General features: G+C 33.6%; 56 protein-coding genes, 2 pseudogenes and 1 riboswitch (1 of these 59 only partly in view). Of the genes and pseudogenes, 13 read left to right on the plus strand and 45 right to left on the minus strand.

Translation table 11 applies throughout. From position 1 onward, the window contains the following. From H593_RS0105545 to H593_RS0105620, 16 genes and pseudogenes are all read right to left on the minus strand, one after another. Window positions 1-277, minus strand: partial view of an enoyl-CoA hydratase/isomerase family protein gene (locus tag H593_RS0105545; protein WP_028871525.1) — the 5' end (the start) only. The gene continues 476 nt to the left of window position 1, outside the view; 277 of the gene's 753 nt are visible here — the first part of the coding sequence; it begins with the start codon at window positions 275-277; its stop codon lies off the left edge, out of view. A 109-nt stretch (window positions 278-386) separates the two neighbouring features. Next, window positions 387-671, minus strand: coding sequence for a GIY-YIG nuclease family protein (locus H593_RS0105550; RefSeq protein WP_028871526.1), 285 nt, complete (start codon window positions 669-671; stop codon window positions 387-389). A 57-nt stretch (window positions 672-728) separates the two neighbouring features. After that, window positions 729-3,227, minus strand: a complete 2,499-nt coding sequence (gene paaZ, locus H593_RS0105555) for a phenylacetic acid degradation bifunctional protein PaaZ (protein WP_028871527.1) — start codon at window positions 3,225-3,227, stop codon at window positions 729-731. A gap of 381 nt (window positions 3,228-3,608) precedes the next feature. After that, window positions 3,609-4,823 (minus strand): 3-oxoadipyl-CoA thiolase, encoded by a 1,215-nt coding sequence (gene pcaF / locus H593_RS0105560; protein ID WP_028871528.1) that lies wholly within the window; start codon window positions 4,821-4,823, stop codon window positions 3,609-3,611. Continuing rightward, window positions 4,820-5,392, minus strand: coding sequence for a hypothetical protein (locus H593_RS0105565; RefSeq protein WP_147231567.1), 573 nt, complete (start codon window positions 5,390-5,392; stop codon window positions 4,820-4,822). The genes pcaF and H593_RS0105565 overlap by 4 nt, the downstream gene beginning before the upstream one ends. A gap of 18 nt (window positions 5,393-5,410) precedes the next feature. Continuing rightward, window positions 5,411-6,265, minus strand: coding sequence for a KPN_02809 family neutral zinc metallopeptidase (gene ypfJ / locus H593_RS0105570; protein WP_028871530.1), 855 nt, complete (start codon window positions 6,263-6,265; stop codon window positions 5,411-5,413). 43 nt (window positions 6,266-6,308) lie between these two features. Further along, window positions 6,309-6,713 carry a PaaI family thioesterase gene (locus H593_RS0105575; RefSeq protein ID WP_028871531.1) on the minus strand — a complete coding sequence of 135 codons (405 nt, stop codon included), beginning with the start codon at window positions 6,711-6,713 and terminating at the stop codon, window positions 6,309-6,311. 77 nt (window positions 6,714-6,790) lie between these two features. Continuing rightward, entirely contained in the window at window positions 6,791-7,948 is a 1,158-nt protein-coding gene (locus H593_RS0105580) for a 3-hydroxyacyl-CoA dehydrogenase NAD-binding domain-containing protein (RefSeq protein WP_028871532.1), read from the minus strand. Window positions 7,949-8,003: 55 nt separating this feature from the next. Next, window positions 8,004-8,783, minus strand: a complete 780-nt coding sequence (locus H593_RS0105585) for an enoyl-CoA hydratase-related protein (RefSeq protein ID WP_028871533.1) — start codon at window positions 8,781-8,783, stop codon at window positions 8,004-8,006. 76 nt (window positions 8,784-8,859) lie between these two features. Beyond that, window positions 8,860-9,360: a 1,2-phenylacetyl-CoA epoxidase subunit PaaD gene (paaD, locus tag H593_RS0105590; RefSeq protein ID WP_028871534.1), complete on the minus strand. Its 501-nt coding sequence runs from the start codon at window positions 9,358-9,360 to the stop codon at window positions 8,860-8,862. A gap of 97 nt (window positions 9,361-9,457) precedes the next feature. Next, complete coding sequence (gene paaC / locus H593_RS0105595; protein ID WP_028871535.1) at window positions 9,458-10,210, minus strand: 1,2-phenylacetyl-CoA epoxidase subunit PaaC; 753 nt, start codon at window positions 10,208-10,210, stop codon at window positions 9,458-9,460. Then, window positions 10,207-10,563, minus strand: a pseudogene (locus tag H593_RS18570) (four helix bundle protein); the annotation flags it as partial. The pseudogene H593_RS18570 and the gene paaC, both read right to left, overlap by 4 nt. A gap of 83 nt (window positions 10,564-10,646) precedes the next feature. Next, window positions 10,647-10,937 carry a 1,2-phenylacetyl-CoA epoxidase subunit PaaB gene (paaB, locus tag H593_RS0105605; RefSeq protein WP_028871536.1) on the minus strand — a complete coding sequence of 97 codons (291 nt, stop codon included), beginning with the start codon at window positions 10,935-10,937 and terminating at the stop codon, window positions 10,647-10,649. A gap of 80 nt (window positions 10,938-11,017) precedes the next feature. Then, on the minus strand, window positions 11,018-11,974 hold the full coding sequence (gene paaA / locus H593_RS0105610) for a 1,2-phenylacetyl-CoA epoxidase subunit PaaA (protein ID WP_028871537.1): 957 nt from the start codon (window positions 11,972-11,974) through the stop codon (window positions 11,018-11,020). Between the two features lie 257 nt (window positions 11,975-12,231). Then, window positions 12,232-13,305 (minus strand): 2Fe-2S iron-sulfur cluster-binding protein, encoded by a 1,074-nt coding sequence (locus H593_RS0105615; protein ID WP_028871538.1) that lies wholly within the window; start codon window positions 13,303-13,305, stop codon window positions 12,232-12,234. Window positions 13,306-13,442: 137 nt separating this feature from the next. Further along, the gene (locus H593_RS0105620; RefSeq protein ID WP_028871539.1) at window positions 13,443-14,012 is read right to left on the minus strand and encodes a TetR/AcrR family transcriptional regulator; all 570 of its coding nucleotides are present in this window, start codon (window positions 14,010-14,012) and stop codon (window positions 13,443-13,445) included. Between the two features lie 117 nt (window positions 14,013-14,129). On the opposite strand from H593_RS0105620, the gene H593_RS0105625 reads away from it, so the two are divergent. Continuing rightward, window positions 14,130-15,875 (plus strand): aromatic amino acid hydroxylase, encoded by a 1,746-nt coding sequence (locus H593_RS0105625; protein WP_028871540.1) that lies wholly within the window; start codon window positions 14,130-14,132, stop codon window positions 15,873-15,875. Window positions 15,876-15,885: 10 nt separating this feature from the next. Beyond that, a complete protein-coding gene (locus tag H593_RS0105630) occupies window positions 15,886-16,194 on the plus strand; it encodes a rhodanese-like domain-containing protein (protein WP_028871541.1) in 309 nt (102 codons plus the stop codon). Window positions 16,195-16,275: 81 nt separating this feature from the next. Here the strand turns inward: H593_RS0105630 and H593_RS21565 are convergent, their stop codons facing one another. The 5 genes from H593_RS21565 to gldB form a co-directional block, all read right to left on the minus strand. Continuing rightward, a complete protein-coding gene (locus H593_RS21565) occupies window positions 16,276-16,446 on the minus strand; it encodes a hypothetical protein (RefSeq protein ID WP_425414343.1) in 171 nt (56 codons plus the stop codon). A gap of 51 nt (window positions 16,447-16,497) precedes the next feature. Continuing rightward, on the minus strand, window positions 16,498-16,644 hold the full coding sequence (locus tag H593_RS21570) for a hypothetical protein (RefSeq protein WP_425414344.1): 147 nt from the start codon (window positions 16,642-16,644) through the stop codon (window positions 16,498-16,500). A gap of 46 nt (window positions 16,645-16,690) precedes the next feature. After that, entirely contained in the window at window positions 16,691-16,900 is a 210-nt protein-coding gene (locus H593_RS21575; RefSeq protein WP_028871543.1) for a hypothetical protein, read from the minus strand. Between the two features lie 142 nt (window positions 16,901-17,042). Then, window positions 17,043-17,378 carry a gliding motility protein GldC gene (gene gldC / locus H593_RS0105650; RefSeq protein ID WP_028871544.1) on the minus strand — a complete coding sequence of 112 codons (336 nt, stop codon included), beginning with the start codon at window positions 17,376-17,378 and terminating at the stop codon, window positions 17,043-17,045. Further along, on the minus strand, window positions 17,378-18,337 hold the full coding sequence (gldB, locus tag H593_RS0105655) for a gliding motility lipoprotein GldB (protein WP_028871545.1): 960 nt from the start codon (window positions 18,335-18,337) through the stop codon (window positions 17,378-17,380). The genes gldC and gldB overlap by 1 nt, the downstream gene beginning before the upstream one ends. Before the next feature lie 116 nt (window positions 18,338-18,453). Between gldB and nadE the strand changes: the two genes are divergently transcribed. Further along, window positions 18,454-19,242 (plus strand): NAD(+) synthase, encoded by a 789-nt coding sequence (nadE, locus tag H593_RS0105660; protein ID WP_028871546.1) that lies wholly within the window; start codon window positions 18,454-18,456, stop codon window positions 19,240-19,242. A gap of 133 nt (window positions 19,243-19,375) precedes the next feature. Further along, window positions 19,376-20,005 carry a response regulator transcription factor gene (locus tag H593_RS0105665; protein ID WP_028871547.1) on the plus strand — a complete coding sequence of 210 codons (630 nt, stop codon included), beginning with the start codon at window positions 19,376-19,378 and terminating at the stop codon, window positions 20,003-20,005. On the opposite strand, the gene dnaG is transcribed toward H593_RS0105665, so the two are convergent. The 4 genes from dnaG to H593_RS0105685 all read right to left on the minus strand — a co-directional run bounded on the left by dnaG (window position 20,002) and on the right by H593_RS0105685 (window position 24,609). Then, window positions 20,002-21,975 (minus strand): DNA primase, encoded by a 1,974-nt coding sequence (gene dnaG, locus H593_RS0105670; RefSeq protein WP_028871548.1) that lies wholly within the window; start codon window positions 21,973-21,975, stop codon window positions 20,002-20,004. The two genes, H593_RS0105665 and dnaG, sit on opposite strands and share 4 nt — an antisense overlap. Window positions 21,976-22,074: 99 nt before the next feature. Further along, window positions 22,075-23,151, minus strand: a complete 1,077-nt coding sequence (locus tag H593_RS0105675) for a nucleotide exchange factor GrpE (RefSeq protein ID WP_028871549.1) — start codon at window positions 23,149-23,151, stop codon at window positions 22,075-22,077. An 83-nt stretch (window positions 23,152-23,234) separates the two neighbouring features. After that, on the minus strand, window positions 23,235-24,053 hold the full coding sequence (locus H593_RS0105680) for a hypothetical protein (protein WP_028871550.1): 819 nt from the start codon (window positions 24,051-24,053) through the stop codon (window positions 23,235-23,237). After that, window positions 24,040-24,609, minus strand: coding sequence for an RNA polymerase sigma factor (locus H593_RS0105685; protein ID WP_028871551.1), 570 nt, complete (start codon window positions 24,607-24,609; stop codon window positions 24,040-24,042). Before H593_RS0105685 ends, H593_RS0105680 begins: the two co-directional genes overlap by 14 nt. A 123-nt stretch (window positions 24,610-24,732) precedes the next feature. On the opposite strand from H593_RS0105685, the gene H593_RS0105690 reads away from it, so the two are divergent. Continuing rightward, window positions 24,733-26,232: a DUF5018 domain-containing protein gene (locus H593_RS0105690; RefSeq protein WP_028871552.1), complete on the plus strand. Its 1,500-nt coding sequence runs from the start codon at window positions 24,733-24,735 to the stop codon at window positions 26,230-26,232. A gap of 16 nt (window positions 26,233-26,248) precedes the next feature. Here the strand turns inward: H593_RS0105690 and H593_RS0105695 are convergent, their stop codons facing one another. The 16 genes from H593_RS0105695 to H593_RS0105770 all read right to left on the minus strand — a co-directional run bounded on the left by H593_RS0105695 (window position 26,249) and on the right by H593_RS0105770 (window position 44,705). Next, entirely contained in the window at window positions 26,249-27,226 is a 978-nt protein-coding gene (locus H593_RS0105695) for a polyprenyl synthetase family protein (RefSeq protein ID WP_028871553.1), read from the minus strand. An 802-nt stretch (window positions 27,227-28,028) separates the two neighbouring features. Next, the gene (gene rlmN / locus H593_RS0105700; RefSeq protein ID WP_028871554.1) at window positions 28,029-29,069 is read right to left on the minus strand and encodes a dual-specificity RNA methyltransferase RlmN; all 1,041 of its coding nucleotides are present in this window, start codon (window positions 29,067-29,069) and stop codon (window positions 28,029-28,031) included. A 125-nt stretch (window positions 29,070-29,194) separates the two neighbouring features. Further along, window positions 29,195-30,244: a tRNA preQ1(34) S-adenosylmethionine ribosyltransferase-isomerase QueA gene (gene queA, locus H593_RS0105705; protein ID WP_028871555.1), complete on the minus strand. Its 1,050-nt coding sequence runs from the start codon at window positions 30,242-30,244 to the stop codon at window positions 29,195-29,197. Window positions 30,245-30,404: 160 nt separating this feature from the next. After that, window positions 30,405-31,631: a 3-phosphoshikimate 1-carboxyvinyltransferase gene (locus H593_RS0105710; protein ID WP_028871556.1), complete on the minus strand. Its 1,227-nt coding sequence runs from the start codon at window positions 31,629-31,631 to the stop codon at window positions 30,405-30,407. A gap of 49 nt (window positions 31,632-31,680) precedes the next feature. Then, window positions 31,681-32,007 (minus strand): nucleotide pyrophosphohydrolase, encoded by a 327-nt coding sequence (locus H593_RS0105715; RefSeq protein ID WP_028871557.1) that lies wholly within the window; start codon window positions 32,005-32,007, stop codon window positions 31,681-31,683. A gap of 1 nt (window position 32,008) precedes the next feature. After that, the gene (locus H593_RS0105720; protein WP_028871558.1) at window positions 32,009-34,024 is read right to left on the minus strand and encodes a transglutaminase domain-containing protein; all 2,016 of its coding nucleotides are present in this window, start codon (window positions 34,022-34,024) and stop codon (window positions 32,009-32,011) included. Window positions 34,025-34,027: 3 nt separating this feature from the next. Next, window positions 34,028-35,932 (minus strand): DUF3857 domain-containing protein, encoded by a 1,905-nt coding sequence (locus H593_RS0105725; RefSeq protein ID WP_028871559.1) that lies wholly within the window; start codon window positions 35,930-35,932, stop codon window positions 34,028-34,030. A gap of 94 nt (window positions 35,933-36,026) precedes the next feature. Continuing rightward, complete coding sequence (locus tag H593_RS0105730; RefSeq protein WP_028871560.1) at window positions 36,027-36,539, minus strand: metal-dependent hydrolase; 513 nt, start codon at window positions 36,537-36,539, stop codon at window positions 36,027-36,029. Further along, window positions 36,539-36,991 carry a D-aminoacyl-tRNA deacylase gene (gene dtd / locus H593_RS0105735; RefSeq protein ID WP_028871561.1) on the minus strand — a complete coding sequence of 151 codons (453 nt, stop codon included), beginning with the start codon at window positions 36,989-36,991 and terminating at the stop codon, window positions 36,539-36,541. The genes H593_RS0105730 and dtd overlap by 1 nt, the downstream gene beginning before the upstream one ends. Window positions 36,992-37,058: 67 nt before the next feature. Beyond that, a complete protein-coding gene (gene rsgA, locus H593_RS0105740; protein ID WP_028871562.1) occupies window positions 37,059-38,009 on the minus strand; it encodes a ribosome small subunit-dependent GTPase A in 951 nt (316 codons plus the stop codon). Window positions 38,010-38,096: 87 nt separating this feature from the next. Beyond that, the gene (locus tag H593_RS0105745; protein ID WP_028871563.1) at window positions 38,097-39,758 is read right to left on the minus strand and encodes a hypothetical protein; all 1,662 of its coding nucleotides are present in this window, start codon (window positions 39,756-39,758) and stop codon (window positions 38,097-38,099) included. A gap of 87 nt (window positions 39,759-39,845) precedes the next feature. Further along, the gene (locus H593_RS0105750; protein ID WP_037051600.1) at window positions 39,846-40,511 is read right to left on the minus strand and encodes a carboxypeptidase-like regulatory domain-containing protein; all 666 of its coding nucleotides are present in this window, start codon (window positions 40,509-40,511) and stop codon (window positions 39,846-39,848) included. A 139-nt stretch (window positions 40,512-40,650) separates the two neighbouring features. Further along, a complete protein-coding gene (locus H593_RS0105755; RefSeq protein WP_028871565.1) occupies window positions 40,651-41,733 on the minus strand; it encodes a bifunctional 3-deoxy-7-phosphoheptulonate synthase/chorismate mutase type II in 1,083 nt (360 codons plus the stop codon). A gap of 78 nt (window positions 41,734-41,811) precedes the next feature. Continuing rightward, window positions 41,812-42,663 carry a prephenate dehydrogenase gene (locus tag H593_RS0105760; protein WP_028871566.1) on the minus strand — a complete coding sequence of 284 codons (852 nt, stop codon included), beginning with the start codon at window positions 42,661-42,663 and terminating at the stop codon, window positions 41,812-41,814. A 72-nt stretch (window positions 42,664-42,735) separates the two neighbouring features. Beyond that, complete coding sequence (locus H593_RS0105765) at window positions 42,736-43,881, minus strand: pyridoxal phosphate-dependent aminotransferase (protein WP_028871567.1); 1,146 nt, start codon at window positions 43,879-43,881, stop codon at window positions 42,736-42,738. After that, window positions 43,878-44,705, minus strand: coding sequence for a prephenate dehydratase (locus tag H593_RS0105770; RefSeq protein WP_028871568.1), 828 nt, complete (start codon window positions 44,703-44,705; stop codon window positions 43,878-43,880). Before H593_RS0105770 ends, H593_RS0105765 begins: the two co-directional genes overlap by 4 nt. Before the next feature lie 331 nt (window positions 44,706-45,036). On the opposite strand from H593_RS0105770, the gene gldA reads away from it, so the two are divergent. Continuing rightward, on the plus strand, window positions 45,037-45,930 hold the full coding sequence (gldA, locus tag H593_RS0105775; RefSeq protein WP_028871569.1) for a gliding motility-associated ABC transporter ATP-binding subunit GldA: 894 nt from the start codon (window positions 45,037-45,039) through the stop codon (window positions 45,928-45,930). Window positions 45,931-46,067: 137 nt separating this feature from the next. Then, window positions 46,068-46,481 (plus strand): annotated as a pseudogene (locus tag H593_RS0105780) (DUF6584 family protein); the annotation flags it as partial. Between the two features lie 58 nt (window positions 46,482-46,539). On the opposite strand, the gene H593_RS0105785 reads toward H593_RS0105780, so the two are convergent. From H593_RS0105785 to H593_RS0105800, 4 genes are all read right to left on the minus strand, one after another. Further along, complete coding sequence (locus H593_RS0105785) at window positions 46,540-47,292, minus strand: head GIN domain-containing protein (RefSeq protein WP_028871571.1); 753 nt, start codon at window positions 47,290-47,292, stop codon at window positions 46,540-46,542. Further along, on the minus strand, window positions 47,289-48,386 hold the full coding sequence (locus tag H593_RS0105790) for an acyloxyacyl hydrolase (protein WP_028871572.1): 1,098 nt from the start codon (window positions 48,384-48,386) through the stop codon (window positions 47,289-47,291). Before H593_RS0105790 ends, H593_RS0105785 begins: the two co-directional genes overlap by 4 nt. Window positions 48,387-48,483: 97 nt before the next feature. Continuing rightward, window positions 48,484-49,494, minus strand: coding sequence for an alpha/beta fold hydrolase (locus H593_RS0105795; protein WP_028871573.1), 1,011 nt, complete (start codon window positions 49,492-49,494; stop codon window positions 48,484-48,486). An 11-nt stretch (window positions 49,495-49,505) separates the two neighbouring features. Continuing rightward, entirely contained in the window at window positions 49,506-50,798 is a 1,293-nt protein-coding gene (locus H593_RS0105800; protein ID WP_028871574.1) for an O-acetylhomoserine aminocarboxypropyltransferase/cysteine synthase family protein, read from the minus strand. A 140-nt stretch (window positions 50,799-50,938) separates the two neighbouring features. Beyond that, a riboswitch (SAM riboswitch) is annotated at window positions 50,939-51,061 on the minus strand. A 475-nt stretch (window positions 51,062-51,536) separates the two neighbouring features. On the opposite strand from H593_RS0105800, the gene metK reads away from it, so the two are divergent. The 6 genes from metK to H593_RS0105830 all read left to right on the plus strand — a co-directional run bounded on the left by metK (window position 51,537) and on the right by H593_RS0105830 (window position 57,448). Then, window positions 51,537-52,790, plus strand: coding sequence for a methionine adenosyltransferase (gene metK / locus H593_RS0105805; protein WP_028871575.1), 1,254 nt, complete (start codon window positions 51,537-51,539; stop codon window positions 52,788-52,790). Window positions 52,791-53,118: 328 nt separating this feature from the next. Beyond that, window positions 53,119-54,705 (plus strand): hypothetical protein, encoded by a 1,587-nt coding sequence (locus tag H593_RS0105810; protein ID WP_028871576.1) that lies wholly within the window; start codon window positions 53,119-53,121, stop codon window positions 54,703-54,705. Between the two features lie 22 nt (window positions 54,706-54,727). Then, complete coding sequence (locus H593_RS0105815) at window positions 54,728-55,327, plus strand: DUF6705 family protein (RefSeq protein ID WP_028871577.1); 600 nt, start codon at window positions 54,728-54,730, stop codon at window positions 55,325-55,327. Window positions 55,328-55,426: 99 nt separating this feature from the next. Beyond that, the gene (locus tag H593_RS0105820; protein WP_028871578.1) at window positions 55,427-56,029 is read left to right on the plus strand and encodes a DUF6705 family protein; all 603 of its coding nucleotides are present in this window, start codon (window positions 55,427-55,429) and stop codon (window positions 56,027-56,029) included. Window positions 56,030-56,120: 91 nt separating this feature from the next. Beyond that, window positions 56,121-56,756 (plus strand): DUF6705 family protein, encoded by a 636-nt coding sequence (locus H593_RS0105825; protein ID WP_028871579.1) that lies wholly within the window; start codon window positions 56,121-56,123, stop codon window positions 56,754-56,756. 92 nt (window positions 56,757-56,848) lie between these two features. Then, window positions 56,849-57,448, plus strand: a complete 600-nt coding sequence (locus H593_RS0105830; protein WP_028871580.1) for a DUF6705 family protein — start codon at window positions 56,849-56,851, stop codon at window positions 57,446-57,448. Window positions 57,449-57,671 lie beyond the last annotated feature (223 nt).

Below are 57,671 nucleotides of genomic sequence, written 5' to 3' on the forward strand. Positions count from 1 at the left end.
TAGCGTTAATCACATTCGCAAATCCTGAAAAGAAGACTTTCCCTGTTGCTGCATCATTGATGTTTATTAATTCTTTGAAGCTTGCACCTGCGCAGAAGGTTCTTTCTCCTCCACTTTTTAAAACGATTACTTTAATAGCATCGTTTGCTCCTGCATCTGTTATTGTATTTGCTAATTTAGCAAGCACATCTCCTGGTAGGGAATTGTGTGCAGGATGAAAAAACTCGATATATCCTACTTCGTTTTCTATGTTTATTTTTACATATGGGTCTGTCATCACGCTGGCGTGTTCCCGTAAAAACGGGAATCTATTTTTATGGTTAAACGTTATATTCTTAAGATTCCGATTTCTCGGGAAACCTTTGGGAATCTCTTAATTATTAAACTTAAATTTCTTCATATAAATACTTCCAATCAGGGTTTGCTTTTTCAATCAACTCTAATTTCCACTCTCTATTCCATTTCTTCATCTGCTTTTCTCTTAATTTAGCTTCTACTTCTGAATTATATTCTTCATAATAAATGAGCATATCTAAATTATATATTGCTGAAAACGTCGTTGGATGCACTTTATTTTTATGCTGATATATTCTTTTCTTTAATCCGCCTGTTTCTCCAATGTACAAAACGCCTTTTGATTTATTTGTTATTATATAGACGTAATGTTTCAAATTAACTATTGTTTTTGAGACACCCGATTTCTCGGGTGATTCGAGCAGTTTAATTTGCTACAGCAAATTGAACTGCTCGAAATGATGATTCAAATGCTTCCTCTCCAATAAGTACCACTCGTATTTACTTAATTCTCCAAAAACCATATTGTTCAATTTAGCTTCTGAATTTTCTTTAAAATAATTTAAGTATGCTTCTCTTTGCGTCTTAAATTTCTCAACAGCAGTTGTTAAATTAGGATGTTTTAAAGAGTCAAGTGTATCTTTTTCTAATAAAGGAAATCTTGAATTCTTAGGAAACTTATCATGGTTATATAAACTGTTATGCACTTTCTCTAAAATGGTCTCTGGTGTTGCAATTTCAAAATCTTGGACCTCACCAGCTGCAATTTTATAAGTGTACTCTAAATGCTCAATCATATGCTGAGGGGTCATAATTCCCCATTCTGGCTTAGCATCTTCTACAAGCTTAGATAAACAGTCTATAATTTTATCTTCAGTCATTTCAATAAAGATCTCTTGCTTTTTTTGAACCATCGTCAAAATAGTTGCAATCGCTACTAATTCATCTTCGGCATCGAACACCTCAACATACCATTTTACGATTCCGCTTGGATGCTCTGCAGATGCGACATCACGATCTACTTTTTGCTTACACGTCAATCGTACATAAACCGTATCATTATGATATAAGGGACGTAAAAAACGACAATCTTCTAATCCGTAGTTTGCTGCTACAGGTCCTTTATTTGGATAGACGAATAATCCTGCTGCTGCTGAAATAATGAAATAGCCATGAGCAGTTCTCTTCTCGAAAATACTTCCTTCTAATGATGTAATATCTGTATGCGCATAGAAATGATCCCATGTTACATTCGCAAAGTTGATGATATCTGTATCTGTGAATGTACGCTTATGTGTTTTGAGTGACATTCCTGGTTGAATATCTTCCCAATGGTATTTGAATGGATGCATTTCTGCTTCCTTATATTTTGCATTTTGCTGGTAAACACCTGTAATCTCTGTAATTGTAGTTGGTGAACCCTGAATAGCGGTACGTTGCAAGTAATGCTTAATACCACGCATTCCTCCCATTTCTTCTCCTCCTCCAGCACGTCCTGGACCTCCATGAACTAAGTAAGGCAAGGGAGAGCCATGACCTGTACTTTCTTTAGCACTTTCCCTGTTGAGTACTAATATTCTTCCGTGGTGGCTTGCAGCATTAATGACATAATCTTTAGCGATTTTATCGTCGTTAGTTGCAATTGATGACACTAAAGATCCTTTACCCATTTGAGCCAATAAAATAGCTTCATCTAAGTTTTTATAAGGCATTATTGTACTTACTGGACCAAATGCTTCTCGTTCGTGAATGACTGTATTTTGAAATGGATGATCTGCTCTTAATAAAATAGGACTTAGAAAAGCACCTTTTTTAGCATCTGCTCCAATCGTTTGAATGTTATCTAAACTTCCGTAAACAATTTGTGCTTCTTTAGCTAAATCATTTACTGAATCTCTTACTGCCTGAACTTGTTGATGGTTTACTAAAGATCCCATTCTGACTTCTTTTAGTCTTGGATCTCCAATGGTAACTTTATCTAAAGCTTTTCCCAGAGAAATCTGAACATCTTCAATCAAATTTTCAGGAACAACAATTCGTCTAATTGCTGTACACTTTTGTCCAGCTTTAGCCGTCATTTCTCTTCGAACTTCTTTTATGAATAAATCAAATTCTGGTGTTCCTGGAATAGCGTCCTCACCTAAAATAGAAGCATTTAAAGAATCGGCTTCCATCGTAAATGGTACTGACTCTTGAATTAATCTTGGATGTGCTTTAAGCAACCTTCCTATTCTTGCTGAACCTGTAAAGGTGACCACGTCTTGAGATTCTACGGTGTCTAATATGTTTTTAACGGTTCCGTTTATGATTTGTAAAGCGCCTTCTGGGAGAATACCTGAAGCAATAATTTCTTTTGCCACAGCTTCTGCTAAATACGATGATGATGGTGCTGGTAATACTACAGCAGGAACTCCAGCCATCCAATTTACAGCACACTTTTCTAACATTCCCCAAACTGGAAAATTAAAGGCATTGATATGCACTGCTACTCCTTTTTTAGGCACCATAATATGATGTGCCATAAAACGTCCGCCACGAGATAAATCAATAGCATCACCTTCTACATGATACGGTTGATTTGGAAAGAGTTTTCTTAACGATGCATTGGCGAATAAATTACCGAAACCACCTTCTATATCGATCCAACTATCTACTTTAGTTGCTCCTGTTCTATAGCTCAAATCGTAAAACGAATCTTTCCTTTTAGTCAAATATAGTGCTAATGTCTTGAGCATGTTTCCACGTTCTTGAAAGGTCATTTTGCGAAGTTGCTCTCCGCCTGTTGTTCGTCCGTAGTTAAGAATTTCTGGAATATCTAATCCTTCAATGGCGACACTCGTAAAAGCTTCGCCTGTTACTGAGTCGAGAATTGGTTGTCCTTCTTCTTTTCCTGTTGTCCAGCTTCCAGTAACGTAATGTTCTATCTTTCTCATAAGCTTTGTGCTTCGGTTAATAAGATTTCCGTTTGCACGGAAACAAGATGATGTATTTTACTTATCATTTTTTTTCTCTACTTTCATTTTGTCTTGAAACAAAACGAACCAAAAATTCAAGTTGAAATGAAGAATTTTAAAATCCTATCTACGGATTTAAAACCTAAAAATAAAATCTAAATTTTTTCCAAGGTTTCAAAAATTCTTAACGCTTTTATTTTTTTATTCTGCATTTCAACGTTGGTCTAAACGTTTACATTTAATTTTTCTAATAGACTTATATCGCACTAACTTCTGCGTTAGCGATTGAACGGTCTGTTTGAACTCCTTGAAAAGAGCGAGTAGTGAAAGCGCGACCCTTGTGGTAACGCCCAAATCATTTTATTTACTCACATTTTCTATAATTGCTGCATACCCTTGTCCAACACCGATACACATCGTTATTAGTGCATACCTTTTATTCTGCTCCTTCAACTCCAACGCTGCTGAATACGCAACTCTAGCGCCTGTAACACCGAGTGGATGACCAATAGCAATTGAACCGCCATTTGGATTCAATCTTGGGTCATCATCTGCTAACCCCCAAGCTCTTGTGCACGCCAACGCCTGTGCTGCAAAAGCTTCATTGAGTTCTATCACATCCATATCGTCCATAGTCAATCCTGCTTTTTCCAAAGCTTTATTTGAGGCTTGAACTGGACCAATACCCATTAGTCGCGGCTCTACACCAACAACAGCAGAACTTACGATTCTTGCTAAAGGCTTTAGGTTGTATTTTTTTACTGCATCTTCGGAAGCAATAATGGTCGCTGCTGCTCCATCGTTTAATCCGGAAGAATTTCCTGCGGTGACGCTTCCACCTTCTTTTTTGAAAGCTGGACGTAATTTTCCTAATATTTCTAAAGAGGTTGTTGGTTTAACAAACTCATCTTTTGAAAATCGAATCGGGTCTTTTTTACGTTGGGGAATTTCTACTGTTACAATTTCTTTTGCTAGTCGACCGTTTTCTTGCGCTCTAGTTGCCTTTATTTGGCTCCAATGAGCAAACTTATCTTGATCTTCTCTAGAGATATTATATTTCTCTACTAGATTTTCGGCAGTGTTTCCCATACCATCCGTTCCATAGAGTTTCTCCATTTTAGGATTAATAAAACGCCATCCGAATGTTGAATCATACATTTTAGAGTCCCCTCCAAATCCCGTTGATGGTTTTGCGATAACGTATGGTCCGCGTGTCATATTCTCGACACCTCCAGAAATGAATACATCGCCATCCCCAGCTTTAATTGCACGATTAGCGTGTATGATTGCTGACAATCCTGAACTACACAATCTATTAACTGTTTCACCAGGAACCGTGAATGGTAATCCTGCTAATAAGGATGACATTCTCGCCACGTTACGATTGTCTTCTCCAGCTTGATTAGCACAACCCATAATGACATCATCGTAGGCTTCTTTTGGAATGCTGGGATTACGTTTAACGATTTCTGAAATAACTAATGCTCCTAAATCGTCTGTTCTAACAGCAGACAATGTGCCTTTGTAACTTCCTATTGGTGTTCTTATTCCGTCTATTATGTATGCTTGTTTCATAATTCTTTTAATTGTAATTCTTTAATTATCGTTTCTCCTAAAGCAGAATTTTGAGTTGACATATTTGATTTAGACGTTACATATAATTTATTTTTAAAAATAATTTTATTAGTATTTAACTCTTGTAAAAGAATGTAGACAGTAAAATAAAATTTTCTTTCACTCTGATCTCGAATATTTTCCCTAAAAGATCTTTCTTTTCCTAATAAAACATAACAAACACTATCAAATTTATTTGAATCGAAATTCAATTTATCAAAATCAGTATCAATATCTTCAAAGCTTTCTATTCCTAATGGATAATTCATATCGGTATCAATAATAAATTTTGACACGAAATCCGGGTTATTTGTTCTTTTGGTAATCTCGTTTGCTAAACTTTCGTAGAAAGATTCAAATTCCTTGTAACCTTTCATATAAAACAAAATTGAATCAAATGATTCAAAACCCTCATTAAAAAACTCATCTGTTTTATTTATCCCAGGATTAAATGAATAATTATTATTTGAAGATCCACAATTAAAAAACAGAAATAGTAAGCATACTATTATTAAAATCTCTTTCTTCATTTTATCAATCATTTAATTTCAAAGTGCTGAAAACGTATCCCCTTGTCTAATATCTCCACTATTGTAACCTTTCATGAACCACTCCATGCGTTGCTCTGAAGTTCCATGGGTAAAACTATCTGAATTCACATTTCCTCTAGTTCGTTTTTGAATCGCATCATCACCAACTGCATTGGCTGCGCTCATAGCTTCTTGAATATCTCCAGCCTCTAGGTATTGTTTATTGTAATGCGCCCAAATTCCTGCATAGAAATCTGCTTGTAATTCTTGAGCAACAGAGAGTCTATTCGCTTCCGTTTTGCTCCCTTGAGATTGTAATTGTCTTACTTTATTTGATGTTCCCAAAAGCGTTTGAATATGATGACCAACTTCGTGAGCGGTAACATAGGCGATGGCAAAATCACCACCTTTAGCTCCAAAACGAGTTTGTAACTCATCAAAAAACACCAAATCCATATATAATTTTTGACCTGCAGGACAATAAAATGGTCCTGAAGCCGAGCTTGCATTTCCACAACCCGTAGATACCGTATTTGTGAACAATACCATTTTTGGTTCCTTATAATTACCTAGATTATTTTCTTTAAAAATTTGATTCCAAACGTCTTCAGTATCTGCCAAAACAGTTCCCATGAAGTCACCCATTAGTTGTTCGTTTTTCGTCAATTCACGAGTTGCAGAAGGTTGTGAAACTTGACTCTTAACAACTTGCTCAACCAAAGGTGCTAGTTGCTGACCTGTTTCACCTCCAAAAAGCTGAAGTAGAATTACTACGACTGCGACAACGCCTCCACCAGCAATAACCTTTCCTTTATTACCACCACCACGACGATCTTCTACATTTCCACTTTTTCTTCTACCTTGCCATTTCATAATACGTTCTCTTAACTATGCTTTTAGATATTTGACTGTTTACTTATTCCCAATCTTTTTGAGTTCTATACACCACACCTTTAAACAGTGCTACTAATTCGTCACCACGTTTTACTTCAATAATATTGAACCCTAGCTTTCTGTTTACTTTTTCTATTACAGACTCTGCAATCAAATAATCTCCTTCATCTAAAGCTTCGATATGGTTGATACTTGTTTCAATGGACACTGCAAATTTACCATGTGTATTTGCTGCAAAGCCGAAAGCGGTATCTGCTAATGAATAACTAATTCCGCCATGAGCTTTATTCATGCTATTGAGCATGTCGCCTCTTATTGTCATTGCGACTTTGCAACGACCAATTTCGCATTCTAAAATCTCAATACCCAACCATTGGCTGTAGGCATCTTGTGAAAGCATCTTATGTGGTACTTGTTCTCCTTTCATATTATTATCTGTCATTGCGAGGACAAAGGACTTAGCAATCTCGTATTAAGATTCTTCGCTTTGCTCTGAATGACACTTTAATTAAAAAATATTTTATTTTCTTTATTCATCTTGCGTAACAACGGACTACAACGGTATCTATCTTCATGATATTCGTTATATAATTCATCCATTTTAGAAACGCACCAATCCATACCTTTTTCATCTGCCCAAGCCAACAAACCTTTTGGATAATTAACCCCTTTGGTCATCGCAGTATCTATATCTGCTGCTGACGCTATATTCAAAAACGAAGCATCTGCTGCTTCATTGATAAGCATTACTAAAACGCGATCAAAGATTTGTAGAGCTAAAGCCTTGTCTTCTATTGGAGCTGGTTTTATAGCGCCTTCTTCATAATCGTAATATCCTTTTCCTGACTTTCTACCTAAATAACCTGCTTCTGCAAATCGTTTTTGAGTAAATGCTGGCTTATATCGTGGATCAAAATAAAAGGCTGTAAACACCGTTTCTGTTACGGTGTAATTCACATCGTTTCCAATAAAATCCATGAGCTCAAATGGTCCCATTCTAAAACCACCTAATGTTTTTAAACTGTGGTCTATTGTTACGAAATCTGCTATTCCTTCTTCATAAATACGTAATGCTTCTCCATAAAACGGACGAGCCACACGGTTTACAATAAAGCCAGGTGTATCTTTAGCGACAGCGACTACTTTTGTCCAATCTTTAATAGTTTGAATTGACTTTTCTAAAACAGCTTCTGACGTTTGAATCGCTGGAATCACCTCAACCAACTTCATTAAAGGTGCTGGATTAAAAAAGTGAATCCCTACACAACGTTCAGGTTTTTGTAAGGATGCTGCTATTGATGCTATTGATAAACTAGAGGTGTTTGATGCGATGATACAATCGTCAGCCACATAATTTTCTAGCTCTGAAAACACTTTTTGCTTGATATCAAGATTTTCTATAATCGCTTCGATTGTCAAATGTGAATCCCCTAAAGCTTTCAAACTATCGACGTATGAAATATTAGATTGGATTCTAATTTTCTCTTCGGAATCGATTCGCCCTTTTTCTATAAGACGAACTAATATCTTTTCTAAAGCAGCTTTTGCTTTATCCAAAGCAGCTTGATTAGTATCGTATAATTTGACTTTACAACCAGCAGTAGCAGCGACTTGTGCTATACCACTTCCCATTGTTCCTCCTCCGATAATTCCTACGTTCATGCTTTATCTTTTATTGTGGATTCCGCATCAAGTGCGGAATGACAAATCTGTTGATTTATCTTCCTTTAAATTCTGGCTTTCTTTTCTCTATAAATGCAGCAACACCTTCAGCATAATCTTCTGTACTCGCTGCTTCAATTTGTAATTTAGATTCTAAAGCTAGCTGAGATTCTAAATCATTTGTCATTGAGTTATTATACAATTCTTTAATGAGACCTAAAGCTTTTGTTGGCATGTTTGCCATTTTCAATGCTAGTTTATTAATAGTGTCTTCAAATTCTTCGACTGGTACACATTTGTATATCATTCCCATTTTTTCAGCCTGAACTGCTGAAATTTTATCACCTAACATCGCTAAAGCCAATGCTTTTTGAAATCCGATTAGACGTGGTAAAAAGAACGTACCTGCACTATCAGGAACTAAACCAATTAAACTAAACGCTTGAATAAAACTCACTTTTTCGTGTGCCACTATAATATCACAAGCTAAAGCTATATTTGCTCCTGCTCCAGCTGCTACTCCATTTACTGCTGCGATAACAGGTTTTTTAATAGCTCGTATTCTTGTAATGATTGGGTTATAATGCTCTTCAAGTATTTTTTTGAATCCTGGATTTAAGTCTGGATCTGTAACTTCTTTTAAATCTTGACCAGCACAAAACGCTTTTCCGTTTCCAGTAAGAACGATTGCTCTTACGTCAGCATTCTTTTCACAAGCGTCTAAAGTGTCGTGAAGTAAAAATGCCATTTCACGATTGAAGCTATTGAATACTTCTGGTCTGTTTAGCCTTATTATGGCTACTTTATTTTCTATTTTTAATTCTATTGAACTCATTACATCTTTATTATTTATTGCAAGCACGAAGGCCATTACAGTGTTATATTAAGATTCCTGCTTTCGCAAGAATTGGTCACTTTAAACATTTAAAATAATCGAATGGTTCTTGACAATCATCACACTGAAATTGTGCTTTACATGCCGTTGAACCAAATTGACTTACTAGCCTCGTGTTTTGAGAACCACAATTGGTACACTTAACGATTCGTTTTCCGTTTAGCAAGACATCTATATCTGCTTCGGCATCTAAAGGCGCTGCTATTCCATAATCTTCTAAGGCTTTTCGACCTCTTGGTGTAATCCAATCCGTAGTCCACGCAGGATGTAAAATCAAATCAATTTCAGAGTCGTAACCTGCGTCCTTTAGTGCTTTTTTAATATCGTCTCCTATCACATCCATTGCTGGACAACCACTATAGGTTGGCGTAATTTCGACTTTAACGATCTCGTTTATAATCACTGCAGAACGCACGACTCCCATATCCATAATAGATAATACTGGGATTTCTGGATCTGAAACCTCTTCCAATATTGGGATTAACTTTTCGTCTATATTTTGTTCTGTTGATGTCATATGTTTTTAAAACTGAATTTGAAAAGCTTTCTAACTACTGTCGTCTTCAAATTCAACTTCTTTTTTTTTTAGATTCCTGACTGCGCAGCAATTTGGGTTACCATTCCATATTTGGATAGGCGCGTTGCATGTATTGCAATTCACTTAATAAATACCCTAAATGTTCTGTATGAACCCCTTCTTTACCACCTTTTTGAAAATATTTTGATTCTGGTATCTCAAGGTCTGCTACCTGTAAAAGGTCATTTACTCGTTTATAATAATTTAATTTTAGCTTGGTTACATCGACACCTACGCCTTCTGATACCATAACTTTATCAGCTTCTGTTTGATGAAACAATTCATCTGTATACGTCCATAAATCATTAATAGCCTCTTGCATTTTTTGATTACTCTCCTCTGTACCATCACCTAAACGCTTGACCCAATCTGAAGAGAAACGTTCGTGATAACTGACTTCTTTGATGCATTTATTTGCAATAGCAGACAACGTTAAATCTGTACTTTTCTGCAACTCAGCAAGGAATGCCAAATGATAGGCGTCAAATAAAAATTGACGACCAATGGTATAAGCAAAATTCGTATTAGGTTGTTCTACCAATAATACATTTTTGTACTCGCGCTCTTTTCGCAGCATCGCAATATCATCTTCGGTTCTTTTATCTCCCGCAATTTTAGCTGCATATTGGAAATAGCTGCGAACTTGTCCGAATAAATCTAATGAGATGTTTGTACAAGCGATATCTGTTTCTAAAGTTGGACCGTGTCCACAGAGTTCTCCGAGGCGTTGACCAAGGATTAAGCTGTTATCTGCGATACCAAGAATGTAGTTATATAAGTTTTCTTTCATAAAGTGAAACTGAATTTGAATTTGAAGTTGACAAGCGACTCCAAATTGGTTATTCCTAATTTAATATTTTTGATTCGTGTAACCATTATACGAATGAGTTGGTCGTTTTCGTCTTTTAATTTTAATAAACTCTCTTCGGAAAATAACTTGGCTTTTGATTGAATATTTAAGTTTCTTTGACTCTCTCTTAATTCTTTTAGCGAGATCCTTAACTTATTTATTTTGTCCTTATCTGTTCCTGCTCCTAGCTCTCTGTAATTTAAAGCCAAAGAACAAGATGAACGTATCAATTGCTTTGCTAAATAATCGCCAGCATATGACAATGGCTTTTTATCGTATAAATTGATTATATCTGCAGCAAAATCTTAAAGTCATTCTGTTAAGTCAAATGTACTTTCGTTCATTTTTCTTTTTCAAATTCGACTTCAAGTTCATTCTACATATGTTTTACGTCGTCTGGCAATTCATAAAAAGTTGGATGGCGATACACTTTATCGTGAGCAGGCTCAAATAATTCGCCGTTATTATCAGGATTTGAAGCTGTAATATTATTAGATTCTACAACCCAAATACTGACACCTTCACTGCGTCTTGTGTAGACATCACGTGCGTTTTCTAGAGCCATCTCTGAATCTGCTGCATGAAGACTACCAAAGTGCCTGTGTTCTAATCCGTTTTTACTTCTTACAAAGATTTCCCAGAGTGGCCAGTTTTTTTTATTTGACATAACATTAAAATTGAAATCGAGAATGAAATTGAAATCGAAAACCGTTCAGGTCCCTATTCGACTTCAATTTCAAGTCTCTATTATACTGCTTGTTTTTGTTTTCTTTCTTGTTTCTTTTTGGCATGAGCCATTGCTGCATCACGAATCCATTCGCCTTCTTCCCATGCACCGATTCTAGCTTTCATTCTTTCCTTGTTGCAAGGTCCATGACCTTTTACAACTTGCCAAAATTCATCCCAGTTAATGTCTCCAAAGTCGTAGCTACCGCGTTCTTCGTTCCATTTTAAATCTGGATCTGGAATGGTTAATCCTATCAATTCTGCTTGAGGAACTGTTTGATCTATAAACTGTTGGCGTAAATCATCATTTGACTTTCGTTTTAATTTCCATTTCATGGACTGCTCGGTATGGACAGACTCAGCATCTGTAGGTCCTAACATCATTAAGCTTGGCCACCACCAGCGGTTTAACGCATCTTGAGCCAATTCTTTTTGCTCAGGGGAACCGTTAGCTAATTTCATCATAATTTCAAAACCTTGACGTTGGTGAAAACTTTCTTCTTTACACACACGAATCATTGCTCTCGCATAAGGTCCATAAGAGGTGTTGCATAAGGGCACCTGATTAATAATGGCTGCACCATCTACCAGCCAACCAACGGCTCCCATATCTGCCCAAGTGACTGTCGGATAATTGAAGATACTTGAATATTTAGCTTTTCCAGTGTGCAATTGCTCGTACATTTCATCGCGTGAAATACCTAACGTTTCAGTAGCTGAATATAAGTATAAACCGTGTCCAGCTTCATCTTGTACTTTTGCTAAGAGCGCCACTTTACGTCTTAAAGAAGGTGCTCTTGTAATCCAATTACCTTCTGGAAGCATACCTACGATTTCAGAATGCGCATGTTGCGACATCTGACGAATATGCGTTTTACGATACTTTTCTGGCATCCAATCTTTAGGTTCGATTTTTTCGTCTCTTGCGATACGTTCATCAAACTGCCTTTCTAAACTTCTAATTTGTTCTTCACTCATGTTTTTAGCTTTTAGCTGTTGGCTTTTAGGCCACAAGCGAGTTAATTTTTCTTTTTTACTATCCCAACCCTTTCCAAAAGAAAGGGCTTTTGTAATTATTTTTAGCTTTAAAAATCAGTCTTAAATAATAGTCACTGATTTCTTATTTTGCTCTTACTCGATTGACAACCGCGTTAAGGATGGAGCAATTGTTGGAGCTCATCTTTGATAGCGACTTGCGAGAGCCTGACCCTTTCGGGTAACGCCCAATTATTATTTTAAACGTCGAAATCGACGACGACTTTATCTGCCGTAGGCACGGCTTGACAGCTTAACACCAAATTTTGCGCGACTTCTTTTTCATCTAATGCATAATTAATTTTCATTTCTACTGATCCTCCAATCACACGGCATTTACAGGTGCTACAAACTCCGCCTTTACACGCAAATGGCAAATCTGCTCCAGCGCCTAAAGCTGCATCTAAAATATTATCATATTCTTTTGTCATCGTGAATGAAAATTCTTTTCCACCATCAACGATCGTAACTTCTACGCCTTCTACTTTTTGTTGTGCTAAACGTTCTGCACGTTTAATATCTTCTTCTGAAAGTCCAGTGACAAACAACTCAAAATGAACTAATTCTTTGGACAAGCCTTGGTTAATTAAATACGCACTTATATAGTTTACCATTTTCTCTGGTCCACAAAGGAATACCTCACTTGTGTCTGGAATATCTATAAATGTTTTTGTCAGAACACCCATTTTATCATCATCAAAACGACCGTTAAACAATTCTATATCTCGACGTTCTTTGGTTAAAAAGTAGTAGATTTCGAATCTTCCGAAATATTTGTTTCTTAGTTGTTCTAGTTCTTCTTTAAAGATAATGGATTTAGCTGTCTTATTGACATAAAATAACTTACATGTTGAATTTGGCTCTGCTTTAAGATGCGTTTTAACCATAGATAGCACTGGAGTGATACCGCTTCCTGCCGCAAAAAATAGATAATTTTTAGCATCTTTTGGTTTAACTGAGACACCGAAATTACCACTAGGAGACATAACTTCCAGGTCGTCTCCAGCTCTCAATTCTTCGTTTATATAGGTCGAAAACTTTCCACCAGGGATGAGTTTAACAGCAACCTGCCATTTATTCTCAATAGGACTTGAACATAATGAATAAGAACGACGCACATCCTCATTATTAATATCTACTTTTAAGGTCAAATGTTGCCCTTGTCTAAATTTAAATGCGTCTTGCAAGTGCAGTGGGACCTCAAAAGTTACTACTGATGTATCTTCTGTCTCCTTATAAATATCTGCAACTCTTAAGTTGTAAAATTCTGCCATTGCTATCCTTAACCCTTTCCAGAGGAAAGGAAATTATTACGTTAAACTTTATTAAAACCTATCAGGCTTTCAAAACCTTACAGATTAAACTAACAACTGTTAGTTTGGAGAACAAAGATACAAAATTTAAATCTTAATTAATTGTTAATTCCGTCAATGAGAACTTGACTCAATCCATTAGCTAAATCGTTGGCGTTAAGATCTTCTTTTTTTGGAATCCATAAATACAACGACCGTAAAGTGGTTAGCATTGAAAACATGATGATTTCGGGATTACTATTTTTAATTTCTGAAGCAGTAATACCTGTTTTTATAATCTTAAGAAAATTAGCTTCATATTCATTTCTAAGTTTAAGGTAGTATTCTAAATGGTCTTCTAGGTGCATCCAGTCATTATTTAAAGACGCCATACCGCTAGTGTTATGAGATGTGATATCAACATGTAAGCTTACGATTTTTTTAAGTTTATCAATATTAGATTCTTCTGAACTGATAATTATATCCATTCCATTAGTGAATTCTTCAGCTATACATATGATAATGACTTTAAGTATGTCTTGTTTCGAGTTGATATGATTATAAAGACTAGCTGCTTTCATCCCCATTGCAGTTGCCAAATCACGCATGGTCACGGCACTGTAACCTTTCTCTTTAAAAAGTTTAGCAGCAGTATTTATAATTTCGTCTTTACGTGTTTCAGGTTTCATTGGCGCTAAGATACATATTCGGCTTAAACTATATCTCAATCAAAACACGACATATTAAAAGGCGATTTTTAATTCATAACTTTGCACTGTTTTAAAGTTAAATCATCTTAATATTCTATGAATACTCAAATAGAAACCAATCCTTTAATTGACAGATTACCACCTCACTTAAAGCAATTTATTAAACCTCAAAACTACGATGATTACTCCCCAATAAATCAGGCAGTTTGGCGTTATGTGATGCGCAAAAACGTGTCTTACTTACGCGAATTTGCTCACCATTCATATGCAAAAGGATTACACAAAACTGGAATTTCTGTTGACACCATCCCGAGTATGTATGGCATGAATCGTATTTTAAAAGATATTGGCTGGGCTGCAGTTGCTGTGGATGGTTTTATACCTCCTAATGCATTTATGGAGTTTCAAGCCTACAAAGTATTAGTCATTGCTTCGGAAATGCGACAACTAGAAAATATTGAATACACACCAGCTCCAGATATTATTCATGAGGCTGCAGGTCACGCCCCAATAATTGCAAATCCAGATTATGCAGAATACTTAAGACGTTTTGGAGAAATTGGCGCGAAAGCCATCTTATCATCACATGATAATGCTATGTATGAAGCTGTAAGATCCCTTTCTATTTTGAAAGAATCTGCTGATTCCAGAAATGAGGAGATTGAAAAAGCTGAAGATGTCGTTAACGAACTTCAAAACAAAAAAGTGCCGCTTTCTGAAATGGCAAAAATCAGAAACTTACACTGGTGGACTGTTGAGTACGGATTAATTGGCACCATTGAAAATCCAAAAATTTATGGTGCAGGATTATTGTCTTCTATTGGTGAAAGCAAATGGTGTATGACCAAAAATGTGGAAAAACGGCTGTATAGTAGTGATGCTGCAGACATAGAATTTGACATCACTAAACCGCAGCCTCAACTTTTCGTAACTCCTGATTTCGCCTATTTAATGGAAGTTCTTGAGGAGTTCTCTAGCACTATGGCACTTAGAAAAGGTGGATTTAGAGGCTTACAAAAACTTATTGATTCTCAAAAAATTGGAAGTATTGAGCTCAATACTGGTTTACAAATTTCTGGTGTATTTACCCAAATGATAACTGATGAAGACAATAATGTTGTCTTTTTTAAAACCCAAGGGCCTACTGCTTTAGCCAATAGAGACAAAGAACTTATTGGCCATGGTAAAGACGCTAATATAAATGGATTTAGTTCTCCTATTGGCAAACTTAAAGGGATTAGTCTAGCCATTGAAGACATGCGACCACGAGATCTAAAAGCTTATAATTTTTACGACGGAAAACGCATCTCTATAGAATATGAGAGCGGCATTACTATTGAAGGCTTAAATGTTACTGGAATTAGAAATGTCTTTGGCAAATTAATCCTTATCGAATTTGAAGATTGTACTGTTACCTATAAAAAGCATAAATTATTTTCTCCCGAAGACGGCACTTTTAAACTAGCTGTTGGCTCCTCTATTACTTCTGCTTTTGCTGGTGCTGCAGATTATAGATCATTTGATAACTTATATCATGTTTCAGAAACAAAAACAACTAAACTTGATAAAAATAAAACGATACTTGAATTGGAATTACTCTATAAAAAAGTGAGGTCTCTAAGAGATTCAACATACACCGCTAAAGATCTAAAAGTTATTTTCAGTACATTATCAACGAATCATCAGGAAGATTGGCTTTTAGCTATAGAGCTGTATGAATTGACAAATAATTTCGACAATAGACTGAGTGAAGATATTTTAAGTTATTTAAACAAAATGAAGATTAAAAAACCTAAAATAGCTCACTTAATTGATAATGGATTAGAATTAATTACTATATAAAACTTTAACTATGGGATTTTTAAATTTTATTTTTGGCAGGAAAAAACGTCAAGTACAAGAATACTTAAATAATGGAGCAATTATATTAGATGTAAGAACACAACGCGAATGGGATAATGGACATATTAATAACTCTGTTCATATTCCTTTAAATGAATTGAATACTCGCGTAAAGGAAGTAAAAGCATTAAACAAACCTTTAGTAGTCTGTTGCGCAAGTGGCGTTCGTTCCAATAAAGCCGCTAAATTCTTAAACCTCAAAGCTATTGACGCTATTAATGGTGGCGGCTGGGTTAATCTAGAAAAAAATATAAATTGAAATGAGATTCGCAGCTCTACATATTGTGTGACTTCGACTGGGCTCAGCACGACATTTTGGATACATTATGTATTAGCAGAATCACTTCTTTAGACTCGGTAGGTTTTTAAGCTGATCAATATTGCGCACTAGGTTTTGACTATATTCTAAAGTCCAACCCATAGTATTGGTAAGAATATAAAATTTAGACAGTTCGCTAATTAGTCTGTTTTGTGCGTTTGATTTTAAATCTGAAACTTCAATTTTTTTCATTAGTGATGTATTCACTGTTTTTTTTATGTCATTATAATCTTTAGCTTCAAATTAATTTAGAAAATCGGCTTGAATGTCATAATATTCAAAATCTGGACTAATTGTAATGTCTTCTTTTGGAAAACTTATAATACGAAGTGTTTTGGCTAATTCATCAACTTCATACGCAATCAAGCTTAAATCATAACTAACGGTCACATCTGCATTTACGATTACAATAGCTCTTTTCTTGGCTTCTCATAGATCACCAAAAACTGCTTTTGCAGTTTTTATAAGTAAAAACCTCACTAAAATGACCTTCTGTAACTACTAACTTCCCAACGTTCTTAATCTGCTCTTGAATGAGTGCTGTATTTTCTAGAAGTGACATTCTATCTTCTTTTTTATCTCCACAATATTTAAATGCAAAGAGTACAACTAGAGTAATAATGACACCAAAAAGCGTTTTTCTCATGTGCTAATCTACATAAAAAAAACATTAGTTTTCTTCGATGCACGAAACCTAACTAATGTTTGTTATTTCATTGAAATTGAGACAAAACTAACAGTTTTCAAACTGCTTCATATGATCTCAACTTTATATTAAGTTTAAATTATTAATCCTTTTTAAGTTCCAATTTCTCAGCAAAATAGTCGCAGAAATCTTTCATAGTTGCCGTCATCTTATCATCTTGAGTAGCTCTTTGAAAGGTATTACTCATTTCAACTAGTGTTTGATGAAAAAATTGTTTCATTTCGTCAACAGGCATGTCTTTAGTCCACAAATCAATACGAAGGGTTTCCTTAGCGTTCCCATCCCAAACAGCAAGCATCATTGCTTTTGCCTCTTCGTTTGAGATACCGCCATCTTCTGCGGTCCAATGTAATTTTTCTGGAACTTTATTTTCGTCAAGTTCTATATTGAGTTCTATTTTGGATGTGTGATTTGCCATTATTTGGAGGGTTTGTAATTTGATTTATTAAAGATATCTATTGCTTCGGTTTGCAACATTTCGTTAAGAGAAACCTTGTTATTTTTCATATATGATCTCACAATTTGCCAACCTATATATTGGCCAAGTCGTCCTGGAGTTTCGTTATCTAATGCTAAAAAGAATTTTGAAAAAGGTGCATCTGCTATAAAACGCGCTGGTAAAGAACTATCGGTATTGTAAAGCATTTCATTTTCTACAAATTCTGTCCAAATCATATCTTCATAAAAGTTGGCGAATTCCAATTGCTCTTTTGAGTAACCGATTTTTTCAGCATCAGTTTTAAATGGAATGACTTTATCTTTGAAATACAGCTGTTTTCCGAAGAAAATCATCTCGTCTAAAAATGTCTTTCTTTGAGATTGAAAAATTTGTTTCTCTGCATATGCTTTTGCCAAATCGACGACTACTTGTGATGGCTCCAAGTTTTGAGTAATATATTTAGGGAAATTTCCATAAAATTTATGATCTTGACCTAAATAATTATCAAGCGAAATAAGAACTATAGTATCTGTGACAATGACTTTATCTCTATAAGAAACATTATTTGTCAAGGTAATTATACGAGGTTCGGTAAAGGATACGTTGTAATATTTTAAATGCTGAAATAACCTATTGATTTCATTTTTGATTGTTGAAAAGTCTTTAAATTTTTTACTTGCTTCGTCTAACAACTCATTTTGCAAGGTATCACTCATTTGAGCTATAAAAATTGAATCAGGAACATGATTTGAGAACATGAATGGATATACCTTTTTAAGCTGACCTAAATCCTCTGGTTTAGCCTCAGCGAAAGCACGATCAAATCGCTCAATATTAAAATGTGTATCAATTTTTGCGATTTCGTTCTCTAAGGCTTCATCATTTTTACAACTAAAAAAAGCCGCTAGAACAAAAACAAATAGTGTTATTTTTCTCATGTACTTAGATTTCAAAATCTTAATAAAAGTAAATATGTTTTACTAACTGATTTTTGAGTTTATCTTATTATTTTTGTAAAGCAAAGGTACTCTTCTTAAAATAAAAACTCAATAAAATGCAAACAGAAAAAGTTGTTGAACATATTGTAAATTGGCTTAAAGATTATGCTACAAAAGCTGGTGCGAATGGATTTGTTATAGGTATATCTGGAGGAATTGATTCTGCTGTCACGTCCACCCTGTGTGCCAAAACAGGATTAAAGATTCTATGCATTGAAATGCCAATTCATCAAGCCCAAAGTCACGTCAGTAGAGCACAAGAACATATTTCTCAATTAAAAGAGCGTTTTTCTAACGTAAAAAGCACTAAAACAGACCTGACACCTGTTTTTGAAGAATTTAAAACAGAAGTCTCTTTAGACGGCGAACAGGCTGCAGTAGATATGGCATTAGCTAACACAAGAGCTCGATTAAGGATGACCACCTTGTATTATCATGCTGGAGTCTTAGGGCTATTAGTCGCTGGAACTGGAAATAAAGTTGAAGATTTTGGTGTGGGTTTTTACACGAAGTATGGAGATGGTGGCGTTGATTTGAGTCCTATTGCCGATCTTATGAAATCTGAAGTGTACCAAATAGGAGAACACCTTAAGGTACCAGAATCAATTATAAAAGCTACACCAAGTGACGGTTTATTTGGAGATGCTAGAAGTGATGAGGATCAAATTGGTGCTTCTTATCCAGAACTAGAATGGGCAATGAACATGAAAGAAGAGGGGAAAACTGAAAATGCTTTTGAAGGACGACAAAAAGAAGTATTTCGAATATTCACCAATTATAATCGCTCAAATACTCACAAAATGGTAGCAATACCAGTTTGTGAAATTCCTAACAATTTAAAATAATCGCTGAGATAATCATACAAAAACCGAACTATGTTGAAATTTTTAGTAGCTTTGTAGTGAAAATTTCCACATTCTTGAATTTATTTAACAAGTTCTGGCTCATTATTTTAACTAACTAATTTAAATATGTATTATGATTAAGGTATTAGTGGTTGATAACCATCCTATCGTAACTACTGGCTTTCAATTATTATTTGATAATCATGAAGACATTCAAGTAGTGGGAACTGCTGGAAGTGGTGTTGAGATTTTTGAGTTTGTAAGACGTCATGAAGTTGATGTTATTGTCTCAGAAATTGAGCTCCCAGAGCTCAATGGGATTACCGCGCTTAGAGCTATTAAGAAAGAGCATGGCAAGATTAACATTATTATGTTTAGCTACCATCCCGAAGAAATCTATGCTATAAGCACTATAAAAGCTGGAGCATCCGGATATGTATCAAAATCTGAATCTACAGATGTCATCATAAAAGCAATAAAGACTGCTTACAGTGGAGGAATTCATCTAAGCGATAAGATGTCTAAACATTTAAACTATAATGACACAAAACAGTCTAAAACTAGAATTTACAAACGCTTATCAACTCGCGAAGTAGAAGTCCTAAAGTTATTATCATCTGGCAAAAAAAATAAAGAGATTGCTCTAGAGCTTGACATTAACGAGAAAACAGTAAGTACTTATAAAGCAAGACTTTTTAAGAAACTTAATGTCACAAATCTTATTGATTTAGTAAATCAAGGCAAACACATGGATATTACTTAAACTTTACCTCCAACAACTTTTCCAAGTTTTCTAGATAGTAACATTTTTAAGCCTAGATAATCCTTAACATCCTCTAATATATTTCTGGAGTTCGCATCCTCTCGCAAGGTGTCATTTTGATATTCTAATACTTTTTTATCAATCAAATAACAACGCAATGTCAAAATTGTTTGTGTTACTAACTGCGCAATTGAATGTTGTTTTGCCTTCGGAATGATATGATTACGCTCCCAATCATGCAATGTGTAACGTTCATCATTCATTAATATCGTAGTCACATCATTAGCCAATTCCTGATCTAGTCTATTTACGAAATTCTGTATTGAAAATTCAGGTTCTTGATGCAGCGTATCTATAATTGTTTGATATAACGTCTTAAAGATAGGATTTGAAAACTGCATCTCGTCTTCTTGCAAATCAAGATATATCTTTTCAAAAACTTTAGCATTTTGGATTACTGGTTCTAATTGCAATTCACCATCGTCTGATTCTTTTAAAACTAAGTCTTCAAAATCCTCTACCTCTGTACCATAGAGTAATAAGATTTCAATTATTTTACGTTCTAATTCATATTGCAAATCTACTTTTTGCGCTTTAGGCTCTGATTTTACAACTTGAAATGCGTTTTGTTTTTGCTCATTCTTATGGCTTTTATTAGCTTCTTGAACATCTTTTTTATTTATTTGAGCTAAGGTCGTAAACAGCACGTCTTCTCTAATATCCATAATACGCGAGCATTCTTGGATATAAATTTCCTTTTTTATTTGGTCAGGAATTTTAGAGATACTATTTACAATATCTCTGATAGTCTCTGCTTTTTTTATTGGGTCGTTATTAGCTTCTTTTATTAATAAAGAGGCTTTAAATTGAATAAAATCTTTAGAGTTGTCCTTGAGATACGCTGTTAATTCTTCAAGCGTATTTTGTTTTGCAAAACTATCTGGATCTTCACCTTCCGGAAAACCACAGACTTTCACGTTCATTCCTTGCTCTAGAATTAAATCTATACCTCGTATTGAGGCTCTAATTCCTGCTGCGTCACCATCAAAAAGTACTGTGATATTATTTGTCAATCTATTTACAAGTCTTATCTGCTCAGAAGATAACGCAGTACCAGAAGATGCTACAGTATTTTTAATTCCTGTTTGATGAAATTGAATGACATCCGTATAGCCTTCAACTAAATAACAATTATCTTCTTTAGCTATCGCTTGTTTTGCATGGTAAATCCCATAGAGTATTTTGCTTTTGTGGTACACTTCACTCTCTGGAGAGTTCATGTACTTAGCAGCCTTTTTATCTACTTTTAAAATACGCCCTCCAAAACCTAGAATACGACCACTCATACTATGAATAGGAAACATAACACGACCTTTAAAACGATCAAATTTCTTATCTGGCTTGACTATTGTTAATCCTGTTTTTTCAAGAAACTCAATTTGATACCCTTGCTTTAAAGCTTCATCTGTAAAGCCTTGCCACTCATCTAATGAATATCCTAGATTAAACTGTTTAATGGTTTCGTTTGTAAATCCACGTTCTTTAAAATAGCTTAAACCAATCGCTTGACCTTGATCTGTTTTAAATAGGATACGCTCAAAATATTGCTTAGCATATTCATTAACCAAATACAAACTCTCTCTTTCATCAGCTTCTTGCTTTTGCTCATCGGTTTGTTCGGTTTCTTCTATGTCAATATTATATTTTTTAGCGAGATATTTTATAGCTTCAGGATATGTAAAATGCTCATGCTCCATTATAAATGTGACTGCATTTCCTCCTTTTCCGCTGGAAAAGTCTTTCCAAATTTGCTTTACAGGAGACACCATAAAGCTTGGTGAACGCTCATCACTAAATGGACTCAAACCTTTAAAGTTACTTCCTGACTTCTTCAACTGAACAAAATCACCAATAACCTCTTCAACGCGAGCGGTTTCAAATACTTGTTCTATGGAGGATTTTGATATCAATTTTAAAGATAATAGTGAACTTCAAATTTAAGCTATTATATGCTAACAAAAAAGCACCCTTCGTTTTATAAAAGGTGCTTTAAATCGTGTTTTAATAGACTAGTCCAAATCAAATCTAAACCCTAGAGATAGGTTATGCTGATCAAATGTTTGGTTTTCAAATACAGGGTTTAAATCATATTTCGCATATATACCTAAGCCTCCATAACCCACATAAGCACTTACACCGTAAACAAAAGGTGTCGCATTATAATTACGTCTTATTTTTTGCTTTACGCGATTTCCATCTTCTTTGAAACGCAACTTTTGTTGCGTACCAATATTAAAACCTGCGTATCCACCAATCCCTACTTTAAAGTGATTCTCGGCACTGTATCTAAAGTAATTCTTACGTTCTATTTTTTTTGATGGCCCAAACTCAAAGTGTATGGGTACAACGAGATTTGTTATTCTAAATTCCACATCACTTAACTCACTGGGAAAAGCTTCCAAATTCGTTATATTTCCATCTTGAACAAAATATTGATCATTTTTAGGTGTTAATTTATTCCATTGAAGAGAGACACCATATTTTAATCGTACTGCATTAGACTCCTTTAATAGTCGTGTTTTCCATGCGACGCCTAACTCTATAAATCCAGAACCCATGAAAGAGTATTCATCACCAATTTTTTGACCATCACCAATAGCATTATTAAACCCCGCTGCAAACACTAAATCACTGGTGGTACGTTTATCATAAACTCTTGATTTATTTTTTGGATTAATATTGATTCCTGTAAATTTTTCGAAGCTAAACCCAAACTGCACAGTCTCATCGGAATACCCATCATCATTTCGTTCTAATAGAGCAATTTTATTATCAAGAATTGCCATACGATTCTCAATATTTAGAGCTCGTTTTTTAGCTGCTTCTTTTTTTAGTATTTCAGCGTCATCCTTAGTTATGCCGCCAACATCTAGTCTTCTATTAATGTTTTCTACTTCAGCCTTTAAAAATTCGCGTTCTTCGTTTTCGATAGTTTTTTTTAGCTCGATTAATCTGTCGATTTCTAAACCATTTTCTCTAAATGGCATATTATTTCCCGTAGAGTCTTGTTGTGTTTCTTGTGCATTCACATTACTTACAATTAAGCATAGGGTGAGTAGCACTAAAGGTTTTGTGATCGTATTCATAGTGTTTGTTTTAGTTACCGAATTATTCGGAATGGATTGATGATAAATTTCACTTCGACTGCGCTCAGTGACTACTTGGAATTTTAGTTGTTACGCTCAGCAACTGCTGTTATGACCGATTTGTAACCTGATTTTAAGCCTTCAAACACTCTAGTTCTAAACGATTGTTCCAGATCATCTTCAACGTCTTGAAGTAAAGCATCTGCATCTACTGTTCGCGAAGTTTTATTATATATTCGCTCTCTTAAAATAGCTCTTTCTGCCTGTTTTAATAGATTTTCAATTTCGGCATCTGTAATAGCTCCGTTTTTAATTTTCAGGTTTTTAATTTGATTGACAACCTCAACCGCTTTGACCTCTTCAAAGGTTAATGTACTCACAGCCGTTTGTTCTAATTTATTAGTATTTGAATTTATAATCGCTACAGCTTTTTTTGTTTCATTTAATTCAATTAACTTCCCTTTTATTGATTTCTCAATTTTAGTTTCTGTTTTATTATTAGTGGACTGATTAGATATTGTCGCTAACTTAGGTTCGTCTTTGATTGATGGTTTAATTTGTTTCTGCTTTTTATTCTCTTCGGAAATTTCAGCAACAACTTCCTTTTTAACAGCTTCATTACTATCATTTGCCTCTGCCTTAATTTGAGATGCTTTGATGTTGGTTTCGACTACTGTTGGTTCTACTAGTTGATTTTCCGAAGCATTAAACAGTATATTAGTAACGAAAAGAATTCCAATAATACTCGCGGCAATACCGATATAAAAGATAAAGCCTCGTTCACTGTTTTTATTGCTGGTATAAAGATCTGTAGACAATTTATCCCAAGCATCACTTGATGGCTGTAGTGTTCTCTTCTCTAACTTATCTTTTATGTTCTCTTCAAACTTAACTGGTGCCATAACTTGTTGTATTTATGTCCTTAATTTTTTTCTGAAGCATTTGTCGTGCTTTAAATAATTGTGATTTAGAGGTGCCTTGAGAAATACTCAAAATATCTGCTATTTCTTGATGTTTATAGCCTTCAATTGCATGCATGACAAATACCATTTTATAACCTTCTGGAAGCTCATCAATAAATTGCTGAATTTGAGCAACTTCTATTTGCGAATCTATGTTGTTACTGCAATGATCTTGATGAATTGTTTCATCTTCAACCGAAAACTCTACATGCTTTTCTTGCCTTAAAAAAGAAATAGATTCTCTTACCATTATGCGTCTTAACCAACCTTCAAAACTACCTTCGTTTTTAAAACTCTTAAGATTTGTAAACGCTTTAAAAAACGCTTTTAACATCACAGACTCTGCATTTTGTATGTCCTTTATATAATAACGACATATACTAAGCATTTTTGGTGCATGAATTTCAAACAATGTGTGTTGAGCGTCACGCTTGCCTTTTGCTGCTCTTTTAATGAGCGTCGTATTATTTTTATGATGTAATTGAATTACTTTCAAAATGACTTTCGTTTGGTCTTCTATTTATAAAGACGCGATTTTTATTATAATGGTTGCCTGAAGATAAAAATATTTTTTTGTAGACGGTAAATTATATATATTTATGTACTCTAAAAAACTGTAATGAAAAAACTTTTGATTCTTGTAATAACTGCCCTGCTCGCTTTGAACTGCTCAAAAAATGATGATTCTAATAATAGCCAAGAGCTTAGTAACTCAAATAAAATACTAAGTTTTATTGTAGTAGACGAAGATGAAACTTTCACAGGTACAATTAACGAAACATCTAAATCTATAACAATAATTACAAATGATGTAGATTTATCCTCATTATTGATAGCGAACATCGAAATATCACCTAATGCTACAATATCTCCATCACCAAGTACACCAAGAAATTTTAGTAATCCAGTAACCTATACTGTTACTGCGGAAAACGGAGACCAGACCACTTATGAGGCTATTGTAATAAGTGGAGACAATAAAATACTAACGTTTAGTTTTTCAATTGATGATGTAATTTATGATTCTGAAATTAATCATACTACCAAAACGATAGCTATCGAAACAACTGGTTTAGAATTAAACCCTTCTATAATTCCGAATATTACAATTTCTCCATTGGCTACCATATCACCAGATATAAGTATAGCTCAAAATTTTAATACTGATATTTCGTATACAGTTACATCCGAGAGTAATGAAGAGGCAGTTTACAACATTGAAATCACGAATACATCTCTTTCTAATGAGAAAAAAATTCTAAGCTTTCAGTTTATTGAAGATGGAGTTACTTTTGATGGAGTAATTGATCACGATGCACTAACAATTAATATAGAGTCCTATAAACAAATAACTAATATTTCACCAGTTACAACTATTTCAGAAAATGCGACTATTTCGCCAGATATTGACGAAATACAAGATTTTAGAAATGATATCACCTACACAATTACTGCTCAAGACGGAACATCTAATACCTATACAGTTTTCACCGTAGGCTATAGTATATCTAGCATGAATAGTGCAGCAAATACTTCTGACTTGATTACAAAATATTACACCAAAGCTACACCATACATAAGATGTCAATATGTTGATCCAACACTTCCAAATTCTCAATTATATCTTGAGAACGACGTGAATAGCTATGAAATGAGTACAACTGACTTTACTAGTACTGTAGGTAGTACATTTGGACAAACCTTTACTAGGTTTTATATTGATTTGCCAGATAACATTGTAACTGCAAATGATTATAAACTGCGTTTCAAAGTGGATGGAATTTTAAAAGCGGAAAGCGATTTTATGATAGATATTTTAAGTGAGAATGTTCCAGATATATTTTCATCTAATCAATCTACATACAGTTATCAAGATACTTTAACGCTAACCGGAGAAAACTTAACCCCTGGATTACGTATTGCCACTAGTAATGGTAGTATTTACCAGTACAATTCATCAAATGTAGATTTAAATTCTCAATCTACTCAATTAACCATTGAGTTAGATAACAATAGTAATATGTTCCCATCTTTTTATGGCGACCCTCCATTTAATACAGCAGTCATGTTATTTGCTAATGGTCGTTATGGAGAAACTATTTGGGTAACATTTGACTAGATAATAAAACCGTTTTCTATTTTTTTCTATCAATAACATAATTCACCATTAATTCTAATGATGATTTGTATTGAGACTCTGGATATGTTTGTAATATTTCTAAAGCTTGCCCTTGAAATTGCTTCATTTTATTGACTGCGTAATCAAGTCCGTTGTGGTCTTTCACAAAATTAATAACCTCCTTAACCCTCTTTTTATCTTTATTATGGTTCTTAATTGAATTGATCAACCAAGATTTTTCCTTTTTAGAGCAATTATTAATCACATAAATCAAAGGCAGTGTCATTTTTTGTTCTTTAATATCTATCCCTGTAGGCTTACCGATTGCTTCATTTCCATAATCAAAAAGATCATCTTTGATTTGAAATGCCATTCCAATGAGTTCTCCAAATTTCCTCATGGACTCTATATGATCAGAATTTGGTTTTACAGATGCCGCACCTAAACTACAACACGCAGCAATAAGTGTTGCTGTTTTTTGTCTGATGATTTCGTAATAGATATCCTCTGTAATGTCTAACTGTCTCGCTTTTTCAATTTGCAATAACTCTCCTTCGCTCATTTCACGGACAGCGACAGATATAATCTTTAATAAATCAAAATCATTATTATCTATGGATAGTAACAAACCTTTAGACAACAAAAAATCACCGATAAGAACTGCAATTTTATTTTTCCATAGTGCATTAATTGAGAAAAAGCCTCTCCTACGATTACTATCATCAACAACATCATCATGAACTAGGGTTGCTGTATGAATTAACTCAATAACCGAAGCACCTCTGTAAGTACGTTCATTAACTTGACCGTTATCAACCATTTTGGCTACTAAAAACACAAACATTGGTCGCATTTGTTTCCCTTTCCGGTTTACGATATAGTGCGTTATACGGTTTAATAAAGCAACTTTACTTGACATAGAAAGGAGAAACTTTTGCTCGAAGAGTTCCATCTCGTATGCTATGGGCTGTTTTATCTGTTCAGTAATTTTCATACTTGCTTAGTCTATATCTCTAAATTCCTTACTATTTAACTTCATCCAAATCTTAATAAAGGGATCACTCTCTGCCTAGGCGTTTGACATTTTAAAAACAATAGGTTCTATTATTTGGTTAGTAATCTTCAAGTATAGCTACTTTTTTTGTTGATTTCACAAAATTACTAATTAAGTACTAAAGGCTTTGAATATGCAGCGATAATTAGTAAAAACTTATGAATATGGGACTTCTCTCCTATTTCCCCTTATACTTGCTAAGCGAAAATACTTAAAACGGGTGTATAAGAACTAAAACGGTAAACTATTAATCCTTTAGTCCACTATTAGAATTGAAATAACTATAGGTTTGGTGACATTCTTTGTAGAGGATACTGAAATAAGCACAGAGGCAAATATTATTACTAATGCAGCAGAGTAAACTAACTTTATAACTGATAATTTTAGAAGTAAAAACAAATACATAATCCCCTATATAATGCATTATTAGTACAAAAGCCAACTTGAAAAAATTCCGTTGAAACCTTTACCTTAACTGCAGCAGAAAGATCTTTGACTTGCTTGCTAAATTAGCTACTTAAATATAGAACTAACCGAACACAACAAGATCTAGAATGTACTTAGAAAAGGTATTGTAAAAGAAAGCAGTAAAGATTCGCCTATACTTGAAAGCGGTGGTTCTATTATCAAGATTAAAATAGAAAGAGGATGTCTACCTCTGTTGTTTGCTAAAGTCTAGCACTTCGCTTATTCCTAAAAAAGCAACCATAATTGATTTTTTAGGAATAAGCGAAGAGACTATTTATGCTTTATTAGCCAATTGCCCACAAGCCGCATCAATATCCTTTCCACGCGATCGTCTCACGGTTACCGTAATATTATTAGCTTCTAGCATATCGACATACATGTCAATTGCTTTTGAACTTGCTTGCTGAAATTCGCCGTCATCAATAGGATTATATTCTATTAAATTAACTTTACTAGGCGCAAATTTGCAGAATTTAATCAAGGCTTCTACATCATTTTTGGTATCATTAATCCCATCCCAAACTATGTATTCATAAGTAATACGGTTTTTAGTTTTCTCATACCAATACTCTAAAGCTTCTCTTAAATCTGCTAACGGAAATGTTGCATTAAAGGGCATAATAGATGTTCTAATCTCATCAATAGCAGAATGTAAAGACACTGCAAGTTTAAACTTCACCTCATCATCAGCCATTTTCTTTATCATCTTAGGAACTCCAGATGTTGATACTACAATACGCTTTGGTGACATTGCTAGACCTTCAGGTGATGTGATTTTATCAATCGCCTTGAGGACGTTATTATAATTCATGAGTGGTTCTCCCATACCCATAAATACGATATTAGAAAGTGGCCTGTTGTGATACAATCTACTTTCCTTATCTATAACAACGACTTGATCATATATTTCATCTGGATTAAGATTTCGCATTCGTTTTAATCTTGATGTTGCGCAAAATCTACAATCTAAACTACAACCAACTTGACTAGAAACACATGCCGTAGTGCGGTTTTTAGCAGGAATTAAGACAGACTCTACAATTAAACCATCATGCAATCGTACTGCGTTTTTAATGGTCCCATCGTTACTCTTCTGTATTTGATCTACTTTAATATGATTAATAACAAAGTTGCTCTTAAGCATTTCTCTGGTTTCTTTAGAAACGTTGGTCATGTCTTCGAAGGAATGAGCACCTTTACTCCATAACCATTCATAAACTTGATTTCCACGAAACGCTTGATCTCCTTCTATGACAAAAAAGTCTCTTAATTGTTCTTTTGTTAATGCTCGTATGTCTTTCTTTTTAATATCCATATGTGTTGCAAAAGTAATCAAACCTTTTTTTCTGTTTAAGATTTAACATTAAAGTTTAAAATTTCCGAAGCATAAAAAAAGCCTTACTGTTACATAAGGCTCTATTTATAATTATAAGTAATCTATTAAATAATCAACATCGCATCACCATAGGTGTAAAAACGATATTTTTCTTTAACTGCTTCTTCGTAAGCCCTTTTCATAAAATCATGACCTGCAAATGCAGACACCATCATTAATAACGTAGATTTTGGTGTATGAAAATTAGTAATCATACTATTCGCTATACTAAACTCATAAGGAGGGAAAATAAATTTATTGGTCCATCCTGTAAATTCATTTAATGTTCCACTAGAGGATACACAACTTTCTACAGCACGCATAGCAGTAGTACCTACAGCACACACACGTCTTTTTTCAGCAATACCTTTATTAATGATATCTGTAGCCGGTTTTGTAACGTAAATTTCTTCACTATCCATTTTATGCTTAGACAAATCCTCAACCTCAACTGGGTTAAAAGTACCTAAACCAACATGAAGTGTCACTTCTGGTAACTCAACTCCTTTAATTTCTAAACGCTTAAGTAAATGCTTTGAAAAGTGCAAACCTGCAGTTGGTGCTGCTACAGCTCCTTCATTTTTAGCAAAAATAGTTTGATAACGCTCTGCATCTTCTGGTTCTACTTCCCTTTGAATATATTTTGGTAGTGGTGTTTCACCGAGTTCGGTTAATTTTCTTCTAAATTCATGGTAAGACCCGTCATACAAGAAACGTAATGTTCTTCCTCTAGAGGTTGTATTATCAATAACTTCGGCCACCAAAGTTTCATCTTCACCAAAGTATAATTTATTACCAATTCTTATTTTACGTGCTGGATCCACTAAAACATCCCAAAGGCGCTGTTCTTCATTTAATTCTCTTAATAAGAAAACTTCAATTCTCGCTCCTGTTTTTTCTTTGTTACCGTATAGACGAGCTGGAAACACTTTCGTGTTGTTCAAAATCATGACATCTCCTTCATCAAAATAATCGATGACATCTTTAAATAGCTTGTGCTCGATAGTTTGATTTTTTCTATCCAAAACCATTAGTCTAGACTCGTCTCTAATATCTGACGGACGTTCAGCTAATAATTCATCTGGAAGATCAAAATGGAAGTGTGATAATTTCATAAGTTATTGTTTAATTATTTTTAGGTCTTATACAATTTTGCCAAATAAACATCGCATCAAATTGAAATACTTATATCTCTGAATAATTACGGCAAATACATTTTTTTCAAGTTGCAAATATACAATCTCAACATAGGCCTTGTCAAGTAAAACGCAGTATTTATTTAGAAAATTTGAAACCAAGGGTTTTTAAGTCGTCCCAAAACGTTGGATATGATTTAGAAACCACCCTGTAATCTTCAATAATTACATCTGTTTTTAAGGCTAATGGAGCAAATGCCATCGCCATTCTATGGTCGTTATACGTAGCAATAGCAACGTTTTTATTCAAGGTTACTGTTTTATGAAGCGTTAACGTATCTTCTGTAATATCAATTGTTGCTCCTAATTTTTGCAATTCATTTTGAAGCGCAACTAAACGGTCTGTTTCTTTAATTTTTAATGTATGTAAACCTGTAAGATGACACTTTAAACCCAAACCTAAACATGTAACGGCAATAGTTTGAGCAATATCTGGTGAGTTATTAAGTTGAAATTCTACTGTATTGCTTTTAGAATCCTCCACTTTTTTAAGTAATATAGAATCACCTCCAAAGACTGTTTTCACACCAAATGCTATATAAATATGTGCTAGTACAGAGTCGCCTTGTAACGATTCTTCTTTGTAAGACGTCAACTTTACTTCTGTTCCAATTGGACTTAAAGCCACTATGCTATAAAAATAAGATGCCGAAGACCAATCTGATTCTACGGTAAGACTTTCTGTTTTAAGAGCATCCTTTTTTGAATTGACCTTTATTACTTGATTTTCAAAGGTTGTTTGTATCCCAACTTGGTTTAATAAGTCAAGTGTCATATTTATATACGGAATCGAAGTGATTTTACCTTCTAAGGTTAATTCTAGTCCGTTTTCTAAACGAGAGGCAATTAATAATAATGCTGAAATATACTGACTACTCACATTAGCCTTTAAAGTTACTTTATGCTTAGTAAGTTTTTTACCTTGAATCCTAATAGGCGGACAACCATAAGCCTCTGTATAAGAAATTTCTGCACCTAATTGATGTAAAGCGTCAACCAAAATTTCTATTGGTCGTTCTTTCATACGACTGGAACCAGTAAGCGCAACATTCCTGCCTTCTTTACTTGCAAAATAAGCTGTTAGAAAACGCATTGCAGTTCCTGCATGATGAATATCTAAAGTAGTTTCTTTAGAAGTTAAAGCCTTTTGCATCACTATTGAATCATCAGAGTTTGAGACGTTATTAATCTTTAATTCTGGATATAATGCTTGTAGTAGCAACAATCTATTAGACTCACTTTTTGATCCCGTGATCGTGATGTTTGATTGCTCTTTAATTACAGATTTGTGAAGTTGTATTGTCATAAAAAAAATACTTGCTCGTTTTGGCAAGTGGATAACTAGAGCGGAAGTTTTATTTTAATTTATCGTTATTGTGATGTCTGTCGTGGTCTCGTTTAGTTTTCAAATCCAATTTTTTATCGAAAGCACTTTGCAAATCAATACCTGTTTGATTTGCCAAACACAAAACTACAAAAACCACATCTGCTAACTCTTCTCCTAAGTCCTTATTTTTATCACTTTCTTTTTCGCTTTGCTCACCATATCGCCTTGCAATTATTCTTGCCACTTCACCAACCTCCTCTGTAAGTTGAGCCATATTAGTAAGCTCATTAAAATACCGTACACCATGTTCTTTAATCCATGAGTCAACTTCTAATTGTGCATTTTTGATATCCATTTTAAATCTTTTTAAGTACTATCTTTTCACTTTCTTTTTCCATGGCTTGAGCAAAAAACTGTTTAAAAAACGTATAATTCTCAGGAAGTATTAACGAGGCGTTAATATTTAACTCTACATTAACTTGAAGAAAACGTCCATTCTGATTCACTAAATATTTAAATTCACCTGTCTTATTTGCAAAATCTAGAGCTTGATTTTCTGGCAAATATTCAACATCATAACCTTCAGGAAGCATAATATTAATCATGTATTTATCAGACATTGGGTACATTAAATCAATTGGTAATTTTCGTTCGTCTTGCTTAAATGGATTTTCTTGAGTATTCAAAAAGAGTAACGGAGAAAAGTACAGTTTATCGCCTATCTCTTCAAGTGCATTATCCATTGTATACTCGTAAGTGATTTTAATGGGCTCTAATAAGCTATCCTCTCCTTCAACCTCCAAATTAGAAATAAGTACTTCACCTTTATCCTTTTCTAAAACCTTTATATAAGCTTCAGTACTTAAATCTGCATAATTATCTCTATAACTTTTGGCGATATAATCAAACTTTTGCGACCTTACTTTTCCTTCCGCAGATAAATCTGAATTTATTTTAATATTCAAGCCTGTGATATCTCTAGATACTTTGCGTGGTGTCAAATCAATCCATGTAGAGCTACCATTTTCTCTAATCACCCTTCCTTGCCAATTTAAATCTCTTATAGGTAATGTATTAAAGGTCGCATTATCTCCTGTTGCATCTAATAACGACATGATGTCTTCATCTTCAACAAAACAAATAACATAGTTAAAACCATCTCTTGTAGGAAATAATGGAATCCCGTGACTCTTTGTACTAATCAATACGGGGTTTGCTATAATCCCTGCATATCTCAGCATTGATACTAACATTAAATTAATATCGCCTACATTACCAACCCCTTCTTTATAAGCTTTTCTAACACCAGCATCTGTTGAATAACCATAGAAGCCATTCCATTTAACCTTAACTTTTACATAATTATAAATAGCAAAAGCTTTTTGAGCATTACTCTCAAGATTAGCAGTTAAAGCATCTATCTCATCTTCATAATAACCAGATCTATCTAATTGTTCTCCAAAATCATCAGACTTATAAATAGTTTTAGTTACTGCGTCCCATGAGCTTGATAAATTTTCATAAGGTTCATTAGGATATTTAATTGCTGTTAATTCTAATTTTAATTTAGCTTGATAGTTACCTAAATTATCTACAAAAGGCTCGTCTTTTAAAGCGGGTATATCTGTTTCATTGACTTTTATTACATTTTCGTTAATTGTAAATTGAGATACAGATGTATCTGAATTTCTACTACCCAAACTACCATTAGAAATGCTTGTATTGGTTATAGATTCGGACTTTGTAGACGATGACTCCTCAATTTTTGGCAGATATGTAGTTTGAGGGTTCAAGACCTTATTATAAATAAAATACTCGGGTGTTTTTACTAAAACTTCTAAGACATTAATTGGGATGGTATATTGCAATTCCAAATCGTCTATTGCTAAAAATGGTGAAGATATCTCATATGTAAATTCCACAATACAGCCCTCTTTTATATTAGGCATTGTAAATGATTTCACCTTCCAAAATTTATTTAATTCCTCATCAAAAACACCATCACTTTTAAGCTTATCGTCTTTTACTTTACCATCTACCAAATTATAGGTGTAGGCCTTAAGCTTATATAATTTTTCGCTTTCAGAATTCATCTTATCATACAACCTAACCTTCTTGGTAGCCCAACTAAAACCTTCTTTATTGTAAATTTTGATACGTTGATGAATGGTTCTAACCTGAGTAAAACCGTCACCTTTACGATAATCAAATCGCACACTTTCCCTTTTAAATAAGAGAGCAGCATTCGCTGTTGGATCTTTAGGATGTACTTTTTCTGCCAATTCCTCCTTTGATACCTTGCCAAATTTAAAGTTCTGAGCTTGTAAATTACATACTATTAGCAATACAACTGCTATAATGATGGCTTTCATAGTTTATGTTTTAGAAATCAATACCATTTTAGATTTATCATGTTTAACCATTGTTGACATGAAGGTCCTAAAATCGTCGTACGCTTCTTTTGCGTAAAAGCCTTTGTTTAAAATTTGTGTTCGCCTGTATAATAATTTACTGTCTGATAATTTTTCAATAGAAAACGAATAACTCCCAAATTTATTAGAGATATCAACTGCGTTTGGCATGGCTTCAATATCAAAGTTTGCATCTATAGTAATGATAAATTCATCTACATCTTTGTACCCTCTTTCTACTTCAAAATCTAAAGTTCTCTTTTTATATCGCGTAGGAATTCGAGTTACTCTATTAAAGGCATTAGGCTGAAACAGTAAACGCTTACCACTTTTTATAGCAAAACTAGAAGAAGACACACTTACGTCCTCAATAAAAACAACACGATCTTTATCATTTGTGAATTTTATATTTTCTACGGAAAGGTTATTTATATAATCCCAATAGCCTTTAAAATGTAATTCTTGTTCTCGTAATGATTTATTTTGATTCCCTTCATGAAGCGCATATTGATAACCTTGAGTTTTAATCGTTACATCTGCTGAAATTGATCCATCCGAAGCAATAGTTATCATTGCATTTGTAGATTGCAAATTATCTTTTGTAGCATACACCGTTGTATGTATAATTTCACCTCCCTCTGGAGTAATCAATAAAGCATCTCTATCATCTGTAAAACCAGCGGTAAAACCAAATGGATTTGTTTGGCTGGTGCATTCTAACCAAATATCTTTAGTCTCATTTGGTATGCATAATACTGCGTGGTTACCCTCAGTAGCAGAAAATTCATTATCAAAACTGGTAATAGCTTTACCTCCATAAATAACTGCATAATAAGACGTTACACCTACCTCATCCAAAAGCGCTTTTGTATAATTAGACAAACCTTTACAATCAGCATAACCTAGGCGTTCTACATCTCCAGCCAGCATAGGTTTCCATCCTCCAATACCCACTTGTACGCTTATATAACGGGTTTTATTTTGCATGTAATTATAAACAATCTTTGCTTTCTCAGCATCTGTAGTTGCATCTTTAGCCAAGGCTTTAACTTCTTCTTTTATGATTTCTGGTATAACTTCTGTACCTGTTAACAGCTCGTCATACATCCATTTACCAAAATCTTGCCAGTTATTATTTAGACCTTTAACGCCTTCCATTTCAAAATCTACTAGTGCTGCTCTTACCATGGGTGCGTAGCTTTTAAAAGACGGACTATAAGCTTCTGGTTTTATCGACTTTAGATTTTGAGCAGAATAATGGAACTCACTATGAGTTTCAATAGCATAGCCATCAAGGTTGATTGCTTTAATCTTAACTTCTGTATCTGAGTTATTAATAATTTTATATTCTGAGTTTTCTGTGCTGACATAAAAACCTCCAATAGGTCTCCAAGATGGAACGAAAGCTGTACTTCTATAATTTACCTGAGTTTCTATAACAATAGTATATGGATAATTTGTTGGTGTGTAATTCAAATACTTTACTCGATTATCTGAGTAAAGCGTCCCACCACTTACAGCACTTGCATCTTCAAAATCTTTTTCTCTATATTTCTTAATCTCCTCACCATTGCTATCGTAGATTCTGGCTTCTAAGTTTTTAATCTTTCTATTGTCATCATACCCTACAACAGCACCTTGATCTGAAAGGCCATTTTCATTATATACTGTCACAATACGTTTATTGCTATATAAAAAATCATTGAAAGACTCAACCTCAATAAGTGTATTGTCATACCTAACAACTGCGTTAGCCTTAACTCTTAATTGAATAGGAATTGTAGATGATTTAAGTAGTTCTTCATCTTGGGCATTTGTAGTGGTTGATAGTACTATTGCAAACAATATTACAGAGAGTTTTAAGGGCATAAAAAGCGTTTAAGTTCAGGTCGTTACCAAATATAGAAAATATACTTTAACAGTACGTGCGGAAAACCGTAAAGTCATCATAATTAATTAGCAGTCAGCTTTTATTTAAAAAAAAATGTATCAATAAAATGATACCACATGGTATTGCTATGTATTGAATCTCACTCAAAATGACTCTAACGCCCCATTCTGACAAAAACTTCTCAACTCCAATTGGCGACACTTTTATCTCCCTAAAAGGAAAGAAATATCGAGCATTATCAAAAGGGATTAAAAAACCCACACCTTCTCCTCCACTGGTCATGGCATCTAATACCCCATGAGAAATAGTTGATAAAAATAAAACAACAGTAAAAATAAATGGCCTAGATTTTCCGAACAAAAAAGTAAGTAATCCAGTCCATAATAAAGCAAACAAAATAGAATGAGTAAAGCCTCGATGGCCTAAAGGATGTAAATAATCTATACCAAATAAAAATCCTAGAACGTCCAAATCTGGCAGTACAGAAGACCCAATGGCTAGAAAAACTAACAACTTACTAGATTTAGAATCTACAACTTTCGCAACGGTATAAGCCACTAAGCTGTGTCCAAAAATTGATGCCATTACGCCTTATCCTTAGTGTCAATTATGATGGTAACAGGACCATCGTTGAGCATTTCCACTTTCATGTCTGCCCCAAATTGACCCGTTTGCACTTTTTTACTTAAATCTATTTCTAATTGTTGTACAAAGGCTTCATATAGAGGAATAGCTAAATCTGGTTTAGCTGCGTGAATATAACTTGGTCGGTTTCCTTTTTTTGTACTCGCATGAAGTGTGAATTGACTCACAACAATAGCATCACCTTGGGTTTGAAGCAATGATGTATTCATAACACCATCATTATCTGAAAAAATACGAAGATTCGAAATTTTATTAGATAGCCATTTGATATCCTCTTGAGAATCATCACTAACAATCCCAAGAAGCACCAATATACCTGAATTGATATTCGCTACTTTTTGTCCGCCAATAGTTACTGAAGCTTTTAATACGCGCTGAATGACTGCTTTCAAAATAATTAAGATTTAAAATTCAATATTCAGATGTACTGCAAATCAAATACCGCTTGCTATATACTAGTTACTTTTCTTCCCAATTATCAGTCCTATAGTGCTCGTCTTCACCTTCTAAAATTTTAAGATAGCTACGATATCTAGAATATGAAATCTCATCGTCCTCTAATGCGTCTTTCACTGCACATTTAGGCTCTTCTACGTGAAGACAATTATTGAATTTGCAGTGTTGTTTAAGTTTAAAAAATTCTGGAAAGTAATCAGCGACTTCTTCCTTATCTATATCCACAATACCAAAACCTTTAATCCCTGGTGTGTCAATAATTTTAGCATCAAAACTCAAGTCAAACATTTCTGCAAAGGTTGTCGTATGCTGCCCTTGACTGTGTTGAGAGGAAATGGCTTTCGTTTTTAAATCTAATCCAGGTTCAATGGCATTAACCAGTGTTGATTTTCCAACACCAGAGTGGCCAGCAAACATGCTTACCTTGTCTATCATTAATGCTTTGACCTTATCTATGTTTTTTCCTGTTTCCGCAGAAATACCAATGCATTCATATCCTACCTTTCTATATACATGAGCTAAATATTTCACCTCATCTAAAGTCTCTTGACTATACGTATCTACTTTATTAAAAAGCAATACTGTTTTTACATGATAAGCTTCTGCAGTAACCAAAAAACGGTCTATAAAACTTGTGAAAGTTGGCGGATTATCAATGGTAATTAACAAAAACACTTGATCTACATTGGATGCAATAATGTGAGTTTGTTTGGATAGATTAACCGATTTACGAACAATATAATTAGAACGGTCATGAATCTTGTGGATCACGCCTGTTACATCATCATTATTGGTCTCCAATTCAAAATCCACAATATCACCAACCGCAATGGGATTCGTACTTTTAATACCTTTTAATCGGAATTTACCTTTGATTCTGCATTGATAAGTAGCACCAAGATTAGTTTTCACGGTGTACCAGCTTCCTGTAGATTTATAAACGAGTCCTGTCATTAAAACAAAGATGCTAATAATTAGCGTTTAAAACAATAAAAAAAAGGCCATCACTTGATGGTCTTTAATTCTATGTAAATTAAAATGTTAGTTTATGATCATACGACCTAACTTATCTTCAGATTTTCTTGAAGAGTAAATAAGATACTCTTTGTTGCTTTTTATATAATAAACTCCTGGTCTCAAGATTAATTGATCTTCTTGTAATTCTTCTGGGTCAATTCTAGTGATATCGCCATTAACTTTATTAAAAGTGAAGGCTGTTGGTATTGCTTTGTTGTAGTTTCCTAATTTTTTAATCTCTTCAATATCTGTAATACCTATATTTTTTTTGTTGTCATTAAAAACAACTGTAAGCTCCCCATTGGTGTAAATTGGAATAGCTCCTAAATACTCTGGTCCTTTTCCTAAAACCGCCAAAGGGATTGCAATACCTACTCCTACTGAAAAATTAGAACCATTTGAAAACCCATACATACCAATTGACATAGTGGTAAAGCTTGCTCTTTGGTCCTTGGCAATGACATTTGCCCATTCTACAGACCCATCAGCATTTAATGATGTCACAATAATTTCATTGGTGAAAAATGTGATAGGAGTGAAACTAATACCAAGACCTCCAATACCAATACCTGAAGAACTCCCAATGATTGATTGTCTATATTCTGCAAGAAAAATTAAACCTCCATTTTCTTTTTCAATTAAACTATGCGTCGAATAGAAAGGTAGTATATCCTTATTCTTTTTAGCTCTGCGCTCTCCAATGAGTTTAACTTTCGTGTCAAAATCAAAAATATTAAATTTCAAGTTAGTGACTTCGTTTGAAGAGCCGTCTATAGTTGCTGAATAAATACCTTTTAATTTCCAATTTGCTTTTCCGCGCTTATTAACACTAGAATAAAAACCAACTAAATTGAGTGTATTATTTGCGGTCATTAACATTTCACAATTAATAACTTCTTTCCCTGTAAAGTCTATTTTAATAACTTCTTTATTATAGCTACTAGCTCCTTTAAAGGCATGAACTTCAAATTTTTCAATATTCTTTTTTGCTTTTCTATCTCTATAACTTTCATTAATTACAAGAAAGATATCGTCTTCCTGAGTGATATCAAAATCTGAAATTGTAAATTCTAAATCCTTTCTATCTTCAAATGATACTTTTTCTAAATGCGATGTAACGATGTCTAAATTTTCATTAATAAGCTTAATTTCATATTGCATGATTTCCTCTTTATCAAATAGAGATGCATGCATTATTAAAAGTTTATCTAGATTAGGTGAGTATTTAAAATAGAAAGCACCTTTCTCTCTGTTTTTAGTAACCTTGGTTGAAAATAACTTTTTAGTGTTTGTTGTTAACTTTCCATCTTTAGAGATTTCTACAGCCAACAAATTATTAACTTTATTTTTTCTATCATAAACGCTACCAATAATATAAATTCTATTATTTAAAACAGCGATTTCTTCAAAGTTTGGTTCTTTATCAATAAAATCATCCATTTCAATTTCATTAACAGAAATTAAATCCATGTCTACAGAACTAAACACTTTAATATAAAAGTTTTTCCCTTTGGTTGCTAAGGTGTAAATTTTACCATTAGTCTCTCCAGCTATTTTAACAATTTTTTCTTTGTCGGCCTCAATTTCTTTTCCGTGAGTAATTGTAATTGGCCCTAATTGTCCTTGAGCATTTACCGTAGTATAAGACACTAATATCAGTAAAATAAATGTAATTCTTTTAAGCATATAATCTAGATATTGAATTTGAAAGAGAATTCTTTCACGAACAAAAATATACTTTTTATTGACTTTTTAGTTTAGATTGACAGTAATCTACATTCTAATTACTCTTTTAGCAGCAATTCGAACCCCATTAGAAGACACACTAATAATATAAATTCCAGATGATGGACTTGATAAATCAACAATAATATTAGACCTGAGCTTTCCTTCTGTTCCATTTAAAAGAATACGCCCTGTTATATCTGCTCCCATTATATTTACTTCAGAAACATCTTCTAAAAGCTTAATTTTAAAGATACCATCCTTTGATGGGTTTGGGTAGAGTTTAATGATTTCAGACTCGATTTTTCGCACTGAAGCGTCTTGAATAGCACTTACACCACGACGTCCACACCCACATATAAGATAACAACTAACGGTAGTGCAACTTATTGCTCCTGTATGCGCATAAATTAATACTGAATCTAACTCCTCATAGCTATCAAAAACCATATCAATTGTCGTTAGCTCACCTACTAAAACTTCTTTGGTCTTGTAACCTAAATAAGAAAACTGTAAGATATCTGTAGGATTGGCCTCAATCAAAAATTTTCCATCGTCATTTGAAGATGTTCCTGTTTTTGAGTTTTTAATAGTAATATGAGCTAAAGGTAATTGACCTAAATCATCTGAAACTGCACCTTTAATGAGGGCCTGAGCAGATGTTCCTAATGCGATTAATACTGCACATAACACCAGTAATGTTAATTTCATCATATGAGTTTTAAATTATGAATCAAACCTAGATGAAATCTAGAATTTATAAAACCAATAGTGAGTAAAACATACTTTTGGGTGAGTATAACGCATAAAAAAGCCTCAAGTTAATGAGGCTCTAAAATTTATGGATAAAGGACTAACCGTTGATGACTTTTTCTTGATGGTTAATGGACTCTTGATGAATTGCTTTAAACATGCGTAAAATAAATTCTTCACTCAGTCCTTTTTCATCACCATGTAAAACCATTTTACCTAAAATCTCATTCCATCGCTTGCTCTGCAACACTGCAACATTTTTTTGTTTTTTAAGTCCGCCAATACCATCGGCAACCTTCATTCGTTTGCCTAATAATTCTATGATTTGATTATCAACCACATCAATTTGAGCTCTTAAATTATCGAGATCTTTATTAAACGCTGCTTCAGGATCTGATTCTTTTCTAATTTTCAAATCGTCCATGATACGAATTAATGTCTTTGGTGTTACTTGCTGAGCAGCATCACTCCAAGCGTTATCTGGGTCAAAATGAGTTTCTATCATTAAACCGTCAAAATTAAGATCTAATGCCGTTTGAGATACATCAAAAATCATATCTCTCTTACCAGTAATATGCGATGGATCATTGATTAATGGTAAATCTGGAAATTTATTTTGAAACTCAATAGCTATTTGCCATTCAGGAATATTTCTATACTTCGTTTTCTCATAAGTAGAGAACCCTCTGTGAATTGCTCCTAAATTTTTAATTCCTGCAGTATATAACCTTTCAATACCACCTAACCATAAAGCTAAATCTGGATTTACTGGATTTTTCACTAATACTATTTTATCTGTCCCTTTAAGAGCATCTGCAATTTCTTGCATTATAAAAGGACTCACTGTAGAACGCGCACCAATCCATAATAAATCAATATCATGCTCTAGAGCTAATTCTACATGGTTTCTATTGGCCACTTCTGTACAGGTTTTCATCCCTGTTTCTGCTTTTACTTTTTGTAACCATTTTAAACCTAAAGCACCAACACCTTCAAAATTGCCTGGACGTGTTCTTGGTTTCCAGATACCTGCTCTAAAATAATTAACGTCTGTATCCTTAAGCTCATGCGCTATTTTTAAAACTTGTTCTTCAGTCTCTGCACTGCACGGTCCTGCAATAACTAGTGGATGATCTAATCCTAGATTATCTAACCATGTTCTCATTTCTTTTTTATTTTCCATTGCATTTGATCTTTTGGTTCTGTTTCCCTAAGAAAACAAAGTCAATTTAATTTTATTTCTACGTCGTGTTATTATCTTTTAAACCAATCCTTTTAAAATATCTTTGATATGGTTTGTGTTTTTCATTTCATTATAAATGGCATCAAAATCTTCTGCTTCCATCAATGCTTTAAAATGCTTTAAATTATTAATGTATTCATCTAATGTTTCAATAACATTCTCTCTGTTTTGCTTAAATATTGGTGTCCACATTGCTGGTGAACTTTTTGCCAATCGCACTGTACTTTCAAAACCACTTCCTGCCATATCAAAAATATCGCGCTCATTTCTCTCTTTATCTATCACTGTTTTACCTAACATAAATGAGCTAATATGTGATAAATGAGACACATAAGCAATATGCTTATCATGAGCTTCAGGATTCATATAACGTATCCGCATACCTAAGTCTCTAAAAAGCTGTAAAGCTTTCTCTTGAAGTTTAAATGTTGTCTTTTCTACCTCGCAAATGATATTTGTTTTCTTATCAAATAAATGTGCAATAGCCGCTTTTGGACCAGAAAACTCAGTTCCTGCAATGGGATGTGTTGCTAAAAAATGACGTCGGTTTTTATGATTTTCAACAGACTTACAAACTGGGAACTTTGTAGAACCAACATCAATAACTAGAGTTTGCTCGCCTATCCTATCTAAAACCTTCGGCAACTCTATAACCGCTTTATCCACAGGAATTGAAAGTATGACCAAGTCTGCATTATACAAATCATCATAAGTTGCTTTTTCATCAATTAAATTGAGATTTAAAGCCTCATCAAGATGACTCTCATTAGAATCAATACCAAAGATTTTAGCACCTACATAATTAGACTTAATGTCTATTGCTAAACTTCCGCCAATTAATCCAATACCAATGATGTATATGTTATTCATATCTAAATTTCGTTTCTACGGAAATATTATAATTCAGGAGTTGCTATTCTTCCGAAGAAAAATAAATAGTTTCTATGTTAACCTTTCTAGTGCTTCTTCTAATTGATCTATGGAAGCACATAATGAAATTCTTATATAGCCTTTCCCGTTACTCCCAAAAATGGTCCCTGGTGTTATAAAAATTGACTTTTCTTTTAATATCAAATCAATATATGCTTCTGCTTCTATGTGCTCTGGAAACTTAGCCCAAACAAACAATCCTGTTGCACCTTTATTGTAAGTGCAATTCAATGCCTCTGCAATTTTCCAGACGATTTTACGACGTTGCTCATATACACTATTCAAACTTGTGAACCACATGTCTGAACATTTTAAGGCTTCTATAGCTCCTTTTTGAATTCCTAAAAACATCCCAGAATCCATATTACTCTTTACACGTAATACAGCATCTATATAATCATGTCTTCCCAGCAACATGCCTACTCGCCATCCAGCCATATTAAAAGTTTTACTCAAAGAGTTTAACTCTAAACAGACCTCTTTTGCATCCTTATACTTTAAAATACTCCTAGGAAAGCGATTAAGGACAAAACTGTAAGGATTATCATTAACTATTAGAATATTATAGCGTTTGCCAAACTGTATTAATTCTTCAAATAATTTAGCAGATCCATTCTCTCCAGTTGGCATATGCGGATAATTTACCCACATAATTTTCACGTTTTCAACACCTCTTTTTGCTAAAGACACCAAATCTGGACACCAATTAGACTCTGCTTTTAAGTCATAAAAAACGGGAACTGCTCCAACTAAATTAGTTACTGATTTATACGTTGGATAACCAGGGTTTGGAATCAAAACCTCGTCACCTACATTTAAAAACGCCATTGATATATGTAAAATTCCTTCTTTACTTCCCATAAGAGGAAGTACTTCGGTATGCGCACTTATAGATACTTGGAAATGTGTTTTATAAAAATCCGCAATGGCTTCTCTCAATTCAGGAATCCCTTGGTAGCTTTGATATTTGTGCGCTGCATCGTCTTCAAAAGTTTCTACAAGTGCATTGAGTACTGCTTCTGGAGGATCCATATCTGGACTTCCAATCCCCAAATTGATAATTGGCTTGCCTTGAGACATGAGCAGACGCACTTCTCTCAATTTCTTCGAAAAGTAGTATTCTTCTACATTTTGTAAACGTTTAGCAACTTGTATCATAGTCTCGCATTTTTATATTCTCCCAAAACTTTGAAGTCTTGCGTCATAATTTTCAAAATTGATTTGGCTTTATCATAGTCTTTATAAGACTCAAAAGTTATATCGACGAAAAAGGCATATTTCCAAGGGGTTTCTATTTTAGGAAGTGATTGAATCTTGGTTAAATTTAACTTACAATCACTCAATACATTTAAAATAGCCGCTAAACTTCCTCTTTTATGCTCTAATTCAAATTTTATAGAGGCCTTATTAATTTTATTTTCGGGTATTTCAGAATTTTTAGTCTTGACAACAAAGAAACGTGTTTCGTTATGTTTGATTGTTTGAATACTCTCACAAAGTATCTCAAGATCGAATAATTGGGATGCCATACGTGATGCAATAGCGGCAATATTTCTAGTTTTATTATTCTGAATCCTCTGTGCTACTTGAGCGGTATCTATATCCTCTATTAATTTGATGTGTGGATACTGCTTAAAAAACACCTTACACTGCAATAAAGCCATAGGATGCGAGTAGACCTCTTTAATATCCTCTATAGTTTGATCAGGCCATGCCATTAAATGATGTTGGATATCTAAATAATGTTCTCCTACAATATACAAATCATGTGTATCTATGAGTGCATAATTTGGAATAATGGATCCTGCTATAGAATTCTCGATTGCCATTATGGCTGCATCACTTTTACCATTTAAAACACTATCAATTACAGCATCAAACGTCATACACTCATCCACTAAGATAGTCTCGTCAAAATAGTGTTGAGACACAATGTGATGAAAAGAACCCTTCACTCCTTGTATGGCTACTTTTTTAATCAATCTCTTTTAAATTTTCAAATAATTATATAAAAAAAGTCCCGATTTTCATCGAGACTCATATTAAATTTATTTCTAATAAATTATACATACGAGGTCTCTATCTTTTCGTTAAAAAAGAAATAAAACCAGTTATGATATGTATGATTTGTTGTATTCATTTGTGTTACTAATAAAAACAGGCACCTTTATTAAGATGCTAATGTACTTATATTTTTAAGAAATTAAAATTGTAAAACTATTTTTTTAGATTTTACGTTTCATAATTAAAGAATTCATAAATTAAACTATCTCATTAGCAATAATTAGTATTTTTGAATAAATAAATTTATATATGTCTATTGAGGTTGAAAACATTTCAAAAGTTTATGGCGCGCAAAAAGCACTAAACAACATTTCATTTTCTGTAAATACTGGTGAAATTGTGGGTTTTTTAGGGCCTAATGGCGCAGGAAAGTCTACGCTTATGAAAATCCTGACGACTTATATTGACGCCACGCAAGGCATGGCTAAAGTCGGTGGATTTGATGTACAAGCACATAAACAGGATGTACAGAAAAATGTAGGTTACTTACCAGAACATAACCCTTTATATCTAGAGATGTATGTTAAAGAATACCTCACATTTAATGCTGGCATTTATAAAACGCCTAAAACTAGAATAAATGACGTTATTGAGCTCACTGGTTTAACACCTGAGGCTCATAAAAAAATAGGCCAGTTATCAAAAGGCTACAGACAGCGTGTCGGTCTGGCTAATGCTTTACTTCACGATCCATCTGTTTTAATTTTAGATGAACCTACAACAGGATTAGATCCAAATCAATTGGTAGATATTAGACATTTGATTAAGAATATAGGCAAAGACAAAACCGTGTTTTTGTCAACGCATATTATGCAAGAGGTTGAAGCCATTTGTGATCGTGTGATCATTATTAATAAGGGTGAAATCGTTGCCGACAAAAAACTTAAAGACTTGCGTAATGAGAAGGAACAAACAGTCATTGTAGAGTTTGATTATCGTGTTGAAGAGGCTTTTCTAATTAAGCTACCTAATGCGAAAACCGTGACAAATACGCATGATTTCACTTATGAAATTACATTTTCTACTGGACAAGACATGCGTTCTTATGTGTTCGATTTTGCACACGATAATAAACTAAAAATTCTTCAGTTGAATCAAAAAAACGCGAGTTTAGAAACTTTATTTAGGGAATTGACGAGTTGAAAGTTATGATCCACTTCAGAAAATATCATGAATTTAAAAAGAAAGTTAGATCACATCGACTCTGAAATTAAAAACGGAATAAATTAAAAGCAACAAATAGGTTGCGCAACCTAATTCAATAAAACCCAAACGACACTCAGCTAAATAATAAACGTGCTGAATTATATTATGAAAGCGGGTTTTTAGATGCTGCCGGAAAACATTGGGTTTTGTTCCAACCTACTAATGACGGAATTAAAAAATGGGTCGAAATTTATGATAAATCGGTAAATTATTCTGGCCACCAAATTTTAAAGGACATAACTTTTCGAGGAGATGAATCTAAACTTTCTGAATTTGCTAAAAAGAAATTGCCAGAACTAGAATCTCATAGCAAAATAACAACACATCATATTCGCAAATTCAGACCTAAAGGCAACAACTCTAAAAATCAAAAACACAGGCAAACAATTAATGATAAATTAATAGGATATGGAATATTTGGAATGCTTGTGATAGTCCTTATTCTAATTTTAGTTCGATTTATAACGGTTATTGATTGGGTTTTTTAACCATTACTACTTCTAGATTCCTACCTTATTAAAGTAAATTCGAAACAAATCACAGGAATTAATCTTCAAAAATAAGTGCACCAGTATAAAACTGTTCGACATCAACAACCAAAGGAGTATTCACAACAATCACATCGCCTGTGCTCCTAATTTCGCCTGTTAGCGATTGCTGTGCATTTATAATCAGGTCGTTGCTACTGCGTTGAAAGAGATCAACACTCTGCGCTATTAAAAGACGCCCTTCAAAACGCGCATCACCAGAATAATATCCTAAAAATAGGTTGTCAACTTCCCCACTTATAAAAACAGATGATAAGTTATTAACGATTACACTAAGCGTATTGCAATCAATTTCTAATATAAAATTACCATTTGTATTCACCGTATCTTCTTCAGTAAAATCCTCAGAAATCAAAACCAAACTAGAATAATTTAAAACGCCTTGGCTACTCACATTTCCACCTGAGCCATTTCTAATTTCGGTAAGATTAGGTGCACTGACAAATACTTTTGTAATTCCATACTCGCGCGTCAAGTTACACGCATTATTATTGATCAATTTTAAACGACCCTCTTCTACTTTAACCTCAATATCCTCCATTAAATATTCCCCAGTTTGGACAGTTACTTTTTGAATTGGAGCGTCAATTAATATTAACTCTATGCGAGGAAAAACAGTAACCTCAGTAAATACCTCAACGTCATAATCTCTTTGAATGACATCACCAGCATTTTGAAAACAATCTGGCACATTCTCTCCATTACAAGACAATAGAACGATTGCAAACATTATGTACACTATTTTTTTCATAACCTAACTCCTATTCCAAATTCAACTGCTTCTGCTTTTGCACCATGAGATTTAAGCGTTATCGCACCAAATATCTTATCACCAAAATAACGTTTTAAACCAATTCTATTATAAACGCGTCCTTCAAAATCATAAGGGTAATACACGTAATATCCCAATTGGGTTATAAATGACATTTTATTAATAAATAACTCGTGACCTACAAAAACACCAACACGTTTCCAATCTTCATCACCCGTAATATCAAACTCTGGAAAGGCAACAGAATAATACGTAATCAACTCTTCCAAGAATTTTGAAAAGAATACATCTGCACCAAATTGGATGGCACTTTTTCTATTTAATCGCTTGTCTGCATAGGCAGATATGATATAAAAGGGGTATTGTCCAATACCAATCACATCACTTTCATTAACTCCACTTCTAAAAGCAAAATTATATTTTATGTTTTCTTTATATTTTTTTTCTTCGGAAAATGGAATATATTCGGGTTCGTTCTCATAATTAAACAAATAATTAGCGCCAACGTTAAATACAAACGTATTTGTGGACGTATTTGGTGCTCTAAAGTTGGCATTAGAATAATGGATGACTGAAATACCTGCTTGTAATCCTAAACCTTTAAAGATATTCTCTTTTCTATAATTAAGCATTAAGTAGGTGGAACTCATCAAATCTGAACCATAAGCATTGTTCAAAAAGTTAGTATTCTTATCATAAGGATTCGTGGTGTAAGCAATCCCTTGTCCTATTCTAAAGTTAAGATTACGATTTAAAAAATAAAAATTATAATGTGCATACAAGCTGTAATTTTCACCTAAATTTTTATTTTTCATATCCTGATAGATGAATGAAAAACCCCAATCTGGGTAGTTATATCTACTTTCCCAGTCTTTAAATCCGTATGTTTTCTTATTGTAACTTAATATCAATCCGGTAGGATGATCTGTTATTAAATGAGAAATATCTGAATTGTGCTCTAAGATTGTTCCGTAGAATACATTCGCATCTAAAGTAAAGAGATTAGGATCTTCTTCTTGAGCAAAAGCAGGCGCACAAAACACACAGAATAGGTAGGCTAAAAAACGATTCATAAATCTAGTTAGAGCGTAAAAGTATGTAATTAATTTCAACGCTTTAAACTCTATACGCAAAAAACAAAATTTGAGTTTTAAATTATAATAGATTCACCTAAATACACTTTTTCAGAACAGTTTCATAATTACAAGATATTTCAGTTTTAAAAATAGGGGCTAAAAATTTAGACAATTGCCCAAACTCAATTAAAAAAGCATCGTGACCATGAATCGAGTTAATTTCATTTATGGTGACATTATCTTTAATTAATTTTAAATCCACATAGGTTTCCCAGTTCTCATCCGCTTTAAAAAAGAGATCACTATTGATGGTTACAATATGAATATTTGAACTAATTCTTGATGCCACAGCACTAAACGAAGATCGACCTCTAGTAATATCAACAGTTCTTAATACTTGGTTGAGCAGCTTATATGCCGAAACATTAAAACGTTCATTCAATATCTTACCATGGTGATTAAGCCAGCTCTCCACATTAAAAATTGTATTTGTGTTTTCACTTCTTCGAAATTTGCTCGTCAAAGACTCTGGCGTGCGATATAAGGTCATCGCATGCATTCTTGCATCTACTAATGGTTCTCTTGAATTGTTTAACAAAGCATCTTGGATATGACAATTCGCAATTAACCAATCTGTAGATTTCCAATCTGTAGCAATTGGGACCAGATTATGTATCAAATCCGGCTCTAAAGCTGCTAATTCCCATGCAATCGCACCTCCAACAGAACCACCAATAACAGCAAAAAGTTCATGAATTTTTAATAAACTAAGACCTTCCGCAAAGATTCTAGCAATATCTCTAGCGGTGAAATCTTTATAGTTTTCAATGCGATTGCTTTGGTTTTCATCATATCCATTTCCTGGAATATTGAACGCTAAAACCGTGTAAACATTTGTATTTATACATTTATTTTTACCAATTAGATCATTCCACCAACCCTTTTTTCCGCAGACATTAGAATTACCCGTTAAGGCATGATTAACCATTACTATTGGTGCATCATACAGAGGTCGCCCAAATATTTGATACGACAAATTGATGGCTTGTGATTGGCCATTTTCAGTAAAGAAATTAGGAATCACAATATATTTTAAGGATAGCATACGCATAATTTTTAGGCTAAAAGTGCTTGTTTAACTGCTATAAAAGCATTTTTCAAATCGGCTTTCAAATCATCAATATTTTCGATACCAACAGACAGACGAATTAAATCTTTAGTAACACCTGTCGCTTCTTGCGCTTCATTACTTAATTGCTGGTGTGTTGTGCTCGCTGGATGAATAATTAATGATTTGGTATCACCAATATTTGCCAATAATGAAAATAATTTAGTTGTATCTGCTACTTTTTTAGCAGATTCATATCCACCTTCAACCCCAAAAGTCACAATCCCACTTTGTCCATTTGGCAAATATTTTTTAGCTAAATCTTTATATTTACTGGTCGCTAACCCTGGATAATTTACCCAGCTCACTTCTGGTTGTTCTTGTAACCATTTTGCTAATTCTAAAGCATTTTCACTATGCTTTTTAATACGCAATTCTAAAGTTTCTAAACCTTGAATAATTTGAAAAGCATTAAACGGACTCAAAGCTCCTCCATAATCACGCAATCCTTCAATTCTAATTTTTGCTATAAATGCCGCCGGACCAATAGTTTCACTATACACTAATCCGTGATATCCAGCCGATGGCTCAGTGAATTCTGGGAATTTCCCGTTAGTCCAATCAAAAGTTCCTGCATCGACGATAATTCCGCCTAAAGAAGTACCATTACCATTAATGTATTTTGTTAAGGAATGTATGACGATGTTAGCGCCATATTCAATTGGATTTAATAGATAAGGAGTTGCTACTGTGTTATCGACGATCAATGGCACTTTATGTGCTTTAGCTTCTTTAGAAATTGCTTCAATATCTAAGACATCTAATTTTGGGTTTCCTAAAGACTCAACAAAAAAAGCTCTGGTATTTCCTTGAGCTGCTCTCTCAAAATTTTCAGGATTTGAAGGATCCACAAATGTTGTTGTGATACCATGTCGTGGTAAGGTAACACTCAATAGGTTGTAAGTTCCTCCATACAAACTACTTGATGCAACAATATGATCTCCAGCTTTTAAAAGCGTTAATAGTGTTGTTGAAATAGCGGCTGTACCTGATGCAGTTGCGACCGCTGCAATCCCACCTTCAAGGGCTGCGAGACGTTGTTCTAAGACATCGTTGGTTGGGTTATTTAAACGTGTGTAGATAAATCCTGGAACAGATAAATTAAATCGTCCTGCTGCATCATCTGAATCGTCAAACACATAAGCTGTAGTTTGATAAATTGGGACCGCTCGTGTTCCTCCATTTTTACTAACGTCGTGTCCTGCGTGCAACGCTTTGGTTGCGAATTTTTGTGTACTCATTTTTCTAAGTTTTCGAGTTAAAATATATTAATTCAAAAGTCAAATAAGCCTCACTTGCCCTGAACATAGTCTAAGGATGAAGCATACTTAATAGAAAAATGTTATAAGAAAAAAGTAATTACAGATAAGTAATTACAGTTTGGTTATCTATCTAGCATCGATTTATGAATCGAACAACTGAGTAGAATTTAGCACCTTCTTAATAAAATTAAGGGTTGCTAAGGTTTCAAAGGGTCTAATCCCTCCACCTTTCTTGATAACATTTCAATACATGTTTGAACTTTGTTGGGTCAAAGATTGCAAAAAATATAGTTATAATCCAAATTAAATAGAGTAATTTTCTGTTTAACTATCATTTAACCTATTTAAACAGAAAATTTTTCTGTTATATTTAATTATTACAATATTATATTCTGAAATATTAAAATTGGAGATTTTTGCTTTTAAAATAAAAGTCCGTTCTAAAATTCTATTAACATCCAATTAACTTGTAATCGGTTTTCTAGTTTCAATAATAACTGTACTTTTGTAACCAGTTATTAGGGAGGAAAAATTTGTTCTGATTGCAACCTCTGACACTAAAATACATTTAGTGTTATAAAAATGCTAAAGCAGTTAGTTTTCAACTTCTCTAGCGACCAAGCAATCTCAAAATTCCTCACCAAGAATTGTCAAAACAATTCTAACCTCTCCAAAGGAAAGGTGAAAAAATGAAGTTCAATAAATTTAAAAATTTATATGTCATATTTATTTACTTCGGAAAGTGTCTCTGAAGGCCATCCAGATAAAGTAGCAGATCAAATTAGCGATGCTTTAATTGATCATTTTTTAGCTTTTGATAGCGAATCAAAAGTAGCTTGTGAAACCTTAGTTACTACTGGTCAAGTTGTTTTGGCTGGTGAGGTAAAATCGAACGCCTATTTAGATGTTCAAAAAATTGCACGTGATACCATTAACAAAATTGGCTACACAAAAAGCGAATATATGTTTGACGGGAACTCATGTGGTGTGTTTTCGGCAATCCATGAACAATCTGAAGATATCAATCGTGGTGTTGACAGAGCTAGTAAAGAGGAGCAAGGTGCAGGTGACCAAGGAATGATGTTTGGTTATGCAACTCGCGAAACTGACAACTACATGCCTTTAGCATTAGACTTATCTCATAGGATTTTAAAAGAACTCGCCGATTTGAGACGAGAAAATAAAGATATTACCTATATACGTCCAGACTCTAAAAGTCAAGTAACTATTGAGTATAGTGATGATAATATACCGCAACGTATTGATGCTATAGTTGTGTCTACACAGCATGATGATTTTGATGAAGACGAAGTGATGTTAACTAAAATTAGAAAAGATATCGTTTCTATTTTAATCCCAAGAGTGGTTGCTAAATTGCCAGAGCATATTCAAGCCTTATTTAATGACCAAATCACGTATCATATTAATCCAACAGGGAAATTTGTAATTGGAGGACCTCATGGAGATACAGGCTTAACAGGACGAAAAATTATTGTAGATACCTATGGCGGAAAAGGTGGTCATGGTGGTGGTGCTTTCTCAGGAAAAGACCCAAGTAAAGTAGATAGAAGTGCTGCTTATGCTACGAGACATATTGCAAAAAACATGGTGGCAGCCGGTATTTGTGACGAATTATTAGTTCAAGTCAGTTATGCAATTGGTGTCGTAGAACCAACGTCCATTTATGTAGATACTTATGGCACTTGTCCATTTAATATTACAGACGGAGAGATTGCTTCAAAAATCAGAGGTATTTTTGATATGCGACCAGCAGCTATTGAAGAGCGTTTAAAATTACGCCAGCCAATGTATAGTGAAACTGCAGCTTATGGTCACATGGGAAGAAAAAATGAAACTGTAAGCAAAACATTTTCTCAACCTAATGGAGATGATTTAACGATGGATGTAGAATTATTTACATGGGAAAAATTGGATTATGTAGATAAGGTCAAAAAAGCGTTTGATTTATAAAGATTATAAGCTATTAATATTGAAGCCTCTAAATTAAATATTTAGAGGTTTTTTTATTTTTAGAGAATTTATATATGATATCCAAACCATAAATTTTAACATTTATATTCTCAAATATACGTAGATCTACGTATTGACTTCTTCATAATTAAAGATGACTTTTGTTTCAACTAAATTATTAAACCTAAAATTTATGAAACAAAAAGATAAACACCATTTTAGAATTGTTGTAATGCTTCTAGGAATTTTAACTTGCTTTATTAGTTGTCAAAAAGATGACTTTTAAGAAGATTTAAGCGATGACATACAATTTACACTTAAAAAATCGATGAATGTAAATATTAGCAACAACTTTATACTTTCAGAAAAATTAAAGACGATTACTAAGATATCAAAATTAGACAATCCTAATATGGATGCAAGAGACGTATATAACGCTCAATTTGATTTTAATGTAGATACAGATATTGCTAACTATATTGAATATGGCTCTTATCATTCTTATACTTTTCCAATTATTCGTAACATTGATAATGGTTTGATAGAAAACTTATTATTAAGTCTACAGCAGGATGACACGTACAGAGCGTTTTTAATCACTTACGATTTGACCGATAACGAAAGAGAACAAGTTCAAAATGGTATTGAAATTGATTTAGAAGGAAAAATAACCGCATCTATACTGGACGACGAAAATTGGGTAAATGATAACTTTATTGCAAGAGATAATATTGGTGGTGATGGTTCTGGTTGTGTAGAGTTTGTAACAACCACTGGAAATTTTTGCGAAAACGAAGAAGGAGAAAAAATACGTGATAATGGCCAGTTAGGTAATGGTTGTTCTCAAAATTGGACTACCGAAACCGTAACAAACCTTGTTGTAGATGCAAATTGCCTCTCTGGTGGAGGACCTAATAATGGAACAGACAACGGGAACAACAATGGAACAGATACAGGAACAGACTCGGATAATGGAAGTGGTGGAGGCGGTGGCTCAGGTACAGGTAATGGTGACCCAAACAATACTGACGATTGTCAACCAACTATTGACAATCCATGTCCTGATGATATGACAGTAATTATTACTCCTAAGCCACAAAACACAAAAACTACCCATCAAAAAAATTGTGAGGAACTCAATAAATTGACTTCTCCTCCTGCTTATAATATGCCAAATCCATTTTTGGATGATAATCATCCTGGCAATGCTAGTAGTTTAAATACAAATCCACGCCTAGCAATTCTCAACTCAGACCAATCACTAAATAATAGTGTAGAAACGGGTTTTAGTTTAAGAAATGATGGCAACTTCCCACAACATGGACCTTTTGCAAAGCATGTTTCTGCAAATAATCAAACACATGGCGTAGACTTTCCTTTACATCCAAATCAATATGGTACTGTTCATACTCACCCCTTTAATACCACCAACAAAAAATGGATCCCAATGTTTTCTCTTGATGATATATACTCTGTACTTCAAATACGAAACCTTTATACTTCTAGTCCATTTTTAAATAGTAATAATCCTAATGGTGATGCTCTATTTGTATCTGTGTTGATTGCATATCAAGGAGATGCGCCTAAAACCTATGCTATTAAAGTTGATGATATTACTAAATTTCAGAATTTACAGGCTGTATATAATGATATGAACGATGCTAATGGTGACGGTATAGATGAGTACAGAGAAATGAACCAACAATTAGAAGATTTATATATAGAAAACGCAAATGATTCGTCTGGCACAGAAGCGCAGTATCAAAAGGTTTTACTTAAATTTATATCAGACCTAGATATTGGCGCATCTTTATACCAAATGGAACAAACAAATGAAGGCACTTCTCAGGTTCAAGAAACTTGGAAGAAATTAGACATAGGCCTTACTGATAATGTTATTGATTCACAATGTTAAATTTTAAAAAATAATTATAATTATGAAATACTTAATATATACGATACTGTTATTTATATCTATCCTTTCTTGTAAAGCTCAATCTCCAATTGTAGATATAGACGCTCCAAGGTCTAGCACAATTGATGGTGCTTATTTTAAAGACATCAATAATGAATTTAATAAGTTTACTGGAACATGGTTTTTTACTGAAGGTTCAACATCAATAACTTTTGAAATAAAAAAAGTAGAGATGATTTTTAATGGCACAGATTATGAAGACAAATTAGTTGGTGAATATAAATATGTTAGTAATGGACTGATTGTTGTTAACACTTTGGCTAATATTTATAATCAGAATAGTGCTCAAAATAATATTAATGGAAGACGCCTTATTGAAAATGACCAATCTATAATTTGTAACGATTGCTCTCCAAATGAACGGAGAGTTGAATTGACATTTTATGATAGAGATAGATTATATTTATCTCCTTCAATTATACTAAGATATTTATTTAATGAAACTAATCCTGAGAAAATGACTGCAACATTATATCTGAAGAGCAGTTCCCTTTTGCCATATGAAGGCGCACCTACTTCACCACGTGTACCTTATGGTACTTATTTAATGGAGAAACAATAAAAATAAGATTATCAAAACCAACCAAAAACTAAAATACTATTTAGTTTTTGGTTGGTTTTTTTTCTTATACAGAGCTTTTATGTTTTCTGAAATTTAATTATGAAAAACTTATTTTTTACAATATCAGTATTACTTTTAGCTTTATCATGTAAAGCACAAAGCCCAGTTTTAGCTTTAGACACATATTATCACGAAATACCTGACGGAGCATACGTCAAAGATCTAAATAACGAATTAAATAAATTTGTTGGCACATGGCTGTTTACTAATGGTACAACTTCATTTACTTTAGTTTTACAAAAACATGAGCAAACGTTCAATGATGATTATTATCAAGACTATTTAGTTGGAGAGTATGCCTATGTAGGTAATGGGTTAACAATAGTAAATACAATACCTACCTTAAACAACACCCAACTTAGTTTGGATGATAGAAACATTGGAGGGAGATATGTAGTCAAAGGACCAGACCATAATTGTACTGACTGCTTAGCTAATGAAAGACGAATTGATTTATATTTTTCAGACCCAAATCGAGAATATCTATCTACAGGCATTGTTCTTCGTTATTTAGTCAATGAAAATAATCCAGAAAAAATTACTTCGACTATTTATGTTGTTGGCAATGTGATGTTACCTTACGAAGGTGCTTCGTCTTCACCTAGTGTGCCTTATGGCACTTATTTGATGGAGAAACAATAAGTAATTTATATTAATACTCTAAAAACCTCTAAATTTTAATTTGAAGGTTTTTTGTTTTGCATAGAGTTCTTATACTAGTTGACATCTAATTATGAAAAACTTATTTTTTGCCATATTATTCTTACTGCTCGCATTATCATGTAAAGCGCAAAGTCCAATTTTATCTTTGGACACTTATGAACATCAGATACCAGATAATGCTTATGTTAAAGATTTAAATAACGAATTGAACAAATTTGCTGGCACATGGATTTTTAGCCAAAATAACATAACATTTACAATAACTTTACAAAAACAAGAACAAACTTTCAATGGTGATTATTATGAAGATTATATCATTGGAGAATATGCCTATTTGATTAATACTTTAGAGATAATAAATACACTATCTTCTCTACAGGAAGCAAATGCAACGAATAATTCGCAAACTAATGAGAATATAATCGTATATTTAAATATTAGAAATATTGGTGGCAGGTATTTAGAAAACGGACAAGATTCTGGTTGTAATGATTGCTCAGAAAACGAAAGAGTTTTGGAATTATATTTAGTTGATCCAGATCGAAAGTATCTATCAACTTCATTAATTTTACGTTATTTAGTTAATGAAAATAATCCTGAAAAAATGACTGCAACAATTCGTGCAAGAACTGGAGTTGCAGTTCCTATAGATGGCTTCACCTCACCTCGTGTGCCATATGGCACTTATTTAATGGAGAAACAATAAATAAATATTAATTAGAAATTTCAAAACCTCTAAATTTTATTTTAGAGGTTTTTTGTTTTGCATAGAGTTCTTATATTAGTTCACATATAATTATGAAAAACTTATTTTTTACAATATCAGTATTACTTTTAGCTTTATCATGTAAAGCACAAAGTCCAATAGTTCCATTAGACACTTATATTCACGAAATAGCAGATAATTCTTATGTAAAAGATATAGACAATGAATTAAATAAATTTATTGGCACATGGGTTTTTAGTGATGGGAATTCTTCTTTTACTTTAGTGTTACAAAAGCAAATACAAACCTTTAACGATGATTATTACGAAGATTATATGATTGGAGAATACTCATACAGCATAAATGGACTTACAGTTGTTAATACAATCCCATTACTTAATAGTACAAATTTAAATCTGCAAAGAAATATTGGTGGTAGATATGTTGTCAAGGGAGCAGACCATAATTGTCCAGCCTGCCTACCTAACGAAAGACGAATTGACATGTATTTTTCAGATCCAAACCGAAAATATTTATCAACAGGACTAGTGTTACGTTATTTAGTTAATCAAAGTAACCCAGAAAAAATCACTGCAACCATTTACGTTGTTGGTAATGTAATGCTACCTTATGAAGGTGCTTCATCTTCACCTCGTGTCCCTTATGGTACTTATTTAATGGAGAAGCAGTAAGTAAAATTTGGTAACCCATTATTTAATCAACTTAGCTGTGAACCAATTACCCTCGAAGTAGAATTGTTTACATGGGAGAAATTGGATTATGTGGATAAGGTGAAAGCTGCTTTTGATTTGTAAATAAATCAAAAATCTAAACGATATAAGTAGGTTGTCTAAAAAAGACAGCCTCCTGTCATTTTAAGGCCAGTGCAAAAAATTAAAAAATGGATTACTAGTG

Source organism: Psychroserpens burtonensis DSM 12212, from assembly GCF_000425305.1.
Taxonomy (GTDB): Bacteria; Bacteroidota; Bacteroidia; order Flavobacteriales; family Flavobacteriaceae; genus Psychroserpens; species Psychroserpens burtonensis.

Excerpts from the sequence above, each read along its gene's own strand:
- paaZ (WP_028871527.1), bottom strand. The coding sequence starts at position 3,227 with ATGAGAAAGATAGAACATTACGTTACTGGAAGCTGGACAACAGGAAAA.
- pcaF (WP_028871528.1), bottom strand. The coding sequence starts at position 4,823 with ATGAAACAAGCATACATAATAGACGGAATAAGAACACCAATAGGAAGT.
- H593_RS0105565 (WP_147231567.1), bottom strand. The coding sequence starts at position 5,392 with ATGAAGAAAGAGATTTTAATAATAGTATGCTTACTATTTCTGTTTTTT.
- ypfJ (WP_028871530.1), bottom strand. The coding sequence starts at position 6,265 with ATGAAATGGCAAGGTAGAAGAAAAAGTGGAAATGTAGAAGATCGTCGT.
- H593_RS0105575 (WP_028871531.1), bottom strand. The coding sequence starts at position 6,713 with ATGAAAGGAGAACAAGTACCACATAAGATGCTTTCACAAGATGCCTAC.
- H593_RS0105580 (WP_028871532.1), bottom strand. The coding sequence starts at position 7,948 with ATGAACGTAGGAATTATCGGAGGAGGAACAATGGGAAGTGGTATAGCA.
- H593_RS0105585 (WP_028871533.1), bottom strand. The coding sequence starts at position 8,783 with ATGAGTTCAATAGAATTAAAAATAGAAAATAAAGTAGCCATAATAAGG.
- paaD (WP_028871534.1), bottom strand. The coding sequence starts at position 9,360 with ATGACATCAACAGAACAAAATATAGACGAAAAGTTAATCCCAATATTG.
- paaC (WP_028871535.1), bottom strand. The coding sequence starts at position 10,210 with ATGAAAGAAAACTTATATAACTACATTCTTGGTATCGCAGATAACAGC.
- paaB (WP_028871536.1), bottom strand. The coding sequence starts at position 10,937 with ATGTCAAATAAAAAAAACTGGCCACTCTGGGAAATCTTTGTAAGAAGT.
- paaA (WP_028871537.1), bottom strand. The coding sequence starts at position 11,974 with ATGAGTGAAGAACAAATTAGAAGTTTAGAAAGGCAGTTTGATGAACGT.
- H593_RS0105615 (WP_028871538.1), bottom strand. The coding sequence starts at position 13,305 with ATGGCAGAATTTTACAACTTAAGAGTTGCAGATATTTATAAGGAGACA.
- H593_RS0105620 (WP_028871539.1), bottom strand. The coding sequence starts at position 14,012 with ATGAAACCTGAAACACGTAAAGACGAAATTATAAATACTGCTGCTAAA.
- H593_RS0105625 (WP_028871540.1), top strand. The coding sequence starts at position 14,130 with ATGAATACTCAAATAGAAACCAATCCTTTAATTGACAGATTACCACCT.
- H593_RS0105630 (WP_028871541.1), top strand. The coding sequence starts at position 15,886 with ATGGGATTTTTAAATTTTATTTTTGGCAGGAAAAAACGTCAAGTACAA.
- H593_RS21565 (WP_425414343.1), bottom strand. The coding sequence starts at position 16,446 with ATGAAAAAAATTGAAGTTTCAGATTTAAAATCAAACGCACAAAACAGA.
- H593_RS21575 (WP_028871543.1), bottom strand. The coding sequence starts at position 16,900 with ATGAGAAAAACGCTTTTTGGTGTCATTATTACTCTAGTTGTACTCTTT.
- gldC (WP_028871544.1), bottom strand. The coding sequence starts at position 17,378 with ATGGCAAATCACACATCCAAAATAGAACTCAATATAGAACTTGACGAA.
- gldB (WP_028871545.1), bottom strand. The coding sequence starts at position 18,337 with ATGAGAAAAATAACACTATTTGTTTTTGTTCTAGCGGCTTTTTTTAGT.
- nadE (WP_028871546.1), top strand. The coding sequence starts at position 18,454 with ATGCAAACAGAAAAAGTTGTTGAACATATTGTAAATTGGCTTAAAGAT.
- H593_RS0105665 (WP_028871547.1), top strand. The coding sequence starts at position 19,376 with ATGATTAAGGTATTAGTGGTTGATAACCATCCTATCGTAACTACTGGC.
- H593_RS0105675 (WP_028871549.1), bottom strand. The coding sequence starts at position 23,151 with ATGAATACGATCACAAAACCTTTAGTGCTACTCACCCTATGCTTAATT.
- H593_RS0105680 (WP_028871550.1), bottom strand. The coding sequence starts at position 24,053 with ATGGCACCAGTTAAGTTTGAAGAGAACATAAAAGATAAGTTAGAGAAG.
- H593_RS0105690 (WP_028871552.1), top strand. The coding sequence starts at position 24,733 with ATGAAAAAACTTTTGATTCTTGTAATAACTGCCCTGCTCGCTTTGAAC.
- H593_RS0105695 (WP_028871553.1), bottom strand. The coding sequence starts at position 27,226 with ATGAAAATTACTGAACAGATAAAACAGCCCATAGCATACGAGATGGAA.
- rlmN (WP_028871554.1), bottom strand. The coding sequence starts at position 29,069 with ATGGATATTAAAAAGAAAGACATACGAGCATTAACAAAAGAACAATTA.
- queA (WP_028871555.1), bottom strand. The coding sequence starts at position 30,244 with ATGAAATTATCACACTTCCATTTTGATCTTCCAGATGAATTATTAGCT.
- H593_RS0105710 (WP_028871556.1), bottom strand. The coding sequence starts at position 31,631 with ATGACAATACAACTTCACAAATCTGTAATTAAAGAGCAATCAAACATC.
- H593_RS0105715 (WP_028871557.1), bottom strand. The coding sequence starts at position 32,007 with ATGGATATCAAAAATGCACAATTAGAAGTTGACTCATGGATTAAAGAA.
- H593_RS0105720 (WP_028871558.1), bottom strand. The coding sequence starts at position 34,024 with ATGAAAGCCATCATTATAGCAGTTGTATTGCTAATAGTATGTAATTTA.
- H593_RS0105725 (WP_028871559.1), bottom strand. The coding sequence starts at position 35,932 with ATGCCCTTAAAACTCTCTGTAATATTGTTTGCAATAGTACTATCAACC.
- H593_RS0105730 (WP_028871560.1), bottom strand. The coding sequence starts at position 36,539 with ATGGCATCAATTTTTGGACACAGCTTAGTGGCTTATACCGTTGCGAAA.
- rsgA (WP_028871562.1), bottom strand. The coding sequence starts at position 38,009 with ATGACAGGACTCGTTTATAAATCTACAGGAAGCTGGTACACCGTGAAA.
- H593_RS0105745 (WP_028871563.1), bottom strand. The coding sequence starts at position 39,758 with ATGCTTAAAAGAATTACATTTATTTTACTGATATTAGTGTCTTATACT.
- H593_RS0105750 (WP_037051600.1), bottom strand. The coding sequence starts at position 40,511 with ATGATGAAATTAACATTACTGGTGTTATGTGCAGTATTAATCGCATTA.
- H593_RS0105755 (WP_028871565.1), bottom strand. The coding sequence starts at position 41,733 with ATGGAAAATAAAAAAGAAATGAGAACATGGTTAGATAATCTAGGATTA.
- H593_RS0105760 (WP_028871566.1), bottom strand. The coding sequence starts at position 42,663 with ATGAATAACATATACATCATTGGTATTGGATTAATTGGCGGAAGTTTA.
- H593_RS0105765 (WP_028871567.1), bottom strand. The coding sequence starts at position 43,881 with ATGATACAAGTTGCTAAACGTTTACAAAATGTAGAAGAATACTACTTT.
- gldA (WP_028871569.1), top strand. The coding sequence starts at position 45,037 with ATGTCTATTGAGGTTGAAAACATTTCAAAAGTTTATGGCGCGCAAAAA.
- H593_RS0105785 (WP_028871571.1), bottom strand. The coding sequence starts at position 47,292 with ATGAAAAAAATAGTGTACATAATGTTTGCAATCGTTCTATTGTCTTGT.
- H593_RS0105790 (WP_028871572.1), bottom strand. The coding sequence starts at position 48,386 with ATGAATCGTTTTTTAGCCTACCTATTCTGTGTGTTTTGTGCGCCTGCT.
- H593_RS0105795 (WP_028871573.1), bottom strand. The coding sequence starts at position 49,494 with ATGCTATCCTTAAAATATATTGTGATTCCTAATTTCTTTACTGAAAAT.
- H593_RS0105800 (WP_028871574.1), bottom strand. The coding sequence starts at position 50,798 with ATGAGTACACAAAAATTCGCAACCAAAGCGTTGCACGCAGGACACGAC.
- metK (WP_028871575.1), top strand. The coding sequence starts at position 51,537 with ATGTCATATTTATTTACTTCGGAAAGTGTCTCTGAAGGCCATCCAGAT.
- H593_RS0105810 (WP_028871576.1), top strand. The coding sequence starts at position 53,119 with ATGAATGTAAATATTAGCAACAACTTTATACTTTCAGAAAAATTAAAG.
- H593_RS0105815 (WP_028871577.1), top strand. The coding sequence starts at position 54,728 with ATGAAATACTTAATATATACGATACTGTTATTTATATCTATCCTTTCT.
- H593_RS0105820 (WP_028871578.1), top strand. The coding sequence starts at position 55,427 with ATGAAAAACTTATTTTTTACAATATCAGTATTACTTTTAGCTTTATCA.
- H593_RS0105825 (WP_028871579.1), top strand. The coding sequence starts at position 56,121 with ATGAAAAACTTATTTTTTGCCATATTATTCTTACTGCTCGCATTATCA.
- H593_RS0105830 (WP_028871580.1), top strand. The coding sequence starts at position 56,849 with ATGAAAAACTTATTTTTTACAATATCAGTATTACTTTTAGCTTTATCA.